Below are 52,247 nucleotides of genomic sequence, written 5' to 3'. Positions count from 1 at the left end.
TTATTTATTTATTTATAAGATTACATTATTGGTTCTATTTATTTAGAAAGTTATCTAGGGACATGGCGTAAAATGATATATCTTAATGTGAAATAGAGTGAAACTATTGCTAATATATTTAATGTTAAAATATGTACAACTAATAATAATTTTTACTATTTAATAAAATAGGTTGATACTTGGAAAGTAATCCTAAGTATTAATGGTGAGGTGAAAAATAATGTATGTGTATTTTCTTTTTTTCATAGCTTGCTAAATTGCATTAAATCGAATAAATGGATAGAGATAACTATAAACAGCTAAAAAATAACATGTAAAGTCAAAATAAGATGATTGTTTTTTGACTTTAATTATTAATTGATTTGAGGCTATAAAAAATTATAATGAATAGGTTATAGCTCAACATCATTAAGGAACATCATGAAATATTTTCCTATTATATTAGTATTGTTTTTTTTAGCAGCAGTTTATATTATTTCGATAATTTAAAGGTCTAATAATGATTGGTTTTAGTCAGTAATATTCAAAATATGCACTATGATAGATAGAAATAAAATAGCCTCTAATTTATTAGAGGCTATTTTGTGATTACACAAAATAATTTTATTGACGGTAATTTTCTAAGAACCGCCCAAACTTATTGATCGCCATTTCAAGATCGTCAATATAAGGCAACGTCACGATACGGAAATGGTCAGGTTCTGGCCAGTTAAATGCTGTACCTTGAACAAGAAGAACTTTTTCTTGTAATAGTAGATCAAGGATCATTTTCTGGTCATCGTGAATATTAAAGCGTTTAACATCTATTTTTGGGAACATATACAGTGCACCTTGTGGTTTAACACAAGAAACGCCAGGAATTTGATTGATTAATTCCCATGCGCGATTGCGCTGCTCATATAAACGCCCACCAGGTTGAATAAACTCGCTAATACTTTGGTAACCACCAAGAGCAGTTTGAATCGCATGTTGCATCGGTACGTTGGCACATAGACGCATAGATGCAAGCATTTCTAGCCCTTCAATATAACCTTTCGCATGTTTTTTCGGACCATTGAGTACCATCCAGCCTTGGCGGAAGCCGGCAACACGGTAGGTTTTGGATAAACCATTAAAAGTGACAGTGAGCAAATCAGGCGCAAGTGCGGCAATAGAATGATGTTGTGCATCATCATATAAAATTTTGTCATATATTTCATCTGCATAGATGATTAAGTTGTGTTGGCGGGCGATTTCAACAATTTCTAATAGCAGTTCTTTGCTATATACCGCGCCTGTTGGGTTATTGGGGTTGATAACCACAATTCCACGGGTTCTAGGACTGATCTTTTTACGGATATCATCGATATCAGGCATCCATCCTTGTTGCTCATCACACATATAGTGAACAGCATTACCCCCAGAAAGCGAAACCGCAGCTGTCCACAGTGGGTAATCTGGCGCAGGCACTAACATTTCATCACCATCATTGAGCAAGGCTTGCATCGCTTGCACAATTAATTCAGAAACGCCATTACCAATATAGACATCTTCAACAGTCATATCGTGAATATTACGAGCTTGATAATGTTGAACGATGGCTTTACGTGCTGAATATAAGCCTTTTGAGTCACAGTAACCCTGTGAACTTGGTAGATTGCGTAATACGTCAACAAGGATCTCATCGGGTGCTTCAAAGCCAAATGGTGCCGGGTTACCAATATTCAGTTTGAGTACTTTATTGCCTTCTTCTTCTAAGCGTTTCGCTTCTTTCAAAACTGGCCCACGGATGTCATAACAGACATTATCGAGCTTATTGGATTTTGTTAAATTATTCATTGTTCTCTCATTACCCTAACGGGGTTACTTTGGTAGGGGGGCCGGCATTATCACTCTACTGTACTCTTCCCTCGGAAGCTTTTGAAGATGCAAGATAAATTTTGGTGGAAACGGTTGGTTTATACTAAAATGTAATATGTGGTATCTGAAAATATTCATTAATCAGGCTTTAACATCTTACTATATTAGTTATGGTGGAGTTAAATTTTAATAATTATTATTGTTTTAGAGTAAAAGTAGAAATAAAGAGACTAAAATGAATAGGATAAATAAAAATTGTATCAAAATGTAATATTGATCTTTAAATCATTAATTAAGAAATAAATTTTACGCATTATTAGTGATTTTTTATAATTTTTAGGCCTATTTTGTTAGTAATATTGATTGTTTGGCTATGTACTATTTAGACTGAATTGAAGTAATTTACTATAACTAAATGATATTTAAACCAATATAAATAATTCAAGATGATGTTTATAATGTGCTTACATTAAAATAATTGCATTTACATTAAATATGTTAGTATTTAGATATAGGCTTTCTTTTCTCATTTTATTCAGAGAAATGCCTTAAATATGGCAGTATATACCCAAAATAATTCCGATTTACTGGCAGATTACAATTAAAGATGTCTGGATGAACATACCTTAAGTGTGTGATTCTAAAGTTAAATATAATCATCTCTACCTGTAAAAATTAACTGCAAGTTGAAGGAATAGTATATTGAATTTTTTGATAGTGTATTGCTTTAATAAAGCAATTTAGTTTTGACTAGCCATAGTGTCTGCTTCTAGCTTATGTTTTTTATGAGCTTTAATCAGACAACCCAGGAAATGCAGATCTACGGATAAGAGATGCAAAATAAAGTAGTTGATACAAACTCGCTGATTCTCACGGAGGAGAGCAGAAACACCAGGCACCATAAAATTATATAAGAGAATTAACGATGATAAATTCCAATCGTCCAATAATGAATCTAGATCTCGACTTGCTACGTACTTTTATTGCAGTTGCTGATCTAAACACCTTTGCTGCTGCGGCAGCTGCAGTATGTAGAACACAATCGGCAGTGAGCCAACAAATGCAACGTTTAGAGCAGCTAGTCGGTCGCGAGTTATTTGCTCGTCATGGCCGTAATAAGTTGTTAACTGCGCATGGCTTACAATTGTTGGGGTATGCAAGGCAAATATTGCGTGCAAATGATGATGCAACTGCATCACTGGCATACAATGACGCGGATGGCGAATTAAGAATTGGTGCATCCGACGATACTGTTGATGTATTACTTCCATTTTTACTTAATCGTATTGCTTCGGTATATCCGCGTATTGCGGTTGAGGTGCGTATCAAGCGCGCTCAATTTATCGAGTCAATGCTAGATAATCACGAAATAGATTTAGCATTAACAACCGCAAGAATTAGCCATCATCCTAAAACTGCATTAAGAACTGTTCCGGTCTTATGGCACAGTGCGCCTGATTTCCAATTACGCCATAACGAGCCAATTCCATTAGTCGTTATGGATGAAACTAATCCTTATCGCAAATTGTGTACTGCGGCACTGGATGAAGCTAATCTACCTTGGCATATCGCTTATGAGGCAGCATCGCTACCCGCGGTTCGAGCCGCAGTAAATGCAGAAGTTGGTGTGACTGCTAGGCCGATGGAAATGCAAAATGCAGATCTTCGTATACTGAGTGAGTCTGATGGTCTACCACGTCTGCCAGATATTCAGTACTGGCTATATAAAAATGCGGATGAACAGAAAGACTTTGTATTAACGGTCTTCAATGCAATTGAAAACAAAAAAATCCCGTATATTGCTACCGCTGCGAGTGATACTACAGAGACTAATTCTATCGAAGGGTAATTTATTTGCCTTTAAGAATGAGTTAATACGTTAATCTGATGTCTCGTTTAGAGCTGAGTTTCTTATTATGGAACTCAGCTTTTTTATTTTTATCTTTCGATAAATGTATTTTTAAAACCATGAGAATTTACTTCATTTTATTATAGATAAAATTAATTGCATTTTAGAAAGATAAAGACGTTTCGTTCACTAAAACTGTTCAGGGACAAAATTAACAAATTTTAATTCTGCTAAAATAAATTAGCTGCTAGTGCACTTGTTAATAATGGGCATTAATCTGTTCAGATTACGAGTTAGTTCAAAATTATGAATATTTTTTGTTATATCGGTTAGAAATAAATCAATTAACCACTTAATAAGTATGGTTAAATGTTCAAGACCATGAAATAATTGTGACTTAGATGGCATAACGTGAATTTCATAATTTGGTTAATGGATTGTTACTTTGTTAACAATCTATTTTTGAACGGTATAAAAAATAGCACAGTGTTGTCAGTTAGTTACTTAGTACAAAGGAAAAAAAAGCGTTATCAATACTTAATGTAAATTTGAATGTAATGTAAACAGCATGAGTATTTTTTAAATAAAACTGTGCGCTAGATCAAATAAAAAGAGCAATTTTTCATCCGTTAAGACAGGTTTTTCCTGAGATAATAGTGTAGTAAAAACGAATAATCAGTTAAACTAGTTTGCGTGTTTACCTGTGTATCATTACACTGACACGTTTTAGCAAGACATGAGTATTTATTGTTTGCTTTATGTTTTCGAACTGTAAATTATTTGTGAAAAATACGGGTTATTTTGCCTCATTTGAGCAAAATAAATTGTAATGAGAGAGGACAAACCAAACACAGTCTTCAGGCTGATTTTTAGTTTGGTGATAACTTTTGGTCTTTCTTCTCGATTAACTGGGCAATTGTGGTGCAATACTGCCGTGTTGTTAAAAAAGAGCAGGGTCCGCACCATAAGTAATGAGTAAGCAACGAGTATGTCTACATCAATCCTAGCGTTAGCCCATAACTGGGCGTTTGCGATATTCCTTATCGGCACTATCGGTCTTTGTGCTTTTATGTTGGTCGCTGGTCATTTTTTGGGCAGCCGCGCCAAAGCCAGAACAAAACACGTTCCCTATGAATCAGGTATTGATTCTGTCGGCAGTGCCCGTCTTCGTATGTCAGCCAAATTTTATTTGGTGGCTATGTTCTTCGTTGTCTTCGATGTTGAGGCCATGTTTTTATTTGCATGGGCCACTGCCATCCGTGAAACGGGTTGGGTAGGCTTCATCGAGGCCGCTATCTTTATTTTGGTATTGTTGGCGGGACTATTTTATTTAGCTCGCGTAGGAGCATTGGATTGGACTCCAGTCCGCTCACGTCGCGCAGTTAAAGGTCCTAGTGAAGTTATTAAAATCAGCAATCGTCATCCGCAGTAAGAAGCGAGGCATTATACAATGGATTATACGCTCACCCGCATAGATCCGAACGGTGAGAACGACCGTTACCCACTGCAAACTCAGGAAATCGTAAGCGATCCACTGGAGCAGCAAGTTGAAAACAGCGTGTATATGGGGAAACTTTCTCATGCACTTCACGATGTTGTTAACTGGGGACGTAAAAACTCTCTATGGCCATATAACTTTGGTCTCTCATGTTGCTATGTAGAAATGGTAACTTCGTTCACGGCTGTTCATGACGTTGCCCGCTTTGGTGCAGAAGTACTTCGTGCTTCACCTCGTCAAGCCGATTTCATGGTCGTCGCAGGAACCTGTTTCACTAAAATGGCGCCTGTTATTCAACGTCTTTATGACCAGATGCTAGAGCCTAAATGGGTTATCTCCATGGGTTCATGTGCCAACTCTGGTGGTATGTATGACATTTATTCTGTCGTACAAGGCGTTGACAAATTTATCCCTGTGGATGTTTACATCCCTGGCTGCCCGCCACGCCCTGAAGCCTATATGCAGGCTTTACTTCTTTTACAAGAATCAATTGGCAAAGAGCGTCGTCCGCTCTCTTGGGTCGTCGGAGATCAGGGTGTTTATCGTGCCAACATGCAGTCAGAAAGAGAAAGAAAGCACGGTGAACGTATCGCAGTGACAAACCTGCGTACACCAGACCAAATTTAAGGCTTAAAGCCATACAGCGTAACAGAGCAATGTTGTTGCGAAATAATAAACCTGATCAAGCGTTATGGTGAAGAATGATGACAGGTCAGATAGCGCAAGCAAGTAGTACCCAGCCAGAATGGCAGACACAGGATCATTTAAATGACCCTGTGCTTTTGGAATTGCGCAACCAATTTGGGCCAGATGCCTTTTCTGTTCAAGCTACCCGTACTGGCATGCCAGTTATCTGGGTAAGACGCGAACAGTTACTGGAAGTTGTAGATTTTCTTAAAAAACTACCAAAACCTTATGTGATGTTGTTTGACTTGCATGGGGTAGATGAACGTCAAAGAATTCATCGTCAAGGTCTGCCTGAGGCAGACTTTAGTGTTTTCTATCACATCATATCCATTGATCGTAATCGCGATATCATGTTGAAAGTTGCGCTTAATGAGAATGACTTAAACGTGCCATCAGTGGTTTCTTTGTTCCCGAACGCAAGTTGGTATGAGCGTGAAGTGTGGGATATGTTCGGCATTACCTTCCAAGGTCATCCGAATTTACGCCGCCTGCTGATGTCACCTAGCTGGGAAGGTCACCCGCTGCGCAAAGATTACCCTGCGCGTGCAACCGAGTTCGACCCCTTTGTTCTGACTAAGCAAAAACAAGACTTAGAAATGGAAGCGCTAACTTTCAAACCAGAAGAATGGGATATGTCTCGTGGAAATGAAAACGAAGATTTCATGTTCCTGAACTTGGGCCCTAACCATCCATCGTCTCACGGTGCGTTCCGTATCGTTTTACAACTTGATGGTGAAGAGATTGTGAACTGCGTCCCTGACATCGGCTACCACCACCGTGGTGCTGAAAAAATGGGTGAGCGTCAGTCATGGCATAGCTACATTCCTTACACTGACCGTATCGAATACCTCGGCGGTTGTGTTAACGAAATGCCTTATATCTTAGCGGTTGAAAAACTTGCAGGTATCGAAGTACCGGATCGTGTGAAAACCATCCGTGTGATGATGTCTGAATTGTTCCGTATTAATAGTCACTTGTTGTATATCAGTACTTATATTCAAGACGTTGGTGCAATGACACCTGTGTTCTTTGCGTTTACTGATAGACAAAAAGTGTACAACGTTGTCGAAGCCATTACGGGTTTCCGTATGCATCCAGCTTGGTTCCGGATTGGTGGTGTCGCTCATGACCTACCTCAAGGTTGGGATAAGCTGCTACGCGAACTATTAGATTGGTTACCGAAGCGTTTAGAATCTTATGTGACTTCTGCACTGAAAAACTCCATCCTAAAAGGCCGTTCTATTGGTGTGGCATCTTATACCAAAGAAGAAGCACTGGCATGGGGTGTTACTGGTGCGGGTTTACGTGCAACAGGTGTTGATTTTGATGTGCGTAAATGGCGTCCATATTCAGGCTACGAAAACTTTGAATTTGATATTCCTATTGCCCATAACGGCGATTGTTATGACCGTGTGATGATCAAAGTGGAAGAGATGCGTCAAAGTATCCGTATTCTTGAGCAATGCTTGAAGAATATGCCAGAAGGTCCTTTCAAAGCGGATCACCCATTGACGACTCCGCCACCAAAAGAGCGCACATTGCAGCACATTGAAACCCTGATCAATCACTTCTTACAAGTGTCTTGGGGTCCAGTGATGCCTGCGAATGAGTCATTCCAGATGGTTGAAGCCACGAAAGGTATCAACAGCTACTACCTGACGAGTGATGGCAGCACGATGAGCTACCGTACCCGTATTCGTACCCCGAGTTATGCGCATTTGCAGCAAATTCCGGCGGTGATTAAAGGTAGTTTGGTTTCAGACTTGATTGTCTATCTGGGTAGTATCGATTTTGTAATGTCGGATGTGGATCGCTAACCATGCATAATGAACATAACGAAAATGATAAGCACGTTGCACAAGATGGTGTAAATTTATTTGAACCTCAAGCACATCACGGCTTTGTCTTAACAGAGAAAGAACGTGAAGAGATTGAAGGTGAAAAACACCATTATGAAGATGCACGAGCAGCATCAATTGAAGCACTAAAAATTGTACAAAAAAATCGCGGCTGGGTCGAAGACGGGGCTATTCATGCAATAGCGGATGTTCTGGGTATTCCAGCAAGTGATATTGAAGGTGTGGCGACATTCTATAGCCAAATCTTCCGCCAACCAGTTGGACGTCACATTATTCGCTATTGCGACAGTGTGGTTTGTCATATTACTGGTTATCAGGGCTTAGAAGCTGAAATTATCAAACAGCTAAATATTCGCCCAGGTCAAACAACAGATGACGGTCGCTTCACATTGCTACCGACTTGTTGCTTGGGTAATTGTGATAAAGGTCCAACTATGATGATAGATGACGACACGCACAGTTACGTCCAGCCTGAAAATATTGAAAAGCTACTGGAGCAGTATCCATGACAAACTCCTCCGTTAAACCAGTGATCCGTACTGAGCAGACACATCCGCTGACATGGCGTTTGCGTGATGACAGCCAACCTGTGTGGTTGGATGAGTATCGCAGTACTAACGGATACAAAGGCGTTGAACGTGCCCTTAAAGGCATGGCTCCCGAGGAAGTGACTAATCTTGTTAAAGATGCAGGATTAAAAGGTCGCGGTGGTGCGGGATTCTCAACAGGCTTGAAGTGGAGCCTGATGCCAAAAGATGAAAACATGAAACTGCGTTACTTTTTATGTAATGCGGATGAAATGGAGCCGGGGACTTATAAAGACCGCCTTCTAATGGAGCAACTGCCACATTTATTAGTGGAAGGAATGATTATCGGGGCTTATGCATTAAAAGCTTACCGTGGTTATATCTTTTTACGTGGTGAATATGTTGAAGCGGCACAAAATTTACGTCGCGCCATTGAAGAAGCGAAAGCGGCAGGTCTGCTGGGTAAAAATATTCTAGGTTCTGGTTTTGATTTCGAATTATTTGTGCACACAGGCGCAGGGCGTTATATCTGCGGTGAAGAAACCGCACTGATTAACTCCCTAGAAGGACGTCGTGCAAATCCACGTTCAAAACCACCATTCCCTGCGACATCAGGTGCTTGGGGCAAACCAACTTGTGTTAATAACGTTGAAACCATTTGTAATGTGCCTGCAATTTTAGAGCATGGCGACAAATGGTATATCGACCTTAGCGCAGGTAAGAGTAAAGATGCCGGCACTAAACTGATGGGCTTCTCTGGCCGTGTTAAAAACCCAGGCCTTTGGGAGCTACCATTTGGGACGACTGCGCGTGAAGTTTTAGAAGATTACGCAGGTGGTATGCGTGATGGTCTGAAATTTAAAGCATGGCAGCCCGGTGGGGCAGGTACTGACTTTTTGACTAGCGATCACCTTGATTTACCAATGGATTTCGAAAATATCGCTAAAGCTGGTAGCCGTTTAGGTACTGCGCTCGCAATGGCGGTCGATCACGAAATCAATATGGTTTCACTCGTGCGTAATTTAGAAACATTCTTTGCACGTGAATCTTGTGGTTGGTGTACGCCGTGTCGTGATGGTTTGCCATGGAGTGTGAAAATTTTACAAGCGCTAGAAAAAGGCGAAGGTCAGCCGGGGGATATTGAAACCCTAGAGCAGCTATGCCGTTTCTTAGGTCCAGGTAAAACTTTCTGTGCTCATGCACCGGGTGCGGTAGAACCGTTACAAAGTGCCATCAAATATTTCCGTGAAGAATTCGAAGCGGGTATCTCGCAAAAGAACTTGCGCAATCTTGTGCAAATTGCCGGTATCCAGCCTAACCTGCTCAAGCAGCGTTGGTAATATTTAACGATTGAGCAACCGTTAGATTGATTTTTCACCAAGAACGTATTTTTGATTAACGCCTGCTCTTGAGCGGGCCTTTGGGAAGCATGCTGACTATGGCTACAATATATGTAGACGGCAAAGAATATAATGTAAACGGGTCTGAAAACCTGCTACATGCCTGCCTTTCTCTGGGGCTAGATATTCCTTATTTTTGCTGGCATCCGGCGCTGGGAAGCGTTGGCGCTTGCCGCCAGTGTGCGGTTAAGCAATATCAGAACGCGGATGATACTCGCGGTCGTTTAGTAATGTCTTGTATGACACCGGCAACGGAAGGTACTTACATCTCTATTGATGATGAAGAAGCCAAACAGTTCCGTGAAAGTGTTGTTGAATGGCTGATGACTAACCATCCACACGACTGTCCAGTCTGTGAGGAAGGCGGTAATTGTCATTTACAAGATATGACGGTAATGACCGGTCATACCATGCGTAAATACCGTTTCACTAAACGTACTCACGTTAATCAGGATTTAGGGCCGTTCATCAGTCATGAGATGAACCGCTGTATCGCCTGTTATCGTTGTGTTCGTTACTATAAAGATTATGCAGACGGTACTGATTTGGGCGTTTATGGCGCACATAACTATGTTTACTTTGGTCGTACGGAAGACGGAACACTGGAAAGCGAATTTTCAGGGAACTTAGTCGAAGTTTGCCCAACAGGCGTATTTACCGATAAAACACACTCCGAGCGTTATAACCGTAAATGGGATATGCAATTTGCACCAGGTATCTGCCAACAGTGCAGTATCGGTTGTAATACCAGCCCAGGTGAACGTTATGGTGAATTGCGTCGTATCGAGAACCGTTATAATGGCTCAGTAAACCATTATTTCCTCTGTGACCGCGGTCGCTTTGGTTATGGTTACGTCAATCGTAAAGACAGACCACGTCAACCCGTGTTAAATAAAGACGGTGTTAAACAGGTTATTTCTGCGATTGAAGCGATGCAAAGTGGTGCTCAGATTATCAATCAAGCGAAAAAAGTGATTGGTATTGGTTCGCCGCGAGCAAGTATTGAAAGCAACTATGCATTACGTGCATTAGTGGGTGCAGAAAACTTCTATTCAGGTATTTCTACCGCTGAACAACGTCGCTTAGAATTGATGCAAAACATTCTGCAAAATGGCGGTATTTATACCCCGACTTTGCGTGAAGTTGAAGGCTATGATGCAGTACTGGTACTGGGTGAAGATTTAACTCAGACTGGCGCGCGCATGGCATTATCTGTTCGCCAAGCGGTTAAAGGCAAAGCACGTGAAATGGCAGCTGCACAGAAAGTGGCAGACTGGCAAATTGCGGCAATCCAAAACATTGGTCAACACGCTAAATATCCACTGTTTATCACTAACGTGGATGATACACGCTTAGATGATGTCGCAGCTTATAATTACCGTGCGCCAGTCGCTGATCAGGCTCGCTTAGGTTTTGCAATTGCAAATATGATTAATGGTGATGCGCCAGCAGTGGATAGCTTACCTGCCTTTCTGAAAGCAAAAGTAGAAACCATCGCACAAGCCCTTATGGGTGCGAAAAAACCATTGATTATCAGTGGTAGCCATAGCGGCAGTGACGCGATGATCCAAGCGGCAGCTAACGTTGCATTTGCATTAAAAGGCAAAGGCGCGGCAGTGGGGCTTTCTTATTTAGCTTCTCACGCCAATAGCTTTGGTTTAGCAATGATGAACGCACAGCCACTTGATAGCGCGTTTGCACGTATCGAAGCGAATGAAGCTGATGTTGCCATTGTGATGGAAAATGATCTTTACCGTCATAGTGATGTTGATACAGTGAATAGCGCTATCGCTAAGTTGAAACAGCTGATTGTTGCTGATCATCAACAAACTGCCATCATGGATAAAGCGACACTCATTCTGCCAGCGGCAAGTTTTGCTGAAGCGGATGGTACGCTGATTAACCAAGAAGGCCGTGCACAACGTTTCTTCCAAGTTTTCGACCCTTCTTATTACGACAAAGCGATTGTGATGAACGAAAGCTGGCGTTGGTTGCATTCACTGCAAACCGAAGCGCAAGAGCGTGATGCAGACTGGTCTCAACTTGATCATGTGATTGCTGACTGTGTTGCTGCAATGCCACAATTTGCAGGCATTAAAGATACCGCACCGAAAGCCTCTTTCCGTATTCGTGGTCAGAAATTGGCGCGTGAACCTCATCGTTACAGTGGCCGTACATCTATGTTGGCTAATCAATCTGTTCATGAGCCTCGCCAACCACAAGATATTGACTCACCATTTGCTTTCTCAATGGAAGGAAATAACAGTCCAACAGCTCCTCGCCAGCAAATTCCATTTGCATGGGCGCCGGGTTGGAACTCACCACAAGCTTGGAATAAATTCCAAAGTGAAGTGGGGGGACACTTATTATTTGGTGACCCAGGTGTTCGTCTGTTTAATTCTACAGAAAGCAAATTGGCTTACTTCACTGATATTCCTGCCGCTTATCAAGCAACGGATGCACAGTGGGTTGTCGCACCTTATTATCACCTGTTCGGTAGTGATGAAATGTCACAACGTTCAGATGTTATCCAAGTGCGTATGCCAGAGCCTTATATCATGCTGAACACTCAAGATGCTGCGACTTTAGGTCTGCCAGCAGGTTCTAAAGCTGAATTTAGTCATGCAGGTCAAGCATTTAACTTGACAGTATGCATCAGCAAGAACTTGTCATCAGGTCAAATTGGTTTACCGTTAGGTATGCCAGGTATTGCACCAGTCATGGCGGGCGTGTCAGTCAATAATCTGAGGAGGGGAGCATGATGGATTGGATTTCTCCTGAAGTGATGGAAGTGATTATTTCCATCCTTAAATCTGTCGTCATTTTATTGGTTGTTGTGACTTGTGGTGCCTACATGAGTTTGGGGGAGCGCCGTATTTTAGGTCTGTTCCAAAACCGTTATGGTCCTAACCGCGTTGGTCCATTTGGCATGGGGCAATTAATTGCCGACATGTTCAAAATGCTATTTAAAGAAGACTGGGTGCCTAATTTTGCGGACAAGAAAATCTTTACGCTCGCACCTGTTATTGCATTTTGTTCATTGTTCCTTGCATTCGCTATCGTGCCGGTCAGTCCGACTTGGCACGTTGCAGACCTCAACATTGGGATTTTATTCTTCCTGATGATGGCCGGTCTTGCGGTGTATGCAGTACTGTTTGCCGGTTGGTCTAGTAACAACAAATATTCATTACTCGGCGCGATGCGTGCATCAGCACAAACCGTCAGCTACGAAGTGTTCTTGGGATTGTCATTAATGGGCGTGGTTGCACAAGCCGGCTCATTTAACTTGATTGACATTGTTAATTCCCAAGAAGGTATGTGGAACATTATTCCTCAATTCTTTGGTTTTGTGACTTTTGCGATAGCGGGCGTTGCGGTGTGTCACCGTCACCCATTTGACCAACCTGAAGCAGAACAAGAAATTGCAGATGGTTACCACGTCGAATATTCGGGCATGAAGTTCGGTTTGTTCTTCGTCGGTGAGTATATTGGTATCGTAACAGTGTCAGCACTAATTGTGACCCTGTTCTTTGGTGGTTGGCATGGTCCATTCCTGCCGGCATTCCTGTGGTTTGCGATTAAAACAGGTTTCTTCATGATGATGTTTATCTTGATCCGTGCCTCTTTACCGCGTCCACGTTATGACCAAGTAATGTCCTTTGGCTGGAAAATTTGTCTGCCATTGACACTGCTTAACCTGCTGGGTACCGCAGCAGTGATTTTATACAACGCTCAGTAAGGGGTGATTGAACCATGACATTGAAAGATTTATTGGTCGGTTTCGCCACCCAAGTACGTAGTATTTGGATGGTAGGCCTACATGCGTTCGATAAACGCGAAACGCTGATGTACCCAGAAGAGCCGGTTTATCTACCACCCCGTTACCGTGGGCGTATCGTGTTAACACGTGACCCTGATGGTGAGGAGCGTTGTGTTGCTTGTAACTTATGTGCTGTTGCTTGTCCTGTAGGTTGCATCTCCCTACAAAAAGCAGAGCACGAAGACGGGCGCTGGTATCCTGAGTTTTTCCGCGTTAACTTTTCGCGCTGCATTTTCTGCGGTCTGTGTGAAGAGGCTTGCCCAACTACGGCAATCCAGCTGACGCCAGACTTTGAAATGGCCGATTGGCGACGTCAGGATCTTGTTTACGAGAAAGGTGACCTGTTAATTTCTGGGCCGGGTAAATATCCTGATTATAACTTTTACCGTAAATCGGGTATGGCGATTAAAGGTAAAGACAAAGGTGAGGCTGATAATGAAGCTAAACCTATTAACGTCAAAGACCTGTTGCCATAAGGAGCGATATTCATGGAATTTACATTTTATATCGCCGGACTCGTTGCCATTTTAGCAACGTTGAGGGTGATAACTAATACCAATCCGGTGCATGCATTACTGTACTTGGTTGTTTCTCTGCTGGCGCTGTCCATGGTTTTCTTTTCACTAGGTGCTTATTTTGCCGGTGCATTGGAAATAATCGTGTACGCAGGTGCCATCATGGTGCTGTTTGTTTTCGTGGTAATGATGTTAAACCTCGGCCGTTCAGTTCAAGAACAGGAACGTGCTTGGTTAACACCTAAAACATGGATTGGTCCTGCGGTGTTATCTGCCGTGTTATTGGGGCTTTTAGTCTATGGTATCAGCACGCTTTCTTATCAAGAAGGTATTGTCGGTACAGTTATCGGGGCGAAAGAAGTGGGTATCAGTCTATTTGGTCCATATGTATTGGCCGTTGAACTGGCATCATTGCTATTACTAGCAGGTCTAGTCGTAGCATTCCACGTCGGTCGAGACCGTCACGAAAATAGCGGTGACCTTGTTAGCAACCGTAATGCGGAGGAGCAATAATGATACCTCTTCAACATGGTCTGATTTTAGCGGCAATTTTATTTGTAATGGGGCTTAGCTGTCTTGTTATCCGCCGTAACTTGCTTTTTATGCTTATCGGACTGGAAATCATGATTAACTCAGCTGCACTGGCGTTTGTCGTGGCAGGGAGTTTCTGGGGGCAGCCAGATGGACAGATAATGTATATCTTGTCCATTGCATTGGCTGCAGCGGAGGCGAGTATTGGACTGGCGTTGTTACTGCAACTCCATCGTCATCGTCAGAACCTGAATGTTGATAAAGTCAGTGAGATGCGCGGATGAACCTACTCTATTTAACAATTTTGCTGCCACTGCTGGGGTCTGTGCTACTCGCATTTTCCCGTGGTCGCTGGTCAGAAAATATTTCTGCCATTATTGGTGCAGGATCGGTTGGCCTTGCCGCTGTCGTTGCATTTTATGCAGGCAGTGAATTTTTAGTGAAAGATGCCGTAACGAGTGGTTATGTTTACCCTCAATACCTGTGGACTTGGATGTCTGTTGGCGATTTTAATATCCCATTCAGTTTATCGCTTGATGGTTTATCTCTTACTATGCTAGGTGTAGTGACGGGTGTGGGCTTCCTTATTCACGTATACGCTTCTTGGTATATGCGTGGCGAGGAAGGTTACTCACGTTTCTTTGCTTACACTAACCTGTTTATCGCAAGTATGGTGGTTTTAGTACTGGCTGATAACATGATGCTGATGTATCTCGGTTGGGAAGGGGTAGGGCTGTGTAGTTATCTGTTGATTGGTTTTTATTACACTAATCCAGATAACGGCAAAGCAGCGATGAAAGCCTTCTTTGTTACACGTATTGGTGATGTGTTCTTAGCTATCGGTATGTTTATTCTGTGGAATGAACTCGGTACATTGAATTTCAGCGAAATGGCGGTGCGCGCACCTCAACTATTTGCTGAAGGGTCACCAGCTATCACATGGGCAACCTTAATGATCTTAGGTGGTGCGGTTGGTAAATCTGCACAGCTACCACTACAGACATGGTTGGCCGATGCGATGGCAGGTCCAACACCAGTTTCGGCTCTGATCCACGCCGCAACCATGGTAACTGCGGGTGTTTATTTAATTGCTCGTACTCATGGACTGTTCCTATTAGCACCTGAAGTTCTGCATCTTGTCGGTATCGTGGGTGCGGTGACCTTGATTTTTGCAGGTTGCGCAGCACTTGTGCAAACAGACATCAAACGTGTGCTTGCTTATTCAACCATGAGCCAAATTGGTTATATGTTCTTGGCACTGGGTGTACAAGCATGGGATGCAGCTATTTTCCACCTAATGACTCACGCATTCTTTAAAGCGTTATTATTCTTGTCAGCAGGTTCTGTGATTTTAGCGTGTCACCACGAACAAAATATTTTCAAAATGGGTGGATTGCGCAAGCAAATACCATTTGTCTACGCTGTAATGTTAATTGGTGGTAGTGCATTGGCTGCGTTGCCATTGTTTACCTCTGGTTTCTACAGTAAAGACGCTATTTTGTGGGGTGCACAACTTGATGGACAAACTGTGTTGCTATGGGCGGGTATCATCGGTGCATTAATGACCGCAATTTATACCTTCCGTATGATTTTCATCGTCTTCCACGGTGAAGCGAAAATCAAAGCGCACAAAGTCAAAGGCATCACTCATACATTGCCTCTGGGCATATTGGCTATCCTTGCAACGTTTGTTGGTGCTTTAATTCACCAGCCATTGGAAGGGGTTTTCCCAGCTAAACCATTAGGATCTCATGACGGTAAAGTATTACTGGAAGTTATCTCTGGTGGATTTGCTATCGCAGGTCTTTTGATTGCGACATTCCTCTACTTATTCAGACGTTCAATCGCCAATGCTATCGCTAAAAGTGCACCGGGCCGTTTCCTATCAACATGGTGGTACCATGCATGGGGCTTCGACTGGCTGTATGACGTCGTTTTTGTGAAACCTTTCAAAGGTATCGCATGGCTACTAGAAAGCGATCCTATTAACTCACTGATGAACTTGCCTGCTCACCTGTCACGTTGGGCGAATAAAGGGCTTGCTGTGAGTGAAAACGGTCAGGTCCGTTGGTATGTTGCCTCATTGGGGCTGGGTGCAGTGCTGATTCTTGCTCTGCTGCTTTTGGTTTAATTAAGGGACACATTGCGCCATGCTATTACCCTGGCTAATACTTATTCCCTTCATCGGTGGCCTGCTGAGCTGGCAGGCTGACCGGTTCAGTCACCGCGCTCCACGTTGGATTGCGCTTGGGACGATGGGAATTACATTAATACTTTCTGTGCAACTTTGGCTGCAAGGAAACTTTTCGCTGGTCAATCCACAAGGTATTCCACAGTGGCAAGATGTTTATCTTGAACCGTGGATCCCTTCGCTTGGTATTAACTTCCATTTAGCGATTGATGGTTTATCTCTGTTGATGGTTGTCCTTACTGCAATCATGGGTGCTTTTTCAATCCTCAGTTCATGGAGTGAAAATCAAGCAAACCAAGGTGCGTATCACTTTAACCTGTTGTGGATTATCGCAGGTGTGATGGGGATATTTACTGCTGTCGACCTTTTCCTATTCTTCTTCTTTTGGGAAATGATGTTGATACCGATGTATTTCCTGATTGCAAATTGGGGACACAAAGGTTCAGAAAATAGACAACACATCAAAGCTGCAACGAAGTTCTTTATTTATACGCAGGCAAGTGGCTTGATTATGTTAGTGTCCATCATTGGATTGGCACTGGCACATGTTGCATCCACAGATATTCTAACATTCAACTATAACGAACTGCTGGGTACTCAAATGTCTAGCACCGTGAGCTTCATGTTGATGCTAGGCTTCTTTATTGCTTTCGCGGTTAAAATGCCATTGGTACCATTCCATGGTTGGATGGCGGATACGCAAGAACAATCGCCAACAGCAGGTTCGGTGGATATTTCCGGTATCATGTTGAAAACAGCGGCTTATGGCTTGCTGCGTTTCACATTACCATTATTTCCAGAAGCGTCTATCCAGTTTACCCCAATTGCAATGAGTCTGGGTGTTATCAGTATCTTCTACGGTGCATGGTTAGCATTCAAACAGACTGATATTAAGCGTCTAGCGGCTTACAGTAGCTTATCGCATATGGGCTTTGTCACAGTAGCTATCTATGCAGGTTCGACCTTAGCGTATCAAGGTGCGGTAGTGCAGATGATCACTAACGGCCTTTCAGGCGCGGCATTGATTATTATCAGTGGTCAGCTATTTGAACGTACCCAAACGCGTGATATGCGCATGATGGGCGGTTTATGGAAACGCATTAAATGGTTACCGGGTATGTCCTTGTTCTTTGCTGCCGCGACTTTAGGTATGCCAGGTACAGGTAACTTTATCGGCGAGTTCATGATCCTGTTCGGTAGCTTTAGCCAATTTACACTTGTTACCTGCATTATGGTTTTCGGTGTGGTATTTGCGTCTATTTATTCATTATGGATGATGCAGCAAACTTACTACGGTACGCCAAAATCCGAAAAAGAAATGAAAGGGCTAACTGCACGCGAGTTTGGTGTGCTGCTAGCGCTGGCGGCTTTACTGGTTATCATTGGGTTCTATCCGCAACCAATTCTCGATACGTCAATTGGTTCGATGGAAACGCTGCATAACTTGTATTGGGCTTCACTTACAACATTAGGGCTGTAATTCGCCATGACAATAACACCTCTAGAATTGATCGCGATACTACCGCTGATGATCGTCGGATTGACGGCGGTGGTTGTGATGCTGTCCATTGCGTGGCGACGCGATCACTTAACCAGTGCTGGATTGACAGCATTTGGTTTCGCAGTCGCTTTATTATCGCTTATATGGATAAACGGTTATACATTAAATAGTGGCACCATTTCTTTGCTTCCTAAAGAAGTGACTTCGCTGATCTTAGTTGATGGATTTGCCTTGTTCTACAGTGCATTAGTCCTGATTGCTGGGATTGGGACCTGTATTTATGCATACCATTGGTTAGAAGGCTTTGGGGACAACAAGGAAGAATTTTATCTGTTACTGGCTATTGCGGTATCAGGTGGTGTTCTACTTTCAATGTCTAATCACATGGCGTCAATGTTTATTGGTATTGAGCTTATCTCATTACCTTTATTCGGCTTAGTGGCTTATACCTTTGAGCGTAGTAAAACGTTAGAAGCCGGTATTAAGTACATGTTGTTATCTGCTGCGGCGTCTTCTTTCCTACTCTTTGGTATTGCGCTGCTCTATGCAGAATCAGGTAGTTTAAGTTTTGTTGCTGTAGGACGAAGCTTAATGGATAGCCAAATTCATGCCCCGCTGATCTTGATTGGTATGGGGATGCTAATTGTTGGATTTGGTTTTAAACTGTCACTGTTTCCATTCCAGTTATGGACGCCGGATGTGTATCAAGGTGCTCCAGCACCGGTATCTGCATTCTTAGCGACAGGCAGTAAAATTGGTATTTTTGCTGTGTTGATGCGCTTGTTCTTGGAAGCGCCAGTTGCCCACAGTGAGACACTCGCAACAGTGATTACCATCATTGCTATTGCGTCTATCTTGTTTGGTAACTTACTGGCGATTACACAAAAAAGCGCAAAACGCCTATTGGGTTACTCATCGATAGCACACATGGGGTATTTACTGGTTGCATTAGTTTCATTGCGTAATGAACCTGATGTTGCTCAAATCACAGTGGCAATATATTTAGCGGGTTATTTGTTCGCGAGCCTCGGTGCATTTGGTGTTATCAGTATTATCTCTAGTCCTTATCGTGGTGATGATCAAGACGACTTCAGTGCATTCCGTGGATTGTTCTGGCACAAACCAGTATTAGCTATTGTAATGACTGTGATGATGTTATCCCTTGCAGGAATTCCAATTACATTAGGCTTTATTGGTAAGTTCTATGTCATCGTCTCTGCTGTATACGCTGATTTGTGGTGGTTGACGGGTGCGGTGGTTGTAGGTAGTGCTATTGGTTTATATTATTACCTACGCTTTATGGCGAGTCTTTATAGCCGTGATGCGGAACATGCTGAGCGTTATACTGGGCCTGAAAAAGCAACACTGGGTACGGTATTCGCCGCTATCTGCGCAGTTTTAGTCATTGTATTCGGTGTTTGGCCACAGCCATTAATTGATATTGCGACAACTGCATTGGCTGCTATTCACTAGCCCTTAGGTTTAACATATCATTAAATTGATAAAGGCCGGTTACTTCATTACAATGAGTAACCGGCCTTTTTTTAATCGGGTAGTTGGCGCTGATATTGATATTCAATATCATCTAAATAAGTGATTAATATTTTAGCTTCGATGTTGATTTGTGCTAGATCTGGGGTTTGTTCTGCAATATTCTGATTAATAAAATGACACCATGATCCCCAGTAATTTTTAAGTAATTCAATTTGCGTGATAATAATATATTTCTGCGTATCAATAACTGTAATTTCATTAGAAATATCAATTAGTTGTGTCATGTTGACCACTAGGTTGTCGATATTGTTTTCCTCTTTTCGTAAATCAATAAGTTGCTGATTGAGATAAAGCCTAACATCGACGAGTTTCTTAAACTCTAATCCGCCATCAACCATAGTTAATAATTTTTTAACATAAATAATAGCGGCTTTTAATATATCTTTTTTGTTTGGTGGAATGCTAATTAAGTCAATGATATCATCGCCAATGAAATACTTTTCAAAAAAGTCTAATAAATTACCATTTAAGATTATTTCTTCTGCTGCTATAACAATTGAAAGGTGATTGTTGATTTCACTTATTTTCCATAAAGTATTCTCTCTCGCTTTAATTAGCATTTCTTTTTTATTAGTATATTGTTTACGTTTTGTTCTATTAGGTTCATCGAGTTGATACACTAATAATCCATCTGATAAAATATTTAGTTTTGAAATTATGCGTTCTAATTCACTTTTTAAATCAATTAAGTCATCAATAAAATTGGTAGTTAAAATATCTGTATTTTTTTCTATTATACTATCTAAGTCATTAATGAGAATGTAATTTGATTTTATTTTCAATATTGGAATAGAGCTTCTTATAAACTCATTAAGCTGTTCTATTTTAACTGATATTTTTTTTATTCGATTATGAATAATAAGATCATAACTGATGATGTTTTTATTAAATGCATTTATATTATTTGAAATGCATCTTAAATTATATATGTCTATAGAGGGTGATATAGGCAAAACAAAATTATTTTTCATATTAATACCTTTTGCTTAATTAAATTTCATTTTCTAATGACTCATCAAAGACAGAAATTAAATGAACGGAATAATCCTTAATAGCAGCCCAAGAAGAAATTATACGTTTGAACTGAACAACAAAGCGTATTAATTTATCAGCATCATTTATTTTTTTAAATACATCTATGGATTGATTTATCTCTGTCAGAATGGCTAACCACATATAATCTAAATGATCAACTGCGAGCCGAGCATCTTTAAAAAAACCTTCAATTTTCTGTAAACTAATTTGAATTTCAAATATTGTTTTTTTAATGAGTTGATCTTGATTCATCTTTTTATTCATTTCTTGAATTTCTTGTAATGCTGCATTTTTAAGCTTACGTATTTTTTCTGCTTCAATACCAAAGATACTACCTGTGATAATAAGACCAATGATTCCACCCGCTAAACCAGTAAAGCAAAGTTTTACGAAGTGGTCATATTCGAGTTCAAGCTGGTGTACCTCCTGCTTTTTATGCATTATTTCCTCTTTTAAAAAATCCTCAGAGTTATCATTATTAGCAGAATCTAATTGCTGATAAATTCCTTTAACATTGAACATTAATGATTCAACATGTTGAAAGTCAGATAAATAGCCTCCAATTATATGGACCCGAAAATCTGAAACGGTATTTTTAGTTTTGATGGTTTTTATTGATTGTTGTTTTATATCATTTTTAATATACTCTAAGATGCAAACAAGTTCTGTTGCTATCTGTTGGTCATCACTTTGATATTTTATGTCAGCCAACTGTTCTTGGCTTAATTCATCTAAGCTGCTAGTTGTTTGTTTAATTATTGGCATATGATTAATATATTCAATAACTTGCTTTCCAGTTTGAGTTATATTTCGACTAGTTAATGCCAAATCTATAGATTGTTGTTTGACTTGCTGTTCAACATTATCCCAATTATTTGCATGTTCACGAATATTAAGAATAATATCCGTTAATTCAGTGGCAGGAATAGGTAATTTAGTTGATTCATCAATATTAAACCATTTCAGGATATCATCATTTTTTGTCGGAAATGCGAGTGAAGATTGAACATAATTTTTTATATTAAGTAAATCATCTAATGTAAATATACCTGGGGGGCGCACAGATAAAGGATCTTGGTTTGCTAATAAAGCAAGAGTTGCATCGGCTATATCTTCTTTTTCAATGATTCTATCGTAATTAACTTGATTGTTCATTATTCATTTCCATTTAATTAGGTTAGTAGTATTGAGTTTTATTTTTAGCGTAAATTCTCATTTTAATTTAATGTTGGAAGTAGGTATTTGGTAAATTACGCTAAAACTATCAGTGATACTGATATTAAAAAATGAAAATGTCCGCTAAAAAACAGTTCATGAGATAAATGATAAAATTAAGGTAAGTTCTGTAGTTTATAAGTTCAAATTATTATTGAAAGGGAAGTTAATTTATTAGTAATAACAATATACAACCTTTTTTATGCGAAAAGTATTATTTAATTAAATCTTAATTTTAAATAACACATAAAGTAGAGTGAATTTAGCAATAGATTTGCGTTATTAAATAGGTTTTAAGAGACTCTTATTAAAAGAAAAATTTAAACATATTAGTATGTAAAATCATTATTCTTTTTAGTGGGGGTGGGTTTACCTATTTGAGCATTCTAGATTTTTTATTCCCTCATCTATCTGTCTTCCTGAGTGAAATTTAACCTTTTTAATCAATTATTTCGTATTAATTCACAATTTATCAACTAATTGAATGATTATGTAATCATATAAGCTATATAATAATCTATACTGACAATCTTGAGAGAAAAACGAGTCTGTTAGGATACATTTGTTCATTATGTGCTCTTCTTATAGCTGTAAATAATCAATGTTTTAATAAATTACATTGCGCTATATAATAATTCGAAGTAAATCTGTGGTGATGTGGCAGTAGGGATCTAGAGTGAACTATAAAAAAATCGATAATTTAATAACTGAAATTCTTAACCATTTGTCTACGTTGACACTAAAATCGGAACAATACACTCGCTTTGTTTGGCAGCTCGATGGGCAGTTGTCATTTCCAGGCTTAGTGTGGTTGTCTGAGCAATCTTGTTATCCACAATTCTACTGGTATCAACGTACGGGCGCTGAAGAATGCAGTGCGGTTGGTATGGTCAAATCTTTCAATATTACTGCTGATGCAGAACAATTCCTCTCTCAGTATCCAGATACTGCGGATGTGCGCCTGTGGGGCTTAAATGGTTGGAATGCGGTGGGTGAAGGTCTTTCGCAAGAGATTAAACAGCAGGCAACATTTTGTTTTCTTCCGCGTTTAGAAATTTTCAGGTCGCGTTCAAATGTCACCGTGAGTCTTAATATTGATGGTGAGGAGGATAGACTCAACGCTATTGCATTTTTACAACAATTAAAGCCCACTTCGCAGACCACGCTTTCACTGTCTGCCAATATTATTGCTCAAGAACATATTCCCGAACATGATGAATGGTGTTCTTTATTAACCAGCGCTATTGATGATATGAAAGCGGGGAAAATGGAAAAGGTAGTGATGGCGCGTGAAACCAAACTGACGTTATCCAATCCAATTTCAGCGGCTGAATTTTTGTATATTAGTCAGCAAGTTAATCATCATTGCTATCATTTCATGATGGCTTTTAATCAATACTCTGGTTTTATCTCATCAACACCTGAGCGGCTTTATTTGCGCCAAGGTGCACAGCTGAATTCTGAAGCACTCGCAGGAACCGTTGCAAATCATACCGACGATATTATTGCCGCAGAAAATGCAAAATGGTTGATGGAAGATAATAAAAATCAACATGAAAATTTAGTGGTCGTTGATGATATTTGCCAGCAATTACAGGGCGCAGTAACAGGTATCGATGTTTCATCTGCAAAAGTGATCCGCCTACGTAAAATTCAACATTTATATCGTTCGATTTCGGCAACCTTGATATCACCCTCTGACAGTGATTGTTTACAACGTTTGCAACCTACCGCTGCGGTTTGCGGTTTGCCAAGAACAGTAGCACGTGATTTCTTAGCTAAAAATGAATCATTTTCGCGAGAGTGGTATGCAGGAACCGGCGGCTTCATGAGTTTGAATAAGAGTGAGTTTGCTGTTTCTTTACGCTGCGCAAAAATTAAAGGTACCCAAGTTTCTCTCTATTCTGGGGCAGGGATCGTGAGTGGTTCAGATCCTGAGCAAGAATGGGACGAAATTGAAAATAAAGCGGCAGGGCTTAAGTCATTGCTAGAACATAACTAAATCTATAAATTAAAAACCATAAAGTAAAAGTGGTTATTTTCTTTTATTTTCAACTAGTTCATCAAAAATTGTTTTGAGATCAAGAAATATTTATCAACCGGACTAAACTAGTTGATAATAAACAATCTGCCGAGCACATTATGTCGAATTCTGCTTTTAATATACGTTGGGCTGAGATCATTGTTGAAGCACTTGCCCGTCATGGTATGAAACACGTCTGTATTGCACCAGGGTCACGTTCAACGCCCTTGACCCTCGCGGCAATCAGTAATAGTAAGCTCCATTGCCATACGCATTTTGATGAACGGGGTTTAGGTCATCTTGCGTTAGGTCTTGCGAAAGCAAGCTCAGAGCCTGTGGGTGTCATTGTCACATCAGGAACAGCGGTGGCTAATCTTTATCCTGCGTTAATTGAAGCAGGACTGACTGGTGAGAAAGTTGTTTTTTTAACTGCGGATAGACCGCCTGAATTGATCGACTGTGGGGCTAATCAAGCCATTCGGCAGACACACATTTTTGCTTCTCATCCTTCCCAAAGCTTAATGCTTCCTAGACCAACCAAAGATATTAGTGCTAAGTGGCTTGTTACTGCTATTGATAATGGCATGAATCAGTTACTGCATGGCGGTTTTCATATTAATTGCCCGTTTGCAGAACCTTTATATGGTGATACTGATGGCGAGTATGAATGGCAAAAAACACTGGGTGATTGGTGGACATCAAACCATCCTTGGTTAATTGAACCACCAACAAACTCAGTCGCATTGGTCGCTGATTGGTATTTTTGGCGACAAAAAAAAGGCGTTGTGATTGCGGGTCGCATGAGTGCAAGCGATGGTGAGTTAGTTAATCAGTGGGCGCAACAACTTGGTTGGCCAATAATTGGTGATATTTTATCTCAGACTGGGCAACCTTATCCGTGCGCAGATCTCTGGTTACAACACCCACTCGCTCAAGAACGGTTAAAACAAGCTGAACTTGTTGTTCAATTTGGCTCTAGTTTAACGGGTAAAAGGTTGTTGCAGTGGCAATCTGAATGTCAGCCACAAGAGTATTGGCTTATTGATTCGATTGCTGGGCGCTTAGATCCTGCGAATCATAATGGACGCAAATTAACCTGTTCAATTAAGGGCTGGATAGAAAATCATCCCGCACAGCCACGCAGTTTGTGGTGTGATGATTTACCTCAATTGGCAGAAAAAGCACAGCAATTAGTGAAATCTCAATTACAAGGTCAGTATTCTGAAGCCGCTATTGCTCATCAACTTCCTGAATTATTACCGCCAAAAGGTCAGCTATTTGTTGGTAATAGTTTAATTGTTCGATTGATTGATGCCTTAGCTCAATTACCAATTAGTTATCCGGTTTATAGTAATCGCGGCGCCAGTGGTATCGATGGTCTCATTTCCACCATGGCAGGTGTACAGCGCGCTAAAGCAAGACCTACACTGGGTATTGTTGGTGACATTTCAGCGCTCTATGATTTAAATAGCCTTGCATTGTTACGTGAGCCCTCAGCGCCAACCGTCTTGATTGTGGTGAATAATAACGGTGGGCAAATTTTTTCAATGCTACCTACCGCTGATGAGGCAAGGCAGAAATATTATTGCATGCCGCAAAATGTGAGTTTTGAGCCAGCAGCAAAAATGTTTGGACTGCAATATTGTGCACCAACAGATTGGCTGACATTAAAAGATACGATTCAACAATTTTGGCATAATCAATATGGAACATTATTAGTTGAATTAGTTGTTGATGGTGATGAAGGGGCCAGAACACTGAAGAAACTACTTGAAGATGTGGTCAGTTTTTGATGTTAGCAGCTCATCAATATAATACGGACAAAAAATCACCTTGGCTTATTTGGTTACACGGATTACTCGGTAGCGCGGCTGATTGGCAACCTATTATTGCACATTGTAGTGATCACCCATCTTTAGTGGTTGATTTACCCGGTCACGGTGATTCACAGGTTTTTGGCTGTGATAGTTTTAGCCATTTTGACCAGCAACTCAGTGCACTTTTACAGCACTATAATATAAAAGAATATTATTTGATCGGTTATTCATTGGGCGCAAGACTTGCTATGCATTATGCTTGTTTTCAGCCCGCTGAAGGGCTTAAAGGGCTTGTGATTGAAGGGGGAAACGTGGGTTTAATTGATAACCAAGAACGTTTAGCCCGCAATAAGCACGATCATCTTTGGGCGCAGCGCTTTCGCCAAGAACCGATTGAACAGGTATTAAAGGGGTGGTATCAGCAAGGCGTTTTTGCTGATTTAACCTCCTCTCAGCGTCAACAATTAATTGCATTACGTAGTTTGAATAACCCACAAAGGGTCGCGGATATGTTGGAAAATACATCATTATCTAAGCAACCTTTTCTTGTGGATAAACTACAACAGCTAACCGTCCCATATTGTTACTTTTGTGGCGAAAGGGATCAAAAATTTCGAAGCGTTTCGCAACAATACGCATTGCCGTTAACGCTGATTGCAAATGCAGGGCATAATGCTCATCGGGAAAATCCGCAAAGCTATGCAACTGCACTTCACTATTTTTTATCACACTGTGGTTAAAGGAACTTGATAATGATGTATCCGAGCGAAGAAAAATTGTATGCCCCGATTGAATGGAAAGATTGCTCTGAAGGATTTGATGATATTTTATATCACAAGTCTCCAGAGGGTATTGCCAAAATCACCATTAATCGTCCTCAAGTCCGTAATGCTTTTCGCCCACAGACTGTCAAAGAAATGATCCAAGCATTATCAGATGCACGCTATGACGATAACATTGGGACTATTATTCTAACGGGTGAAGGCGAGAAAGCTTTCTGCGCAGGTGGTGACCAGAAAATTCGTGGTGACTACGGCGGGTACCGTGATGAAAGTGGTACCCATCATTTAAATGTATTAGATTTCCAACGCCAAATTCGAACTTGTCCAAAACCGATTGTTGCAATGGTCGCAGGTTTTGCTATTGGTGGTGGTCACGTATTGCATATGATGTGCGATCTCACTATTGCAGCAGAGAATGCAGTATTTGGTCAAACGGGTCCTAAAGTCGGTTCTTTTGATGGTGGTTGGGGGGCTTCTTATATGGCTCGCATCGTAGGTCAAAAGAAAGCGCGTGAAATTTGGTTCCTGTGCCGTCAATATGATGCTAAAGAAGCTTTAGATATGGGCTTAGTTAATACTGTTGTGCCTAATGCTGACTTAGAAAAAGAAACTGTCCGTTGGTGCCGTGAAATGTTAGAAAATAGCCCAATGGCGCTGCGCTGTTTGAAAGCGGCTTTAAATGCAGACTGTGATGGTCAAGCAGGGTTACAAGAGCTCGCTGGTAATGCAACTATGTTGTTCTACATGACAGAAGAAGGTCAGGAAGGACGTAATGCATTTAATGAGAAACGTGCCCCTGATTTTTCTAAATATAAGCGTAATCCATAATGCGTAAAGCGACACTTTATTCATTCAGCCTGCCAATGGAGGCAGGCATTATCCTTCGTTATCAACGACTGAAAACCCGCGATGGGCTACTGGTCTGTTTACAGGATGGGGATAGCGAAGGTTGGGGAGAGATTTCACCTCTACCTGAGTTTAGTCAAGAAACCTTAGCAGATGCTACTGCCAATGTGATTGATTGGCTAAATGAATGGGTAAGTAACGGTAATATCTCTGATAGCTTATTGCCATCAGTGGCCTTCGGTTGCAGTTGTGCATTAGCTGAATTGACCGGAAAATTGCCTCAACAAGCGAATTATCGTAAAGCGCCTTTGTGTAGTGGCGATCCTGATGATTTGATTTTAAGCCTTGCAGCAATGGATGGCGACAAAGTCGCGAAGGTGAAGGTTGGGCTATATGAAGCGGTTCGTGATGGCATGGTCGCAAATATATTGCTTGAAGCCGTTCCCGAACTAAAACTACGTTTGGATGCGAACCGCAGTTGGACTCGCGCAAAAGCGGATGGTTTTGCTAAATATATTAATCCTGAATATCGTGACCGTATTGCTTTTCTTGAAGAGCCTTGTAAAACCCGTGAAGAATCTTTGCAATTTTCCGCAGAGACTGGCATCGCTATCGCATGGGATGAAAGTGTTCGTGAAGCCGACTTTAAAGTTGAAGCATTACCAGGTGTTGCTGCTATCGTGATAAAACCTACATTGACGGGAAGTTTATCTTATTGTCAGTCTTTAATCGAAGAAGCTCATCGATTGGGCTTACAAGCGGTTATTAGCTCATCAATTGAAACCAGTTTTGGTTTGACTCAACTTGCTCGCATCGCAGACTGGCTGACACCTGATACGATACCAGGGCTAGATACCGTCTCTTTAATCCAATCCCAATTAGTACGTCCGTGGCCACAATGTGAAATTCCAGTGCAACAATTAGATGAATTGACAATTGTATGGCAGAAGTAGTCCATTTTACAGACTGGCCATGGCAACACTGGGCCAGTCTTCAACCTGATACTATTGCATTAGTCACAGATACTGAGCGTTATACTTGGCGTTCATTCAGTGAGCACGTTTATCAATTAGCCGCGTACTTTGCTCGCCAAGGTTTACAAAAGCATCAAGCCGTTATTTTGCGAGGTAAAAACAGTGTTGAACTGTTATTGAGCCAACTCGCCATCATTGCTAGTGGCGCACGCGTATTACCTCTTAATCCGCGTTTACCGGATAGGTTACTTGATGAATTACTGCCACACCTTAATATTGATTTTGTGATTGATTTTGTGATTGATTTTGATGGTTTGGGTACGCTAACGAAAGATTATCCCACTTTAGAATATTCCAATTTTTTATTATTTACTGCAAATGATGATTTTCAGTTGATGCAATATACTGAAGCATTAAACCTGCCAGCAACACTGATTTTGACTTCAGGTTCAACTGGCTTACCTAAAGCGGCGGTTCACCATGTTACAGCGCATTTGAATAGTGCGGAAGGTGTTATTAACGTGATGAATTACCAGCAACAAGATTGTTGGTTGCTCTCTTTGCCTTTATTTCACGTTTCAGGACAAGGTATCATTTGGCGATGGTTATTACGTGGTGGTGGTCTTTCAATTATGACTCGTCCATTAATTGAAGCCTTACAAAAAGCCACGCATGCATCGTTAATTCCAACTCAGTTGTGGCGCTTACTTAATCAAGACACTGCCCCTGACACTGCGTTAAAAGAAGTTTTGCTCGGTGGTGCGACTATTCCAACAGCCCTGACTGATTTGGCAGCAAGCCGTGATATTGTCTGCTGGAGTGGTTATGGCATGACAGAAATGGCATCTACCGTTTGCGCTAAGCGTGCCGATGGTAAAAAAGGTGTCGGTATTGCGCTAAAAGGTAAGCAAGTGCGTATCGTTAATGATGAAATCCAAATTCAATCATCGAGTCAAGCAATGGGGTATTGGTTTGATGGCGAAATTAAGCCCTTAAAATGTACAGAGGGTTGGTTCCAAACCAATGATAAAGGCGCATTTATTGAAAACGAATACCAAATATTAGGTCGTTTAGATAACGTATTTATCAGCGGTGGGGAATGCGTGCAGCCAGAAGATATCGAAGCCATTATTAATAGCCATCCCAAAGTTGTACAAAGTTTTGTTATTCCTATTGATGACGCTGAATTTGGTCAACGCCCTGTGGCTGTTATTGAGCTTGATGATAGTGAGGAATTGAATGACATTGCTGCATGGTTAAAAGATAAGGTCGCGCCTTATCAATATCCTATGGCTTATTATCGTCTAGCTAATGAATTAAAGGCGAGTGGAATTAAAGTTTCCCGACAACAAATCAAAAACTGGCTATTAAAAGAAAGCGAGTAAAACTTGAAATTGCTCGGTTGCTTTGCGTCATGAATGGAAGAAATTGAAAATCAGGCTCTATTTTTAGAGCCTGATAATTAATATTTAAGCATTACTTCAGTGCATTCAACGCTTTTTCAACACCAGCACCATATTCAGGATGGACTTGTTTGAATAATGCAATTTGACGTACTTGTGTCGTCTCAGTAGCATCAATTAGTTCACCTGCGATACGTTGGAACATACGTTGGTGTTCTGCATCGTCTAATAGTTCATACAATGCTCGTGGCTGGCTGAAATAGTCTTGGTCTTCACGATGATCCCAATGGTCAGCAGCACCTTCAATAGATAATGGCGGCTCACTATAATCAGGTTGTTCTTGGAATAAACCAGCTTCATTTGGTTCGTAGGTAACGTTATTGCCACTGTTACCATCAACACGCATTGCGCCATCACGGTGATAATTATGGAATGGACAACGTGGTGCATTTACTGGGATCTGATGGTGGTTAACTCCGAGGCGATAACGATGTGCATCACCATAAGAGAATAAGCGGCCTTGTAACATTCTATCTGGTGAGAAACCAATTCCAGGGACGATATTGGCTGGACTAAATGCGGCTTGTTCAACATCAGAGAAATAGTTATTTGGATTACGGTTAAGTTCGAAATAGCCGACATCAATTAATGGATAATCTTTATGTGGCCAAACTTTAGTCAAATCAAATGGGTTATAAGGCACTTGCGATGCTTCTTTCTCTGGCATGATTTGGACTTGTAAATTCCAACGTGGAAAATCATTTTTTTCAATAGACTCAAACAGGTCACGTTGGGAGCTTTCCCTATCTTTAGCAACGATTTGCTCTGCTTGTTCATCGGAGAGGTTTTTAATGCCTTGTTGGCAACGGAAATGGAATTTTACCCAGTAACGTTCATTGTTGCTATTGATGAAGCTATAAGTATGGCTACCAAAACCATGCATGTTACGGTAGCTTTGTGGAATGCCCCTGTCACTCGCATCAATGGTTAATTGGTGTAAAGACTCAGGTAATTGGGAGAAGAAAGCCCATTTGTGTTCCATGGTGCGTAAGTTAGAGCGCGGATCGCGTTTTACCACATGGTTTAAATCTGGGAATTTTAAAGGGTCACGGAAATAGAAGACAGGCGTGTTGTTACCCACCATATCCCAATTTCCCTCTTCTGTATAAAACTTGAGGGCAAAGCCGCGAATATCACGTTCGGCATCAGCTGCACCACGTTCACCCGCAACAGTTGAGAAGCGTGCAAACATCTCTGTTTTTTTACCGACTTCTGAAAAAATCTTAGCACGGGTATATTGAGAAATATCATGGGTGACGGTAAAAGTCCCAAAAGCGCCTGAACCTTTAGCATGCATACGTCGTTCTGGGATGACCTCACGATCAAAATGGGCTAATTTTTCTAAAAACCAAACATCTTGTAACAACATTGGACCGCGTTTACCTGCTGTCATAACATTATTGTTATTGGCAACTGGTGCTCCAGAGGCGGTAGTAAGACCTTTTTTTGTCATCATATGCTCCATTGCTTTGGATTTATAAACTGTATAAAAGTAATTAACTAGTTAATTTTCTTGTGATAATTAATATTATTTACTATAAAAAACGCATGATTTAGTATAGTAAGTATTAAATTAATAATCTAATCAGAACAACCAATTACTGCAATTAAGGTAACAAGACAGTCTTTTACGTTCTATTGGGTGTTGTAATAGTATATACCCTTTATAAAAACATGGTTATAGGTTAAATAGTGAATTTATCGTGCTTTTATCATGTTGATTGCGTAAATCTTGGTAAGAATGACTGAGAAAAAAGATAAAATCGCGTAGTATCCCTACGTAATAATATAATGAGGATAATAATTATGCGTAAAGTTTTACTTATCGTCGCTGCAACGACCCCACTTTTTTGGGGAACAGCACATGCAGTTTCAGTTAGCGCTCAAGCGGGTAAACACTATACTGAATTAGATGCAAGCCTTGGTAATCGTAATGCGGGCCTGGCTTTGAATGGCTCATGGGCACGTAGTGATCATGATGGTCAGCTCGGTAGCGTTGGTGCAACATTTGGTTTGCCAGTAGGTCCGTTTGCTGCTTATGTTGGGGGAAAAGCATTATATTTATCACCTGATAACAATAGCAACGGTGCTGCACTTGCTGTAGGTGGTGGATTAAACTGGCAAGCATTGCCTTCGCTCAACATTTATGGTGAAGCATATGGTGCGCCAGAATCCCTGACATCTGGCAGTAAATCCTATGTTGAAGCTAAAGCAGGGGCGCGCTATACCGTATTTAAACCATTATCTATTGATGCAGGTTATCGTGTAATAGAAATGAAAGGCACACATAATAAGTCTAACGAGAAAATTGCAGATGGACTGTACCTTGGTGCGGGTCTCTCATTTTAATTTGTTTTATCTTGTAGACTATAAGCTATTTAGGATTGCCAAAGGGCATACTTATGTATGCACTTTTGGTAACTTTCGTTACGGCTTAGCTACAGTGTGACTTTTTTGAAAAATAATTAAGCTTAGTAATTTGAAATAAAAAAATACCCCAAAGATTGAAAACAATTTTGGGGTATTTTTTATAGTATCAATAGTTAATTCAAACTAGCCTACATTGGGCAAATATCCTGCCACAATTGAAAATTGGATAGCGATTACGGCGAAACCACATAATAGAACTAGCGCTAATATAGGGAAGCCGCCTTTAACTTGGTATTGACCTTTAGCTTCAACTTTTCGAACTCGCATTGTTAATAATGCAGGAATAATCAGTGCTAATACAGATAGTGCAACGGCGGCATAAGTTAACGCCTGAACAAAGCTACTGAAAAATAGCGCTGCTAATAATGGTGGAACGAAGGTGAGCAAGCCTGTTTGCACACGGCCTATTAAACGATTACTACGTTTGAAAAGGTCTGCGAGATAATCAAATAAACCTAAAGCCACACCTAAGAATGAAGTTGCTAGTGCTAAATCCATAAATAGGCTGACTGCAATATTCACTTTTGGTGCTGAAACAACATCACGGATCGCGGTTAATAAACCGTTTAATCCAGACTCTTGGGCGAGAATACCCATGAAGGTGCTTGATGGAATTGAGCCTAATGTGGCAATTTGCCATAAAATATAAGCAACTAATGGAATCGCACTACCAGTGAGGAAAATCATCCGTAATTTACGAACATCCCCATTCATGTAGTTGACTAAGCTTGGCACGCTGCCATGGAAGCCGAAAGAGGTGAAAATAACCGGTACAGCAGCAAGTAGCAGGCCTTTTTCAAGTGGCATGGTACTCAAATTGACAGCTTCAGCATGAGGCATCATAACGACAAGCATGATAACTAAAAAAATAGTTTTTGCTGTAAATAGTATTCTATTAATAAAATCAACAGAGTGCGTGCCAACACATACAACAGCGCCCCCAACAAGGGTAAATAGAACAATTGCAGTATTCGTTGAGACCTTGATACCCCACCAAGAAGACAAACTATCTGAGATTAGGACACCCGCCCCACCAATATAAGCGGTAGTTAGTGCATACATTAATAGCAGCATACTCAGACCTGTCGCGAGTTGACCCGCAGGGCCAAGATATTTTTTTGCGATAGTCCCTAAACCCATATTGGCAGGATTATGTTGATAAACCTCTACCAGTAATAATGAGGTATAACTCATTAACATCCATAACCCAATAAGTAAACAGACGATACCTGTAAAACCTACACCTGCAGCGGCAAGCGGCATTGCCAACATCCCTGCGCCTATTGTTGTTCCTGCAACGATTAACACACTGCCAAGAGTACGATTCTTCACAAGTTCCTCTGATTGAATTCGATATATTAATTTGCCAAGCAGATTATGCGATTGTGATTAACCTGTCAAATCAAAAGTACAGGTGGTGTAATATTATGTTTACACTTGTATGATATAAATAATAGTGAGTTTTAAAAAGCATTAATAATATAAAAAAATGGCAAGGATAAATATTAATATAAATTATGAATTAAGATGATTAAAGGTAAATTTCAAGAGGGGAAAATGTTATCAGGTATGATTTAATTGCTTGATTTTACTTGAATTTAATTTTAACAGAGCAGTATGGCAGTTACTTAAGTTGAATTTTGTGACAGTGGCTAAAAAAAGACCTTAAAAATAAAATTAAATTCATTTTTAAATTATCATAAATCAAATTCACGCTTCAATATCATCCGGATAATGTATAGAAACCTATATATAAGGATGGAACTATGGACTTTATGATTCAGCTTGCCATTATTCTCGTTTGCTTGTTCTACGGGGCAAAGAAAGGGGGAATGGCATTGGGGCTTTTGGGTGGTGTCGGCCTCGTTATACTTGTCTTTGGGTTCGGTTTGCCGCCAGGAAAACCGCCTGTAGACGTCATGCTCGTAATTATTGCTGTTGTTGCAGCATCAGCAACTTTACAAGCATCAGGCGGTTTGGATGTCATGCTGCAAATTGCAGAACGACTATTACGTAAAAATCCAAAATACATCTCTATTGTGGCACCATTTGTGACTTGTATCTTAACCATGTTGTGCGGTACTGGGCATGTGGTATATACAATTTTGCCAATTATCTATGATGCGGCTATTAAAAATAATATTCGTCCAGAAAGACCAATGGCAGCCAGTAGTATTGGGGCTCAAATGGGGATCATTGCCAGCCCAGTATCAGTGGCTGTGGTATCACTAGTCGCGATGCTAAATGGAGTGACAATTAATGGGCAATCCCTTGAGTTTCTAGATTTACTTGCAATCACTATTCCATCAACTCTACTTGGTATTTTAGCTATTGGTATTTTTAGCTGGTTCAGAGGGAAAGATCTCGATAAAGACCCGGTGTTCCAAGAGTTTATATCTGTACCGGAAAATCATGATTATGTATACGGCGGAAGTGTCACTTTACTGAATACAAAATTACCTAAGATTAATTGGGTGGCAATGTGGATATTCTTGGGCTCTATTGCTGTTGTCGCATTGCTTGGTGCATTCACTGAATTGAGACCGTTAATTAATGGCAAGCCATTATCAATGGTACTTGTTATTCAGATGTTTATGTTATTAGCTGGTGCATTGATCATTATTGTTTGTAAAACGAACCCAGCACAAATATCTAAGAATGAAGTCTTTCGCTCAGGGATGATTGCTATCGTTGCGGTATATGGTATCGCTTGGATGGCTGAAACCATGTTCGGCGCGCACATGGATGAAATCAAAGGCACTTTAGGAGCATTAGTCAAAGACTTCCCTTGGGCTTATGCCATTGTTCTATTGTTAGTGTCTAAGTTTGTTAACTCCCAAGCGGCAGCTTTGGCTGCGGTAGTTCCTATCGCTTTGGGCATTGGCGTTGATCCTGCTTATATTATTGCATCTGCTCCTGCCTGTTATGGTTATTATATTTTACCGACATATCCAAGCGATCTCGCTGCTATCCAGTTTGACCGTTCGGGTACAACACGTATCGGTAAATATGTTATTAATCACAGCTTTATTTTACCGGGATTGATTGGTGTCGGTGTATCCTGCGTCTTTGGTTGGGTATTTGCTGCGATGTATGGCTATTTGTAAAAGAAAGGCGAAATAGAGTTGTTTTGGTAAAATAACTGCGATTGCACAATTTAATATGACAATGACATTATTATATTAAAGATAAACGGTGCAATCGCGGTATTAATATAGATTTAGAAGAGCTAACCGATTTCAATATCTGAAAGGGGCTGGCAACAACAGGGCAGTATTTCACCTTCTTGAACATAGGCGAGGGGCTTATGTTTATACCCCACTTTTCCTTTGTGTAACGTCACTCGGCATGAACCGCAGTAGCCTTCACGGCACTGATATTCAGCCGGAATACGACTATCTTCAAGTGCTTCCAATAAACAAGAGTGAACGTCAGCATGGTAGGGGATCTGCACACCCTGCGTTAAACGCAGGGTGACTTTATGACTTGCCATAATTAGAGTTCGAAATCACTCAGATCGTCGGTATCAACTTGAGAGTCAATTTGGCCGACTAAATAAGAACTGACTTCAACTTCTTGTGGCGCCACTTGAACGTTATCTGAAACTAGCCAAGCGTTAATCCATGGGATCGGATTTGAACGACCTTCAAATGGTAATTTGAGTCCAACAGCTTGCATACGAATATTGGTAATATATTCAACATACTGGCAAAGTATGTCTTTATTTAAACCAATCATCGAGCCTTCGCTAAATAGGTATTCAGCCCACTCTTTTTCTTGCTCTGCCGCATTAACAAATAATTGATAACACTCTTGTTCACATTCAGCTGCAATTTCTGCCATCTCTGGGTCATCTTGACCTGAACGAAGCAAATTCAGCATATGCTGTGTACCTGTGAGGTGAAGAGCTTCATCACGAGCAATCAGTTTGATGATTTTTGCATTACCTTCCATTAATTCGCGTTCTGCGAAAGCAAAGGAACAAGCAAAACTGACATAAAAACGGATAGCTTCAAGAGCATTAACACTCATTAAGCACAGATACAGCTGCTTTTTCAGTGCGCGCAGTGAAACAACTACTTGTTTACCATTACAAGTATGAGTACCTTCACCAAACATGTGGTAATAGTTAGTCATCTCAATAAGTTTGTCATAGAAAGATGAGATATCTTTTGCGCGCTTGAGTATTTCTTCATTCTCGACAATATCATCGAAAATGATTGCTGGGTCATTAACGATATTACGAATGATATGCGTGTATGAACGAGAGTGAATAGTCTCTGAAAATGACCAAGTTTCAATCCATGTTTCTAATTCAGGAATTGAAATTAGAGGCAAAAGTGCCACATTAGGGCTGCGACCTTGAATTGAGTCAAGCAGCGTTTGGTATTTCAAATTACTAATAAAAATATGTTTTTCATGATCTGGCAATGCGTTGTAGTTGATACGGTCGCGAGACACGTCAACTTCTTCCGGACGCCAGAAAAATGACAATTGTTTTTCAATCAATTTCTCAAAAATAGGATATTTTTGCTGATCGTAGCGTGCAACGTTAACAGGCTGGCCGAAAAACATCGGCTCCTGTAGTTGATCATTCTTAGTTTGAGAAAAAGTCGTATATGTATGTGACATAACCATTCCTATTAAATTTTACACGCGCCGCCTTCACAATCGGAATCCGCTGACTCAACAACTTCTTCCAGATCGCCTTGAACATCATCCGCGCCATCGCGAGTGTTGTGATAGTAAAGTGTTTTCACACCAAACTTATAGGCGAGCAATAAATCTTTTAGCAATTGGTTCATTGGTACTTTGCCGCTCGAAAAGTGAGTTGGGTCATAGTTTGTATTGGCCGAAATCGATTGATCGATAAATTTCTGCATAATACCAACGAGTTGCAAATAGCCGCTATTTGATGGCATTTGCCATAATAGCTCATAAGCACCTTTTAGGTTTTCGTAGTCAGGAACAACTTGACGCAAAATACCATCTTTCGATGCCTTAATACTGATATAGCCACGTGGTGGCTCAATACCATTGGTTGCGTTAGAAATCTGAGATGATGTTTCTGAAGGCATCAATGCAGATAATGTTGAGTTACGCAGACCGTGTTGCTGAATATCTTTGCGTAGTGTTTCCCAATCATAATGCAATGGCTCATTAGTTAATTTATCGAGGTCTTTTTTATAAGTATCGATAGGCAAAACGCCTTGTGAATAAGTCGTTTCGTTAAACCATGGGCAAGCGCCTTGTTCTTTGGCTAATTCATTAGAGGCTTTCAACAGGTAATATTGAATGGCTTCGAATGTTTTATGTGTCAAATTATTTGCACTACCGTCGGAATAGCGAACTCCATGCTTAGCTAAATAGTAAGCATAGTTAATCACACCAATACCGAGGGTACGGCGACCCATTGAACCTTTTTGAGCAGCAATAATTGGATAATCTTGATAGTCGAGTAGGGCATCCAATGCACGTACAGCTAGTACTGCAAGCTCTTCTAATTCATCAAGGTTACTAATTGCGCCGAGATTAAATGCAGACAATGTACAAAGTGCAATCTCACCATTCTCATCATTAATATTATTTAATGGCTTAGTCGGTAGTGCGATTTCTAAACAGAGATTCGACTGACGTACAGGCGCAACTTGTGGGTCAAAAGGACTATGCGTATTACAATGGTCAACGTTTTGAATATAGATACGACCCGTTGATGCACGTTCTTGCATCATTAGTGAAAATAGTTCGACAGCTTTAATGCTTGATTTACGAATATTTTCATCTTGTTCATAGCTGACATAAAGGCGCTCAAATTCATCTTGATCCGCAAAGAAAGCTTCGTAAAGGCCTGGAACATCTGAAGGACTAAATAACGTAATGTTTTGGTTTTTAATTAAACGCTCATACATTAATTTATTGAGTTGCACACCATAGTCCATATGACGGACACGGTTACCTTCAACACCACGGTTATTTTTTAAAACGAGCAGGCTTTCAACTTCTAAATGCCAAATTGGATAAAATAGTGTTGCAGCACCACCACGAACGCCACCTTGTGAACATGATTTCACGGCAGTCTGAAAATGTTTATAAAAAGGAATACAACCTGTATGGAATGCTTCACCACCACGGATTGGGCTACCTAATGCACGAATACGTCCTGCATTAATGCCGATTCCGGCACGTTGTGATACGTATTTCACAATAGCGCTGGAGGTTGCATTGATAGAATCTAGGTTGTCACCACACTCAATCAGTACACAAGAACTGAATTGACGTGTTGGTGTGCGAACACCTGCCATGATAGGTGTCGGCAATGAAATTTTGAATGTTGATACCGCATCATAGAAACGACGAATATAATCAAGGCGCGTTTCTTTTGGGTAATGTGAAAACAGGCACGCAGCAACAAGGATATATAAAAATTGTGCGCTTTCATAAATTTCGCCCGTAACGCGATTTTGGACTAAATATTTTCCTTCAAGTTGCTTAACTGCCGCATAGGAAAAATTCATATCACGCCAATGTTCAATAAAACCATCCATTTGCTCGAACTCTGCTTCGCTGTAGTCTTCTAGCAAATGCTTGTCATATTTACCCATTTCAACAAGACGTTTGACATGAGTGAACAATGCTGGTGGCTCAAATTGACCATAGGCCTTTTTACGAAGGTTAAAAATCGCTAAACGAGCGGCAAGATACTGATAGTCCGGAGTTTCTCCAGTGATCAGGTCAGCTGCGGCTTTGATCATCGTTTCATGGATATCTGAAGTTCTGATCCCGTCATAAAACTGAATCTGTGAACGCAGCTCCACTTGTGAAACAGATACGTTACTGAGGCCTTCAGCTGCCCAGGTTATTACCTTGTGGATTTTATCGAGATCGATACGTTCTTTGTGTCCATCACGTTTTGTGACTAACAGACTCTGGTTCATGAGCAAATACACCTTGGTTGGGCCACAAATAATGTCACGTAAACATAAAAAAAGCCCATGATTTGATACCATGAGTCTTGTAGCGATATGTTGGGATTAACACTATATGTAGTGGTTTGTTGATTTCACAATAACAAGATAATGTTAATACGTGATTTTATCAAGTGTACAAAATGGGGTGATCTTGTGGATAACAGTTTGGATAAGAAAACAGATCATGTCGGTAAGCTGCATGGTAAAAGGAACTAATAAAAAATATGCTTCCGACATGAAGGCTAAAATTAATTTTGTAAAGTGAGACCGTTTGCTGTTTTCTTAAACGTACCGCTTGCTATTTATTCGCTTATAGTATGTAACATATAGTTCACATCAACGTTCGGGCCTAGCGAAAACTTATCAGTTAACGGATTGAGATGTAACCCTATGATATGTTTGTCCTTTAGTTGTGTATTATCGACCCAGCTAATTAATTCTGAAGGACGAATGAATTTTTTTGCATCATGGGTTCCTTTCGGAACAATTTTCATCACATATTCAGCCGCAACAACCGCCATTAACCATGCTTTCTTATTTCGATTAATGGTTGAAAAAATAACATGGCCGCCTGGCTTAACTAATTTAGCACAAGCTCTGACCACCGATTGTGGGTCTGGGACGTGCTCAAGCATTTCCATACAGGTTACAATGTCATAAGCATGCGGATACTTATCTGCATGCTGCTCAACAGTTTCTTGTACATATTCGACAGGAATGCCTGACTCAAGAGAATGCAGGCGAGCAACCATGAGAGGATCTGCGCCCATATCTAAACCCGTCACATTTGCACCTTCTCGCGCCATACTTTCTGACAAAATACCGCCGCCACAGCCGACATCGAGTATTTTTTTGCCAAATACACCATCAACGCGTTGCATGATATAACCTAGACGTAGTGGATTAATTCGATGTAAAGGGGCAAATTCGCCTTCTAAATCCCACCAACGGGAAGCAATAGCTTCAAATTTTTCAATTTCTTGTTTATCGACATTGAGATACGCTTGGGTTTGAGTATCACTCATGAGAGGAGCTCCTATCCTATAGAGATGCCCGCAAGCTAACTTCGTAAATCTTACAAATAATAGAATCTATTTTTAGGCGCTATTATTAGAGGCTATTGTTCACTCAATTCGCAAGTTTCGGACATGTAAACTAATTTGCGACTATTATACATAGCTTGAAAGACAAATACCCACTTCTATTATTTTTATTAGAAAAGACAAATACCCGTTGCTCTTATTTTTATTAAATTGATGAATTGTGGTATAGTTCTACTCTTTGAATCCGAAGTTATGAGGGACAGTGGTTCCATGAGCGAGATTGCCAGAGAAATCACACCGGTAAATATCGAAGAAGAGCTGAAAAGTTCGTATTTGGATTATGCAATGTCCGTTATTGTCGGACGTGCGCTTCCAGATGTTCGAGATGGACTGAAGCCGGTACACCGCAGAGTACTCTTTGCGATGAATGTATTGGGAAATGATTGGAATAAACCCTATAAAAAATCTGCCCGTATAGTCGGGGACGTTATCGGTAAATACCATCCACATGGTGATAGCGCTGTTTACGAGACCATTGTTCGTCTTGCACAGCCTTTCTCTATGCGTTATATGCTGGTAGATGGTCAAGGTAACTTTGGTTCGGTCGACGGCGACTCTGCGGCTGCTATGCGTTATACGGAAATCCGTATGGCGAAAATTGCCCATGAAATGCTGGCCGATCTTGAAAAAGAAACCGTAAATTTCGTCCCAAACTATGATGGTACAGAGCAAATCCCTGAAGTTATGCCAACACGTATCCCTAGCCTATTGGTAAATGGTTCGTCAGGTATCGCTGTCGGGATGGCAACAAATATTCCTCCGCACAATTTAGGGGAAGTGATTAACGGTTGCCTTGCTTACATCGATGATGAAGATATTAGTATCGATGGCTTGATGGAGCACATTCCGGGACCTGACTTCCCAACTGCTGCTATCATTAACGGCCGTCGTGGCATTGTCGATGCTTATCGAACAGGTCGCGGTAAGGTTTATATTCGTGCCCGTGCTGAAGTTGAAGTTGATGAGAAAAATGGTCGTGAAACAATTATTGTTCACGAAATTCCTTATCAAGTGAACAAAGCACGTTTGATTGAAAAAATCGCTGAACTAGTTAAAGAAAAACGCGTTGAAGGTATCAGTGCATTACGTGACGAGTCTGATAAAGACGGTATGCGTATTGTGATTGAAATTAAACGTGATGCAGTTGGTGAAGTGGTTCTGAATAATTTATATTCATTAACACAACTCCAAGTTTCTTTCGGTATCAATATGGTTGCTTTACATCAAGGCCAACCAAAAATATTGAACTTGAAAGATATCATCGCTGCGTTTGTTCGCCATCGTCGTGAAGTCGTTACACGCCGTACTATTTTTGAACTGCGTAAAGCGCGTGACAGAGCCCACATCCTTGAAGCTCTTGCAATTGCATTGGCGAATATCGACCCAATTATCGAATTAATTCGTCAAGCATCAACACCAGCAGAAGCAAAAGCAGGTTTGATTGCTCGTTCATGGATGTTAGGTAATGTTGCTGCAATGCTTGAACGTGCAGGTGATAACGCTGCGCGCCCTGAATGGTTAGAAGACCAATTTGGTGTGCATGACGGTGAATATTTCCTGACTGAGCAACAAGCACAAGCAATTTTGGATCTGCGTCTACAAAAACTGACAGGTCTAGAGCACGAAAAATTACTGGATGAATATCGTGAACTTCTCAAACAAATTGAAGAGTTGTTATTTATTCTGACCAGTCCTGATCGTTTGATGGAAGTCATTCGTGAAGAACTCGAAGCTATTCGTGATGTTTATAATGATGCGCGTCGTACAGAAATTACTGAAAATACGGCTGATATCAATATTGAAGATCTGATTAATCAAGAAAATGTGGTTGTTACCTTATCTCACCAAGGTTATGTGAAGTATCAGCCATTGACTGATTATGAAGCGCAGCGCCGTGGTGGTAAAGGTAAATCCGCAGCACGTATCAAAGAAGAAGACTTCATTGAACGTCTATTAGTTGCTAACACTCATGACACCATATTGTGCTTCTCTAGTCGTGGTCGTTTGTACTGGATGAAGGTTTATCAGTTACCTGAAGCTAGTCGTGGTGCGCGTGGTCGTCCAATTGTTAACTTGTTACCACTTGAGCAAAACGAGCGTATTACCGCTATTTTACCTGTGCGTGAATATGAAGATGGGTACTTCGTCTTTATGGCTACTGCGAGCGGTACTGTGAAGAAAACGCCTCTGCAAGATTTCAGTCGTCCGAGAAATGGCGGGATTATTGCTGTTAACCTTAATGAGGGCGATGAGCTAATTGGTGTTGATTTAACCAATGGTTCTAACGAAGTGATGTTGTTCTCTGCTCAAGGGAAAGTTGTTCGTTTCGCTGAAGATGCTGTGCGTGCAATGGGACGTACTGCAACGGGTGTACGTGGTATTAAATTAGTGAACGATGATAAAGTTGTATCACTAATCATCCCACGCGGTGAAGGACATATCTTAACAGTAACCGAAAATGGTTACGGTAAGCGTACTGCTGAAGAAGAATACCCAACCAAGTCGCGTGCGACGCAAGGGGTAATTTCTATCAAAGTTAGCGAGCGCAATGGTCATGTTGTCGGTGCAATTCAGGCGGACGATGCCGATCAAATCATGATGATCACAGATGCAGGTACATTGGTACGTACCCGAGTTTCTGAGGTAAGCGTGGTGGGTCGTAATACTCAGGGTGTAACCTTGATTAGAACGGCAGAAAATGAAAAGGTTGTTGGCTTACAACGAGTTGCTGAGCCTGAACCTGAGGATTACATCAGTATTGCAATGAATAAATTCCTTGCAGTTATTGACGCTACATCTTAATCATTTTAAGTGGATGGCAATAAAGCCATCCACCTTTCAATTGAATCACGCTACTTTGAGATTTAATCGCTTTTCATTAAGTTTATCGCGTATACTTAGTCGTAGTCATTCGGCTCTGTAGGAAAAAGATTGAGATATTTACCCTCGTTTAAGACATCGCTCAGATTATCTCGAGATTTATTTCGTATCCTCGGCTTGATGTTGTGGGGAATGGGTGTTTTTATCACTTTATTCTTTATCTACATGCAATTTAATGAAAATAAATCAGAAATTCGTCAACAGTTTCACTCTGGCTATGATAATTTACAATCATATATTCAGCAAACAGCCTCTACTCTACGTTCCATTCAGTCGATGACTGAGCAGCACAGACTTAAATTAGATGAATTTAGAGAAAAATCAGGTAGTAAACTCGATTTCATGGCGTTACCCACCTCTCAGTCATATTCTTTTTATCCTCTAACGCCGAGTTCTGATTGCGAATATTTTAAAGAAAAAACAGAGAGCTATTTGCTCGCGTTTGAACAACTTAATTACTTTTGGAAAGATAGTATTGCTGCGCCACAGGGGCTTAACCACGTCTATCTGATAGGCTCTACAAGTTACTGTATGGTAGATTATCCTATTCGTTCAATGGTCTCAGATATTGAAACATTAAAAAAAGTAGGCTATGAAAGTGTTCGCGCATACAAAAGCTTTAAGTTACAGGGACAAGAACGAAATTTATATACCGTAGTACGTGGCGCACAATCGGATAATGGCCAAGTTTATTTAGTGTTACCGGTATTTAATGCATCAGTGTTAACAGGCTTTATTGGTTTAGAACGAACAATCAATTTAAATCAATTTAATTTACGTAATGATAAAACAGTCGAAATTATGATTGTTAATCATTATAACCAACCCACATTATATTACCCTAATGATTTAAACCCTAAAAATTCTACACTGCTTAATATTAGTGAGCCTTATTTCTTTGGTTTTAACTCCGATTATTCGAAGCTTATTTTTAAAAAACGTCTGGTGCCATCAAACATGGCCGTTATTTATTCAATCGCAACCATTGAAATTATAGAGAATTTAAAAGGGGTTATATTCTATGGTGTATTGATAAATATTATAACCGGACTCCTTATTTTCTTTTTGATTTGGTTACTTGAAAGAAAAATGTTAGAACCTGCGGCTAATACCGCAATACGTCTAGAGGAACATGAACAATTTAACCATAAAATAGTTGCTTCAGCACCTGTGGGGATCATTATTTTAAGGTTAACGGATGGCGGTAATATTTTAAGTAATGAATTAGCACATAATTATTTTCGTTTACTCAGTGAAGATGATAAGCAACGTATCTTAATGATTATTAGGCAAAAAACTAGTAATTACATCGATGTTGTGACAATCAATAATACTCACTTGCAGATCAGTTTCGTTAATTCACGTTACCAAAATGAAGACGTTGCTATTTGTGTACTTATTGATATTAGTATTCGTGTACAAATGGAAAAATCTTTACAAGACGTAGCGGATGCCGCAGAACAGGCTAACCTGGCAAAATCAATGTTCTTAGCAACAGTCAGCCACGAATTAAGAACGCCTTTATACGGCATTATTGGTAATATCGAATTACTTCAACGTTATGATTTATCAGAAAAAGCAAATCGACTTGTCTCGACGATGGATAACTCCTCATCACTTTTATTACAGATCATAAGTGATATTCTTGATTTCTCGAAAATAGAATCTGAACAATTAAAAATAGAAAATAAGTTGTTCAACTGTCGAGATGTTTTTTCTTTTGTACTGGCCAATTATTTACCGCTGATTACTAAAAAACAAATTTCTATTTACGCATACATTGAACCTAATATTCCTGATCTTATTTTAAATGACTTTGTTAGGTTGCAACAAGTCATCTCGAATATAATTAATAACAGTATAAAATTCACACACTCAGGATTTGTTTTGCTCTATGTTTGGAAAGATGATAATTACTTAAAAATAGAAATTAGGGATTCTGGTATTGGCATGACACAAACTGTTGTCATGCAACTATTTGATCCATTTTTTCAAGTATATGACCAAAATAATACAGGACATAAAGGAACTGGTTTAGGCTTAGCTATTTGTGAAAAACTAGTTAGTTTGATGGATGGTGACATTGAGGTAAGTTCACATTTAGGATTAGGTAGTTCATTTACTATCCGAATTCCGTTATATGGGCAAGAATATATTACCCATTATGTGCCTGATTATCGATTAAATTATCGTATCGCAATAGTGTGCAAAAATGAATTCTTAATGCATTTTCTATCTCGGTTATTAGTACATCATAGTTTTATTGTATTGACCGATAAGCTAATTGATAAAGATAATACTTATGATTTATTGATTACTGATAATAATGACGATTTGAAGGTATTGAGCCACAATATAATTAGACTTTCGAGTATGTATGCGGGCGATTTCCGTGAAACTTGTCAAAATGAGTGGATTTATAATACCTATCAACTCGATAACTTACCGATATTAATCGATAAAATTATTGTTAAAGCGACTGATCAAATACATAAAGGACCACAAAATAGCCCTGAGTCTCTCGAGGCTGATCGATCTTTAAGTGCCTATAATGTATTGATTGTCGATGATCATCCAATTAACAGATTATTATTAAGCGAACAGTTAGCGAGTATTGGATTTACCACGCGTACAGCAGTTGATGGTCTTGATGCACTTAAATACTTAGGAAATTATTCAGCGGACATTGTTTTGACTGACGTCAACATGCCAAATATGGATGGGTATGAATTAGCACGAGAACTACGTAAAACAGGCTTTAAGTTGCCAATTATCGCTTTAACTGCCAATGCAATGGCTGAAGAAAAACAACGTTGTATTGAGGCAGGGATGAATGATTGTTTATCTAAACCAACCACCATCGCGATACTAAGAGAAACCTTAGTTCGATATTGCTAAACATGAATTAAAAATGAAAACCCCCAATGTTAATTTTTTAACTGTTGGAGGCTTTTCATTCTTGATTTTTATGATTCACAAAATCAGCAGGATTATGTTTATTCTGCAGGTAGATTATTAATACTTACTGAAGACAGGTAGTTAAGTAAAGCAATGTCATTTTCAACTCCGAGCTTCAACATAGCTGACTTTTTCTGACTACTGATAGTTTTAATACTACGATTAAGTTTTTTTGCAATCTCAGTTACAAGAAAACCTTCCGCAAATAAACGTAAAACTTCACTTTCTTTCGGTGATAATCGCTTATCACCATAACCACTTGCATTCACTTTCTCCAGTAGTTTACTGACACTTTCTGGCGTGAATTTCTTTCCTTTTTGTAGTGCTGCTAGTGCTTTTGGTAAATCAGCTGGTGCGCCTTGTTTGAGAACAATTCCCTCGATATCCAACTCTAAAATAGCACTTAAAATAGCAGGATTGTTGTTCATTGTTAAAACAATGATTGAGAGGTCAGGATAATGGCGTTTAATGTATTTAATCAACGTAATACCATCACCGTATTTATCTCCAGGCATAGATAAATCAGTAACAAGAACGTCAGCATTCAAACGTGCTAAGTTGTTAATCAAAGATGTTGAATCTTCAAATTCACCAACGATATTCACCCATTCGATTTGTTCAAGTGACTTTCTTATACCGAAAAGAACAATAGGATGATCATCGGCAACAATGACATTTAGGTTATTCATATTATTGGTTACCTTCTGGCATTAGTCTTCTCACTGAGATATCCAGTTCTCTAATGCAATTTCTTATTTCCAATTCGTTTTCATCTGCTATGAAAAATTCTAACTCTTCACATAATTTGTGAAGAAGCTTAAATTCGAGCATAGCAAAAACTCCTTTTAAACGATGTGCAGTATTTTTTAATTCAGTCAAGTCCGCAATACTCGCGCTATTATACAGTTTATTAATATCTATCGGTACTGTTGTGATGAACAAATCCTTATAATCGCTTTTTGATAAAATTGTATGATAATCACTAAGTGCGTTTTCAATCGACTCATTAGATATCATGGAAGCTTCTTGATTATCAAGTGAAATAGATGAAAATGAGACAGAGTTACTATTTTGTAGTTCAGAATTTTCGATTAGCAAAGAGATAGCATCGATGAGTTCATCTGCAAAGTTATAGTTAACTTCGATTAAATTTGGTTTAAGTAAGTTGATTTTGCGACAATAACTATTTACTAGGATAGTATGTGCGAAATTTTCATCATGGTTATCTGCTATCAATAAATCCCAATCTGTATGTGGTGAACTTTCATTAATATCGAGAAATTCAGCACCATAATTAGTCAGTGTATTTCTGACTATGCGTGAGATATCTGCATTATGAATATTTAGTCTGATATAAATATCTTCTAATAGTGCGGGATACTCATTAACAACGATTTCATTTGTTGATGGTAATATTATTTCATAGTGGGTGCCGATGGCATCACTTGTTTTAATCGAAAATGTACCATTCATTCGTTTTGTTAGTTGCTTGCATAAATAGAAGGTGATCCCAGAGCGAGTAAACTGAACATTTTTTGAGATTTTTCCTGTGAATGGGTTCTGTAAGTTATTGACCTCTTGATTCGTTAGGCCAATTCCACTGTCTTTAATATTGATAGAGATAGTATGTTTCTCGGTATTGTAGTCTAGAGAAACTGAAATCTTCCCAAAAGAGGTGGTAGAGAGAGAATATTCCCAAATCAGTTGCAACAAATTCTGTAGGTAGCTTGGATTGATTTCAATCGAAGAATCTGGATTTATGTTGTTGCTAAAATAGAGCGAAAGCCCTTTATCATTCACGCGAGATATATTCTGTTTAAGAAAATGACTCACCAGTTGGCTAACTGAGATTTTTTCTAATTCTAAGGCCTGTGTTTGAGTTTCGAGTTGATTGAGTAGCTCAATGTTTTTAAACCAGTGATTAATATGTAGAAGCTGATCTTCTATCTGGAGAATCGGTGTATTAATATTATTTAAATCTTGTTTTGGAACAGTCGAAAGCTTGAGTTGCGAGACAATTGTATCGATTTGATTTAGGGCTGGTAAAATTTCATTGCACATGTTCTCAAATATTATTTTTCTTAATTGTATATTTTTTTGATATTCCCGAGTGGCAAGTTCTTGACGTTTTTGTGTTAAGACTTCTTTGTCTTTATCAATAATAATAAACAAAATAGCGCTTTCGATTGTAAGGCTGTTAACCAGTATGATTTCATAGATATTATTCTCTATAGAAACTTGGATAACATCATTATTATCTGTTGCCATCTCTTTGATATGAACCAAATCCATCGAAGGAAGTAACTGATTAGCAATGCTATTGCTCAATAACTTTTTATTGTTACTAAAATCATAGACTAATATTCCATATGAAATATGGTTAATAATGTCATTGTTGAGCCCATCTTTAAATTGCAGTTCACGCAAAATTGTCGTGTTAGGTGAGATAATTCTTTTTCGGATAAAAATAGTTGCGACTAAGGCTAATATTGATACTGCAAACATGCAGGCAATTAGCCAAAAGTTATAGCTGGCAATATTGAACAGAATATTTTTAATGGAAACACGGTAGTGAATCTGATAATTGGTTCCTTCAATTGGTTGAAAGAATACAAGGTTAGTGCCGATAACAGAGACTAAAGATTCATTGTTACTTAAATTGCTTGATCGCGGGCTAATTGAAAGATAATCGCCTTGTAAGCTAAAAGGGATTAACGAATTAATTGAAATATCGAAAGAGATAACACTCGTTAATTGACCTGGAGAATTAAACATTAGCCGATAGGTATAGTAGTACACATCATCTGGAGAGTATTTTTGTATATTTGAAATGATCTCTCGACGGTCAAGTAAGGTTGACTGCGTTAACATATCAGTACGTTTATCTTCAGCAGTTAACGTCAAGTAGCTTTCTTTATAGCGTAACTCAGGTTTAAGTATGGAATGGGTGGTGACTAGGACTAAGGTGTTATCTTGGCCATTAAGGTAATACATTGAATTGAATTCATTACGAGCCCCCCAAACTATTTCCATATAGTTTGCCAGTTTTGTTGCCAAAATATTGCTACTTGTCTTATTACTACCAAAAACGATGGAGTCAATAGTCTGGTTTGCACTACTTAACCAGAATACATCATGGCGAACTTCAGTGATCGACAAATCTTTGGTCAACGTAGTCGGGGACTTGTCATTGGCAAGCTTGTAGATGTGGCTAGCTTGATATCGGTAATCTTCAATTTGATAAGCTAATCTTGTTGCCATGCTACTCAGGGCGGTTTGACGGCTTTGTAGCCAAGCTTGGTAATAGTTATAGAGTGATAAAGAGAGCATCACCGCAAGTAGCAAAATAAACGCAATAAAAATGCGTGAAAGTATGTTTGATTTTAATAATGATTGTCTGTACATATTGTCGCGCGCAGTCCTGTCGGCAAAATATTTATTTAGATTAAAAATCATACGCCTAGAGAGACTATAGACATCGATTCTGCACAGATACTACCATTTTTCTAGGTAAATAGAGAACAATTGAGTGAAGATTAGCCAAACGACACAAAAAAATCAATTATTTTACTATCAGGGGTAGACAAGACTACGCGATTACTACATAATCGCGCCCCATGGAGGGATGGCCGAGCGGCTGAAGGCAGCGGTCTTGAAAACCGCCGATGGGAAACCATCCTAGAGTTCGAATCTCTATCCCTCCGCCACATTAGCCGGCTTAGCTCAGTTGGTAGAGCAACTGACTTGTAATCAGTAGGTCACCAGTTCGACTCCGGTAGCCGGCACCAAATAAGAACCCGTTACTTCGAAAGAAGTAACGGGTTTTTTCTTTCTAGTCGTTTATATTCCTACTTAAAATGAAAGGTTGTTTTATCTGACTATCACCCTATACGTTGGTATCTCTTATCACTCAATGATAGCCAGACTGTTTTAATCAAAATGACATGAAATCAGATATTTTTTCTTGATAAGAAACTCGTCCATGGGACGAGTTTTTTGTAACTAAAGCCAGCTGTGTATCATAAAATAGGATAAAGAAAAAACTAAAATTACCATGAGGTGTTGGAGCACAGTTAAAAGCAAAAGAAATCTTCTTATTTGATTCATAGTTTCTCGCTCAATTAGGCTAAAATACGGCGTACTAAAATGTACTATTCAGCCATTTAACCATAGTAATAAAGTTATTTTCTTCAAAAAAGATTTGAAATTTTTGTGAAGTAAATGCTAAAAATAAGTATAAATAATTAGTTGAATTCTATTTTTTTAGGAATAGGAAAGCAAAACTGATTATTTTTCGTTGAAATTTATCAAAGTTACTCTCGAATATAATTGAGGATATTATTTCCATTTATATCGGTCATAGATGTATGTGTAAATTTTCTTTTTACTAGATAACTGTTATATAAGCTAGGCTTGAAAACGTTATTTTATCAAATAAAAAATACACTCTATCAAGATGACCAGAGTGTATTTTCAAGTAACTCGATTTAATTTTTTAATCTGGTCGTGACTAAATTAAAAACTGTCTTCATATTCGCGAGCTTTTTTCTCATCATAGTTATGCTCCCATTTTGCGACTACGAGTGCAGCTAAAGCATTACCGACGACGTTTAAGGCTGTGCGTGCCATATCCAGTATACGGTCAACGCCGGCGATGAAGGCAAGACCTTCGAGTGGGATACCAACGCTACCTAATGTGGCGAGAAGGACAACGAACGAAACACCAGGAACACCTGCAATACCTTTTGATGTGATCATTAGCGTAAAGACTAATATGAGCTCTTGCCCAATAGATAACTCAATACCATAAAGTTGTGCGATAAATATAGCTGCAATACTTTGATATAAGGTTGAGCCATCGAGGTTGAAAGAATAGCCTATTGGGATCACGAAACTGGTGACTGATTTAGGTGCACCATATTTTTCCATTTTGTCCATAATACGTGGTAAAACGGTTTCTGAACTGGCGGTCGAATAAGCGAGTAAGAGTTCATCTTTTAATATTTTCATTAGCATGAAAATATTAATTTTACAGTATCTTGCAACAAGTCCTAATACCACCACAGCAAAGAATATAATGGCGCAATGAACTAAAATAACTAATTTTAATAATGGAACAAGTGAAGTAAACCCAAAGTTTGCAACGGTAACTGAAATCAGTGCAAATACCCCGATCGGCGCATATAGCATGATCATGTTAGTAACACGGAACATAGTTTCAGAGAATGTTTGTAAGACAGTGAGTAAAGGTTGTTTTTTCTCTAAAGGTAAAGAGGAAAGACCTAAACCAAATAATACTGCGAAGAAGATCACCGGCAGCATATCACCACTAGCCATTGCAGCAAAAATATTGCTAGGCACCAATGTTAAAAGGGTATTGATAATACCTGATGGATGGCTTTCAACTTCTTGTGTGGTTTTTTCATACTGAGAAATATCGACTTGGGTTAATTGAGACATATCAATACCAACACCAGGTTCGAATATATTGGCAAAAGAAATACCAACTATAATGGCAATGGTGGTGATGATCTCAAAATAAACAATAGTTTTAAAACCTAATGTTCCTAATTGCTTGGTGTTACCAACTCCTGCAATACCGACAATTAGCGTTGAAATAACGATTGGAACGACAATCATTTTTATCAACTGAATAAATATTTTACCAGCAGGGGATAATATATTTAGAATAAGCCAATCTTTATATTCTGTATTATTATGTAATAGCGCACCAAGAATAACACCTAAAATAAGAGCAACCAAAATTTGCCATCCTAGGCCAAACTTAAAGGGCTTCTTTTTAGTCATATGGTTTAATGTCATAATGGAATCTCATTTTTATATTAATAATTTTTATGTATGCATATTTTTTATCATAAATTTTATAACGAATATTCGAGAAAACTACAACTATTAACTCGATAAAATTGAGTGATTTCTGTGGTTGATTTATATAAAAGTGTTATATTTGTTTCATTGTTG

The 52,247-nt window shown here is 39.6% G+C and carries 36 protein-coding genes and 2 tRNA genes; 26 read left to right on the top strand and 12 right to left on the bottom strand.

Annotated features, from left to right (window positions below; all coding sequences use genetic code 11):
• Positions 1 to 603: 603 nt before the first annotated feature.
• Positions 604 to 1,818 carry a pyridoxal phosphate-dependent aminotransferase gene (locus tag ACTH6U_RS12050; protein ID WP_294108003.1) on the bottom strand — a complete coding sequence of 405 codons (1,215 nt, stop codon included), beginning with the start codon at positions 1,816 to 1,818 and terminating at the stop codon, positions 604 to 606.
• A gap of 946 nt (positions 1,819 to 2,764) precedes the next feature.
• Here ACTH6U_RS12050 and ACTH6U_RS12045 point away from each other — a divergent pair.
• The 14 genes from ACTH6U_RS12045 to nuoN all read left to right on the top strand — a co-directional run bounded on the left by ACTH6U_RS12045 (position 2,765) and on the right by nuoN (position 19,690).
• Positions 2,765 to 3,688, top strand: coding sequence for a LysR family transcriptional regulator (locus ACTH6U_RS12045; RefSeq protein ID WP_294108005.1), 924 nt, complete (start codon positions 2,765 to 2,767; stop codon positions 3,686 to 3,688).
• Between the two features lie 988 nt (positions 3,689 to 4,676).
• Complete coding sequence (locus tag ACTH6U_RS12040; RefSeq protein WP_294108007.1) at positions 4,677 to 5,120, top strand: NADH-quinone oxidoreductase subunit A; 444 nt, start codon at positions 4,677 to 4,679, stop codon at positions 5,118 to 5,120.
• A gap of 18 nt (positions 5,121 to 5,138) precedes the next feature.
• Positions 5,139 to 5,813: a NuoB/complex I 20 kDa subunit family protein gene (locus ACTH6U_RS12035; protein WP_294108009.1), complete on the top strand. Its 675-nt coding sequence runs from the start codon at positions 5,139 to 5,141 to the stop codon at positions 5,811 to 5,813.
• 74 nt (positions 5,814 to 5,887) lie between these two features.
• Positions 5,888 to 7,690, top strand: coding sequence for an NADH-quinone oxidoreductase subunit C/D (gene nuoC, locus ACTH6U_RS12030; RefSeq protein WP_294108011.1), 1,803 nt, complete (start codon positions 5,888 to 5,890; stop codon positions 7,688 to 7,690).
• 2 nt (positions 7,691 to 7,692) lie between these two features.
• Entirely contained in the window at positions 7,693 to 8,241 is a 549-nt protein-coding gene (nuoE, locus tag ACTH6U_RS12025) for an NADH-quinone oxidoreductase subunit NuoE (protein ID WP_336430863.1), read from the top strand.
• Positions 8,238 to 9,599, top strand: coding sequence for an NADH-quinone oxidoreductase subunit NuoF (nuoF, locus tag ACTH6U_RS12020; RefSeq protein ID WP_294108013.1), 1,362 nt, complete (start codon positions 8,238 to 8,240; stop codon positions 9,597 to 9,599). Before nuoE ends, nuoF begins: the two co-directional genes overlap by 4 nt.
• 89 nt (positions 9,600 to 9,688) lie before the next feature.
• Positions 9,689 to 12,421 (top strand): NADH-quinone oxidoreductase subunit NuoG, encoded by a 2,733-nt coding sequence (nuoG, locus tag ACTH6U_RS12015; protein ID WP_336430864.1) that lies wholly within the window; start codon positions 9,689 to 9,691, stop codon positions 12,419 to 12,421.
• On the top strand, positions 12,421 to 13,398 hold the full coding sequence (gene nuoH, locus ACTH6U_RS12010) for an NADH-quinone oxidoreductase subunit NuoH (RefSeq protein ID WP_336430873.1): 978 nt from the start codon (positions 12,421 to 12,423) through the stop codon (positions 13,396 to 13,398). Before nuoG ends, nuoH begins: the two co-directional genes overlap by 1 nt.
• A 14-nt stretch (positions 13,399 to 13,412) precedes the next feature.
• The gene (gene nuoI / locus ACTH6U_RS12005; RefSeq protein WP_294108017.1) at positions 13,413 to 13,955 is read left to right on the top strand and encodes an NADH-quinone oxidoreductase subunit NuoI; all 543 of its coding nucleotides are present in this window, start codon (positions 13,413 to 13,415) and stop codon (positions 13,953 to 13,955) included.
• Between the two features lie 12 nt (positions 13,956 to 13,967).
• The gene (nuoJ, locus tag ACTH6U_RS12000; protein WP_294108019.1) at positions 13,968 to 14,507 is read left to right on the top strand and encodes an NADH-quinone oxidoreductase subunit J; all 540 of its coding nucleotides are present in this window, start codon (positions 13,968 to 13,970) and stop codon (positions 14,505 to 14,507) included.
• On the top strand, positions 14,507 to 14,809 hold the full coding sequence (gene nuoK / locus ACTH6U_RS11995; RefSeq protein WP_336430865.1) for an NADH-quinone oxidoreductase subunit NuoK: 303 nt from the start codon (positions 14,507 to 14,509) through the stop codon (positions 14,807 to 14,809). The genes nuoJ and nuoK overlap by 1 nt, the downstream gene beginning before the upstream one ends.
• The gene (nuoL, locus tag ACTH6U_RS11990) at positions 14,806 to 16,656 is read left to right on the top strand and encodes an NADH-quinone oxidoreductase subunit L (RefSeq protein ID WP_441829299.1); all 1,851 of its coding nucleotides are present in this window, start codon (positions 14,806 to 14,808) and stop codon (positions 16,654 to 16,656) included. The genes nuoK and nuoL overlap by 4 nt, the downstream gene beginning before the upstream one ends.
• A 19-nt stretch (positions 16,657 to 16,675) precedes the next feature.
• On the top strand, positions 16,676 to 18,196 hold the full coding sequence (gene nuoM / locus ACTH6U_RS11985) for an NADH-quinone oxidoreductase subunit M (RefSeq protein ID WP_294108025.1): 1,521 nt from the start codon (positions 16,676 to 16,678) through the stop codon (positions 18,194 to 18,196).
• A gap of 6 nt (positions 18,197 to 18,202) precedes the next feature.
• Complete coding sequence (nuoN, locus tag ACTH6U_RS11980) at positions 18,203 to 19,690, top strand: NADH-quinone oxidoreductase subunit NuoN (RefSeq protein ID WP_441832271.1); 1,488 nt, start codon at positions 18,203 to 18,205, stop codon at positions 19,688 to 19,690.
• Between the two features lie 71 nt (positions 19,691 to 19,761).
• Here the strand turns inward: nuoN and ACTH6U_RS11975 are convergent, their stop codons facing one another.
• Entirely contained in the window at positions 19,762 to 20,742 is a 981-nt protein-coding gene (locus ACTH6U_RS11975; protein ID WP_441832270.1) for an alpha-xenorhabdolysin family binary toxin subunit B, read from the bottom strand.
• A 19-nt stretch (positions 20,743 to 20,761) separates the two neighbouring features.
• On the bottom strand, positions 20,762 to 21,961 hold the full coding sequence (locus ACTH6U_RS11970) for an alpha-xenorhabdolysin family binary toxin subunit A (protein WP_294108031.1): 1,200 nt from the start codon (positions 21,959 to 21,961) through the stop codon (positions 20,762 to 20,764).
• A gap of 736 nt (positions 21,962 to 22,697) precedes the next feature.
• Here ACTH6U_RS11970 and ACTH6U_RS11965 point away from each other — a divergent pair.
• The 6 genes from ACTH6U_RS11965 (at position 22,698) to menE (ending at position 29,848) form a co-directional block, all read left to right on the top strand.
• Positions 22,698 to 24,023 carry an isochorismate synthase gene (locus ACTH6U_RS11965; RefSeq protein WP_434719161.1) on the top strand — a complete coding sequence of 442 codons (1,326 nt, stop codon included), beginning with the start codon at positions 22,698 to 22,700 and terminating at the stop codon, positions 24,021 to 24,023.
• A 140-nt stretch (positions 24,024 to 24,163) separates the two neighbouring features.
• Complete coding sequence (gene menD / locus ACTH6U_RS11960; protein WP_434719160.1) at positions 24,164 to 25,837, top strand: 2-succinyl-5-enolpyruvyl-6-hydroxy-3-cyclohexene-1-carboxylic-acid synthase; 1,674 nt, start codon at positions 24,164 to 24,166, stop codon at positions 25,835 to 25,837.
• Positions 25,837 to 26,601: a 2-succinyl-6-hydroxy-2,4-cyclohexadiene-1-carboxylate synthase gene (gene menH / locus ACTH6U_RS11955; protein WP_434719159.1), complete on the top strand. Its 765-nt coding sequence runs from the start codon at positions 25,837 to 25,839 to the stop codon at positions 26,599 to 26,601. The genes menD and menH overlap by 1 nt, the downstream gene beginning before the upstream one ends.
• A 12-nt stretch (positions 26,602 to 26,613) precedes the next feature.
• Positions 26,614 to 27,471 carry a 1,4-dihydroxy-2-naphthoyl-CoA synthase gene (gene menB / locus ACTH6U_RS11950; protein WP_434719158.1) on the top strand — a complete coding sequence of 286 codons (858 nt, stop codon included), beginning with the start codon at positions 26,614 to 26,616 and terminating at the stop codon, positions 27,469 to 27,471.
• Positions 27,471 to 28,442 carry an o-succinylbenzoate synthase gene (menC, locus tag ACTH6U_RS11945; RefSeq protein ID WP_294108039.1) on the top strand — a complete coding sequence of 324 codons (972 nt, stop codon included), beginning with the start codon at positions 27,471 to 27,473 and terminating at the stop codon, positions 28,440 to 28,442. The genes menB and menC overlap by 1 nt, the downstream gene beginning before the upstream one ends.
• A complete protein-coding gene (gene menE, locus ACTH6U_RS11940) occupies positions 28,430 to 29,848 on the top strand; it encodes an o-succinylbenzoate--CoA ligase (protein ID WP_441832269.1) in 1,419 nt (472 codons plus the stop codon). The genes menC and menE overlap by 13 nt, the downstream gene beginning before the upstream one ends.
• A gap of 91 nt (positions 29,849 to 29,939) precedes the next feature.
• Here menE and ACTH6U_RS11935 read toward each other — a convergent pair whose 3' ends face one another.
• On the bottom strand, positions 29,940 to 31,382 hold the full coding sequence (locus ACTH6U_RS11935; protein ID WP_434719156.1) for a catalase: 1,443 nt from the start codon (positions 31,380 to 31,382) through the stop codon (positions 29,940 to 29,942).
• Between the two features lie 350 nt (positions 31,383 to 31,732).
• On the opposite strand from ACTH6U_RS11935, the gene ACTH6U_RS11930 reads away from it, so the two are divergent.
• Positions 31,733 to 32,275 carry a YfaZ family outer membrane protein gene (locus ACTH6U_RS11930; protein ID WP_294108044.1) on the top strand — a complete coding sequence of 181 codons (543 nt, stop codon included), beginning with the start codon at positions 31,733 to 31,735 and terminating at the stop codon, positions 32,273 to 32,275.
• 204 nt (positions 32,276 to 32,479) lie between these two features.
• Here ACTH6U_RS11930 and tyrP read toward each other — a convergent pair whose 3' ends face one another.
• A complete protein-coding gene (gene tyrP, locus ACTH6U_RS11925) occupies positions 32,480 to 33,628 on the bottom strand; it encodes a tyrosine transporter TyrP (protein ID WP_441832275.1) in 1,149 nt (382 codons plus the stop codon).
• Positions 33,629 to 34,122: 494 nt separating this feature from the next.
• On the opposite strand from tyrP, the gene ACTH6U_RS11920 reads away from it, so the two are divergent.
• The gene (locus ACTH6U_RS11920) at positions 34,123 to 35,463 is read left to right on the top strand and encodes an anaerobic C4-dicarboxylate transporter (protein WP_294108048.1); all 1,341 of its coding nucleotides are present in this window, start codon (positions 34,123 to 34,125) and stop codon (positions 35,461 to 35,463) included.
• Positions 35,464 to 35,585: 122 nt separating this feature from the next.
• Here the strand turns inward: ACTH6U_RS11920 and yfaE are convergent, their stop codons facing one another.
• The 4 genes from yfaE to ubiG all read right to left on the bottom strand — a co-directional run bounded on the left by yfaE (position 35,586) and on the right by ubiG (position 40,349).
• A complete protein-coding gene (gene yfaE, locus ACTH6U_RS11915) occupies positions 35,586 to 35,849 on the bottom strand; it encodes a class I ribonucleotide reductase maintenance protein YfaE (RefSeq protein ID WP_294108050.1) in 264 nt (87 codons plus the stop codon).
• A gap of 2 nt (positions 35,850 to 35,851) precedes the next feature.
• On the bottom strand, positions 35,852 to 36,988 hold the full coding sequence (nrdB, locus tag ACTH6U_RS11910) for a class Ia ribonucleoside-diphosphate reductase subunit beta (RefSeq protein ID WP_441832268.1): 1,137 nt from the start codon (positions 36,986 to 36,988) through the stop codon (positions 35,852 to 35,854).
• Positions 36,989 to 36,999: 11 nt separating this feature from the next.
• Positions 37,000 to 39,291 carry a class 1a ribonucleoside-diphosphate reductase subunit alpha gene (gene nrdA, locus ACTH6U_RS11905; RefSeq protein ID WP_294108054.1) on the bottom strand — a complete coding sequence of 764 codons (2,292 nt, stop codon included), beginning with the start codon at positions 39,289 to 39,291 and terminating at the stop codon, positions 37,000 to 37,002.
• Between the two features lie 335 nt (positions 39,292 to 39,626).
• Entirely contained in the window at positions 39,627 to 40,349 is a 723-nt protein-coding gene (gene ubiG, locus ACTH6U_RS11900) for a bifunctional 2-polyprenyl-6-hydroxyphenol methylase/3-demethylubiquinol 3-O-methyltransferase UbiG (protein ID WP_294108056.1), read from the bottom strand.
• A gap of 288 nt (positions 40,350 to 40,637) precedes the next feature.
• On the opposite strand from ubiG, the gene gyrA reads away from it, so the two are divergent.
• Both gyrA and rcsC read left to right on the top strand, forming a co-directional pair.
• Positions 40,638 to 43,229, top strand: a complete 2,592-nt coding sequence (gene gyrA / locus ACTH6U_RS11895; protein ID WP_294108058.1) for a DNA topoisomerase (ATP-hydrolyzing) subunit A — start codon at positions 40,638 to 40,640, stop codon at positions 43,227 to 43,229.
• A 186-nt stretch (positions 43,230 to 43,415) separates the two neighbouring features.
• Positions 43,416 to 46,205 carry a two-component system sensor histidine kinase RcsC gene (rcsC, locus tag ACTH6U_RS11890; protein WP_441832274.1) on the top strand — a complete coding sequence of 930 codons (2,790 nt, stop codon included), beginning with the start codon at positions 43,416 to 43,418 and terminating at the stop codon, positions 46,203 to 46,205.
• A gap of 98 nt (positions 46,206 to 46,303) precedes the next feature.
• Here the strand turns inward: rcsC and rcsB are convergent, their stop codons facing one another.
• Positions 46,304 to 46,954 carry a response regulator transcription factor RcsB gene (gene rcsB / locus ACTH6U_RS11885; RefSeq protein ID WP_294108060.1) on the bottom strand — a complete coding sequence of 217 codons (651 nt, stop codon included), beginning with the start codon at positions 46,952 to 46,954 and terminating at the stop codon, positions 46,304 to 46,306.
• A 1-nt stretch (position 46,955) separates the two neighbouring features.
• The gene (gene rcsD, locus ACTH6U_RS11880; RefSeq protein WP_294108063.1) at positions 46,956 to 49,670 is read right to left on the bottom strand and encodes a phosphotransferase RcsD; all 2,715 of its coding nucleotides are present in this window, start codon (positions 49,668 to 49,670) and stop codon (positions 46,956 to 46,958) included.
• Positions 49,671 to 49,884: 214 nt separating this feature from the next.
• Between rcsD and ACTH6U_RS11875 the strand changes: the two genes are divergently transcribed.
• Both ACTH6U_RS11875 and ACTH6U_RS11870 read left to right on the top strand, forming a co-directional pair.
• Positions 49,885 to 49,972: transfer RNA gene (locus ACTH6U_RS11875), tRNA-Ser, on the top strand.
• A gap of 5 nt (positions 49,973 to 49,977) precedes the next feature.
• Positions 49,978 to 50,053: transfer RNA gene (locus ACTH6U_RS11870), tRNA-Thr, on the top strand.
• 727 nt (positions 50,054 to 50,780) lie between these two features.
• On the opposite strand, the gene gltP is transcribed toward ACTH6U_RS11870, so the two are convergent.
• A complete protein-coding gene (gene gltP, locus ACTH6U_RS11865) occupies positions 50,781 to 52,088 on the bottom strand; it encodes a glutamate/aspartate:proton symporter GltP (RefSeq protein ID WP_294108065.1) in 1,308 nt (435 codons plus the stop codon).
• Between the last annotated feature and the right edge of the window lie 159 nt (positions 52,089 to 52,247).

This window comes from Providencia sp. (genome assembly GCF_052096715.1).
Taxonomy (GTDB): domain Bacteria; phylum Pseudomonadota; class Gammaproteobacteria; order Enterobacterales; family Enterobacteriaceae; genus Providencia.
The sequence above is the reverse complement of the archived record's forward strand: the minus strand, read 5'-3'. Positions and strand labels throughout refer to the sequence as shown.

What these genes read in the sequence shown, in the direction of transcription:
- ACTH6U_RS12050 (WP_294108003.1), bottom strand. Translation starts at nt 1,818, where the DNA reads ATGAATAATTTAACAAAATCCAATAAGCTCGATAATGTCTGTTATGAC.
- ACTH6U_RS12045 (WP_294108005.1), top strand. Translation starts at nt 2,765, where the DNA reads ATGATAAATTCCAATCGTCCAATAATGAATCTAGATCTCGACTTGCTA.
- ACTH6U_RS12040 (WP_294108007.1), top strand. Translation starts at nt 4,677, where the DNA reads ATGTCTACATCAATCCTAGCGTTAGCCCATAACTGGGCGTTTGCGATA.
- ACTH6U_RS12035 (WP_294108009.1), top strand. Translation starts at nt 5,139, where the DNA reads ATGGATTATACGCTCACCCGCATAGATCCGAACGGTGAGAACGACCGT.
- nuoC (WP_294108011.1), top strand. Translation starts at nt 5,888, where the DNA reads ATGATGACAGGTCAGATAGCGCAAGCAAGTAGTACCCAGCCAGAATGG.
- nuoE (WP_336430863.1), top strand. Translation starts at nt 7,693, where the DNA reads ATGCATAATGAACATAACGAAAATGATAAGCACGTTGCACAAGATGGT.
- nuoF (WP_294108013.1), top strand. Translation starts at nt 8,238, where the DNA reads ATGACAAACTCCTCCGTTAAACCAGTGATCCGTACTGAGCAGACACAT.
- nuoG (WP_336430864.1), top strand. Translation starts at nt 9,689, where the DNA reads ATGCTGACTATGGCTACAATATATGTAGACGGCAAAGAATATAATGTA.
- nuoH (WP_336430873.1), top strand. Translation starts at nt 12,421, where the DNA reads ATGGATTGGATTTCTCCTGAAGTGATGGAAGTGATTATTTCCATCCTT.
- nuoI (WP_294108017.1), top strand. Translation starts at nt 13,413, where the DNA reads ATGACATTGAAAGATTTATTGGTCGGTTTCGCCACCCAAGTACGTAGT.
- nuoJ (WP_294108019.1), top strand. Translation starts at nt 13,968, where the DNA reads ATGGAATTTACATTTTATATCGCCGGACTCGTTGCCATTTTAGCAACG.
- nuoK (WP_336430865.1), top strand. Translation starts at nt 14,507, where the DNA reads ATGATACCTCTTCAACATGGTCTGATTTTAGCGGCAATTTTATTTGTA.
- nuoL (WP_441829299.1), top strand. Translation starts at nt 14,806, where the DNA reads ATGAACCTACTCTATTTAACAATTTTGCTGCCACTGCTGGGGTCTGTG.
- nuoM (WP_294108025.1), top strand. Translation starts at nt 16,676, where the DNA reads ATGCTATTACCCTGGCTAATACTTATTCCCTTCATCGGTGGCCTGCTG.
- nuoN (WP_441832271.1), top strand. Translation starts at nt 18,203, where the DNA reads ATGACAATAACACCTCTAGAATTGATCGCGATACTACCGCTGATGATC.
- ACTH6U_RS11975 (WP_441832270.1), bottom strand. Translation starts at nt 20,742, where the DNA reads ATGAAAAATAATTTTGTTTTGCCTATATCACCCTCTATAGACATATAT.
- ACTH6U_RS11970 (WP_294108031.1), bottom strand. Translation starts at nt 21,961, where the DNA reads ATGAACAATCAAGTTAATTACGATAGAATCATTGAAAAAGAAGATATA.
- menD (WP_434719160.1), top strand. Translation starts at nt 24,164, where the DNA reads ATGTCGAATTCTGCTTTTAATATACGTTGGGCTGAGATCATTGTTGAA.
- menH (WP_434719159.1), top strand. Translation starts at nt 25,837, where the DNA reads ATGTTAGCAGCTCATCAATATAATACGGACAAAAAATCACCTTGGCTT.
- menB (WP_434719158.1), top strand. Translation starts at nt 26,614, where the DNA reads ATGATGTATCCGAGCGAAGAAAAATTGTATGCCCCGATTGAATGGAAA.
- menC (WP_294108039.1), top strand. Translation starts at nt 27,471, where the DNA reads ATGCGTAAAGCGACACTTTATTCATTCAGCCTGCCAATGGAGGCAGGC.
- menE (WP_441832269.1), top strand. Translation starts at nt 28,430, where the DNA reads ATGGCAGAAGTAGTCCATTTTACAGACTGGCCATGGCAACACTGGGCC.
- ACTH6U_RS11935 (WP_434719156.1), bottom strand. Translation starts at nt 31,382, where the DNA reads ATGATGACAAAAAAAGGTCTTACTACCGCCTCTGGAGCACCAGTTGCC.
- ACTH6U_RS11930 (WP_294108044.1), top strand. Translation starts at nt 31,733, where the DNA reads ATGCGTAAAGTTTTACTTATCGTCGCTGCAACGACCCCACTTTTTTGG.
- tyrP (WP_441832275.1), bottom strand. Translation starts at nt 33,628, where the DNA reads ATGTTGGCAATGCCGCTTGCCGCTGCAGGTGTAGGTTTTACAGGTATC.
- ACTH6U_RS11920 (WP_294108048.1), top strand. Translation starts at nt 34,123, where the DNA reads ATGGACTTTATGATTCAGCTTGCCATTATTCTCGTTTGCTTGTTCTAC.
- yfaE (WP_294108050.1), bottom strand. Translation starts at nt 35,849, where the DNA reads ATGGCAAGTCATAAAGTCACCCTGCGTTTAACGCAGGGTGTGCAGATC.
- nrdB (WP_441832268.1), bottom strand. Translation starts at nt 36,988, where the DNA reads ATGTCACATACATATACGACTTTTTCTCAAACTAAGAATGATCAACTA.
- nrdA (WP_294108054.1), bottom strand. Translation starts at nt 39,291, where the DNA reads ATGAACCAGAGTCTGTTAGTCACAAAACGTGATGGACACAAAGAACGT.
- ubiG (WP_294108056.1), bottom strand. Translation starts at nt 40,349, where the DNA reads ATGAGTGATACTCAAACCCAAGCGTATCTCAATGTCGATAAACAAGAA.
- gyrA (WP_294108058.1), top strand. Translation starts at nt 40,638, where the DNA reads ATGAGCGAGATTGCCAGAGAAATCACACCGGTAAATATCGAAGAAGAG.
- rcsB (WP_294108060.1), bottom strand. Translation starts at nt 46,954, where the DNA reads ATGAATAACCTAAATGTCATTGTTGCCGATGATCATCCTATTGTTCTT.
- rcsD (WP_294108063.1), bottom strand. Translation starts at nt 49,670, where the DNA reads ATGTACAGACAATCATTATTAAAATCAAACATACTTTCACGCATTTTT.
- gltP (WP_294108065.1), bottom strand. Translation starts at nt 52,088, where the DNA reads ATGACATTAAACCATATGACTAAAAAGAAGCCCTTTAAGTTTGGCCTA.